The sequence below is a fragment of the Meridianimarinicoccus sp. MJW13 genome (genome assembly GCF_014901205.1).
Classification (GTDB): Bacteria; Pseudomonadota; Alphaproteobacteria; order Rhodobacterales; family Rhodobacteraceae; genus Meridianimarinicoccus.
This window is the reverse complement of the sequence record NZ_JACNMU010000007.1, coordinates 277,350-319,351: the sequence shown is the minus strand read 5'-3', so window position 1 is coordinate 319,351 and position 42,002 is coordinate 277,350. Positions and strand designations below refer to the sequence as shown.

At 65.0% G+C, this 42,002-nt stretch carries 40 protein-coding genes, 4 tRNA genes and 1 pseudogene (1 of these 45 only partly in view); 14 read left to right on the top strand and 31 right to left on the bottom strand.

All coding sequences use genetic code 11. The features are described 5' to 3' along the window. Together H8B03_RS14770 and H8B03_RS14765 are read left to right on the top strand one after the other, a co-directional pair. A pseudogene (locus H8B03_RS14770) lies at positions 1–101 on the top strand (IS5/IS1182 family transposase); the annotation flags it as partial. 121 nt (positions 102–222) lie between these two features. Further along, positions 223–837: a hypothetical protein gene (locus tag H8B03_RS14765; protein WP_193142635.1), complete on the top strand. Its 615-nt coding sequence runs from the start codon at positions 223–225 to the stop codon at positions 835–837. A 206-nt stretch (positions 838–1,043) separates the two neighbouring features. On the opposite strand, the gene H8B03_RS14760 is transcribed toward H8B03_RS14765, so the two are convergent. The 10 genes from H8B03_RS14760 to H8B03_RS14715 form a co-directional block, all read right to left on the bottom strand. Next, positions 1,044–1,118 (bottom strand) — tRNA-Phe (locus H8B03_RS14760). Positions 1,119–1,196: 78 nt separating this feature from the next. Next, on the bottom strand, positions 1,197–1,388 hold the full coding sequence (locus H8B03_RS14755) for a DNA gyrase inhibitor YacG (protein WP_193142634.1): 192 nt from the start codon (positions 1,386–1,388) through the stop codon (positions 1,197–1,199). Next, complete coding sequence (locus H8B03_RS14750) at positions 1,385–2,422, bottom strand: ribonuclease E/G (RefSeq protein WP_193142633.1); 1,038 nt, start codon at positions 2,420–2,422, stop codon at positions 1,385–1,387. The genes H8B03_RS14755 and H8B03_RS14750 overlap by 4 nt, the downstream gene beginning before the upstream one ends. Further along, positions 2,419–2,997 (bottom strand): nucleoside triphosphate pyrophosphatase, encoded by a 579-nt coding sequence (locus H8B03_RS14745; protein WP_193142632.1) that lies wholly within the window; start codon positions 2,995–2,997, stop codon positions 2,419–2,421. Before H8B03_RS14745 ends, H8B03_RS14750 begins: the two co-directional genes overlap by 4 nt. A gap of 27 nt (positions 2,998–3,024) precedes the next feature. Next, entirely contained in the window at positions 3,025–3,243 is a 219-nt protein-coding gene (infA, locus tag H8B03_RS14740) for a translation initiation factor IF-1 (RefSeq protein ID WP_021097168.1), read from the bottom strand. 222 nt (positions 3,244–3,465) lie between these two features. Then, on the bottom strand, positions 3,466–3,933 hold the full coding sequence (locus H8B03_RS14735; RefSeq protein WP_193142631.1) for a UPF0262 family protein: 468 nt from the start codon (positions 3,931–3,933) through the stop codon (positions 3,466–3,468). After that, positions 3,930–5,240, bottom strand: a complete 1,311-nt coding sequence (gene hisD, locus H8B03_RS14730; RefSeq protein WP_193142630.1) for a histidinol dehydrogenase — start codon at positions 5,238–5,240, stop codon at positions 3,930–3,932. Before hisD ends, H8B03_RS14735 begins: the two co-directional genes overlap by 4 nt. Positions 5,241–5,326: 86 nt before the next feature. Beyond that, positions 5,327–5,803 (bottom strand): DUF2948 family protein, encoded by a 477-nt coding sequence (locus H8B03_RS14725; RefSeq protein ID WP_193142629.1) that lies wholly within the window; start codon positions 5,801–5,803, stop codon positions 5,327–5,329. After that, positions 5,800–7,065 (bottom strand): UDP-N-acetylglucosamine 1-carboxyvinyltransferase, encoded by a 1,266-nt coding sequence (gene murA / locus H8B03_RS14720; RefSeq protein ID WP_193142628.1) that lies wholly within the window; start codon positions 7,063–7,065, stop codon positions 5,800–5,802. Before murA ends, H8B03_RS14725 begins: the two co-directional genes overlap by 4 nt. Before the next feature lie 5 nt (positions 7,066–7,070). Continuing rightward, the gene (locus tag H8B03_RS14715; protein WP_193142627.1) at positions 7,071–7,214 is read right to left on the bottom strand and encodes a hypothetical protein; all 144 of its coding nucleotides are present in this window, start codon (positions 7,212–7,214) and stop codon (positions 7,071–7,073) included. A 171-nt stretch (positions 7,215–7,385) separates the two neighbouring features. On the opposite strand from H8B03_RS14715, the gene H8B03_RS14710 reads away from it, so the two are divergent. Continuing rightward, positions 7,386–7,460 (top strand) — tRNA-Thr (locus tag H8B03_RS14710). Between the two features lie 247 nt (positions 7,461–7,707). Beyond that, a complete protein-coding gene (locus H8B03_RS14705; protein ID WP_193142626.1) occupies positions 7,708–7,929 on the top strand; it encodes a hypothetical protein in 222 nt (73 codons plus the stop codon). Between the two features lie 395 nt (positions 7,930–8,324). Here H8B03_RS14705 and H8B03_RS14700 read toward each other — a convergent pair whose 3' ends face one another. From H8B03_RS14700 to hemE, 3 genes are all read right to left on the bottom strand, one after another. Continuing rightward, a complete protein-coding gene (locus H8B03_RS14700; RefSeq protein ID WP_193142625.1) occupies positions 8,325–8,720 on the bottom strand; it encodes a hypothetical protein in 396 nt (131 codons plus the stop codon). A 258-nt stretch (positions 8,721–8,978) separates the two neighbouring features. Further along, positions 8,979–9,809, bottom strand: coding sequence for a YdcF family protein (locus H8B03_RS14695; protein WP_193142624.1), 831 nt, complete (start codon positions 9,807–9,809; stop codon positions 8,979–8,981). 42 nt (positions 9,810–9,851) lie between these two features. After that, positions 9,852–10,889: a uroporphyrinogen decarboxylase gene (gene hemE, locus H8B03_RS14690; protein ID WP_193142623.1), complete on the bottom strand. Its 1,038-nt coding sequence runs from the start codon at positions 10,887–10,889 to the stop codon at positions 9,852–9,854. Between the two features lie 101 nt (positions 10,890–10,990). Between hemE and hemC the strand changes: the two genes are divergently transcribed. From hemC to H8B03_RS14665, 5 genes are all read left to right on the top strand, one after another. Further along, the gene (gene hemC, locus H8B03_RS14685) at positions 10,991–11,950 is read left to right on the top strand and encodes a hydroxymethylbilane synthase (protein WP_193142622.1); all 960 of its coding nucleotides are present in this window, start codon (positions 10,991–10,993) and stop codon (positions 11,948–11,950) included. Between the two features lie 81 nt (positions 11,951–12,031). Beyond that, positions 12,032–12,955 (top strand): polyphosphate kinase 2, encoded by a 924-nt coding sequence (ppk2, locus tag H8B03_RS14680; protein WP_193142621.1) that lies wholly within the window; start codon positions 12,032–12,034, stop codon positions 12,953–12,955. Positions 12,956–13,049: 94 nt separating this feature from the next. Continuing rightward, positions 13,050–13,123 (top strand) — tRNA-Gly (locus H8B03_RS14675). 114 nt (positions 13,124–13,237) lie between these two features. Beyond that, the gene (locus H8B03_RS14670; protein WP_193142620.1) at positions 13,238–15,031 is read left to right on the top strand and encodes an ABC transporter transmembrane domain-containing protein; all 1,794 of its coding nucleotides are present in this window, start codon (positions 13,238–13,240) and stop codon (positions 15,029–15,031) included. A 155-nt stretch (positions 15,032–15,186) separates the two neighbouring features. Then, positions 15,187–17,097: an acyl-CoA synthetase gene (locus H8B03_RS14665; RefSeq protein WP_319022489.1), complete on the top strand. Its 1,911-nt coding sequence runs from the start codon at positions 15,187–15,189 to the stop codon at positions 17,095–17,097. A gap of 16 nt (positions 17,098–17,113) precedes the next feature. On the opposite strand, the gene H8B03_RS14660 is transcribed toward H8B03_RS14665, so the two are convergent. From H8B03_RS14660 to H8B03_RS14625, 8 genes are all read right to left on the bottom strand, one after another. Further along, entirely contained in the window at positions 17,114–18,052 is a 939-nt protein-coding gene (locus tag H8B03_RS14660) for a glyoxylate/hydroxypyruvate reductase A (RefSeq protein WP_193142619.1), read from the bottom strand. 9 nt (positions 18,053–18,061) lie between these two features. Beyond that, positions 18,062–19,201 carry a rod shape-determining protein RodA gene (gene rodA, locus H8B03_RS14655; protein ID WP_193142618.1) on the bottom strand — a complete coding sequence of 380 codons (1,140 nt, stop codon included), beginning with the start codon at positions 19,199–19,201 and terminating at the stop codon, positions 18,062–18,064. Beyond that, positions 19,198–21,141 carry a penicillin-binding protein 2 gene (gene mrdA / locus H8B03_RS14650; RefSeq protein ID WP_193142617.1) on the bottom strand — a complete coding sequence of 648 codons (1,944 nt, stop codon included), beginning with the start codon at positions 21,139–21,141 and terminating at the stop codon, positions 19,198–19,200. The genes rodA and mrdA overlap by 4 nt, the downstream gene beginning before the upstream one ends. Then, complete coding sequence (locus tag H8B03_RS14645; protein ID WP_193142616.1) at positions 21,138–21,677, bottom strand: rod shape-determining protein MreD; 540 nt, start codon at positions 21,675–21,677, stop codon at positions 21,138–21,140. Before H8B03_RS14645 ends, mrdA begins: the two co-directional genes overlap by 4 nt. Next, positions 21,670–22,572, bottom strand: a complete 903-nt coding sequence (gene mreC / locus H8B03_RS14640) for a rod shape-determining protein MreC (protein WP_193142615.1) — start codon at positions 22,570–22,572, stop codon at positions 21,670–21,672. Before mreC ends, H8B03_RS14645 begins: the two co-directional genes overlap by 8 nt. 71 nt (positions 22,573–22,643) lie before the next feature. Further along, positions 22,644–23,681, bottom strand: coding sequence for a rod shape-determining protein (locus H8B03_RS14635; protein WP_193142614.1), 1,038 nt, complete (start codon positions 23,679–23,681; stop codon positions 22,644–22,646). 263 nt (positions 23,682–23,944) lie between these two features. After that, the gene (locus H8B03_RS14630; protein WP_193142613.1) at positions 23,945–25,513 is read right to left on the bottom strand and encodes a 2-isopropylmalate synthase; all 1,569 of its coding nucleotides are present in this window, start codon (positions 25,511–25,513) and stop codon (positions 23,945–23,947) included. A gap of 338 nt (positions 25,514–25,851) precedes the next feature. Then, positions 25,852–26,655 carry a hypothetical protein gene (locus H8B03_RS14625; protein WP_193142612.1) on the bottom strand — a complete coding sequence of 268 codons (804 nt, stop codon included), beginning with the start codon at positions 26,653–26,655 and terminating at the stop codon, positions 25,852–25,854. Positions 26,656–26,777: 122 nt separating this feature from the next. Between H8B03_RS14625 and H8B03_RS14620 the strand changes: the two genes are divergently transcribed. Next, on the top strand, positions 26,778–27,449 hold the full coding sequence (locus H8B03_RS14620) for an SDR family NAD(P)-dependent oxidoreductase (protein WP_193142611.1): 672 nt from the start codon (positions 26,778–26,780) through the stop codon (positions 27,447–27,449). A 471-nt stretch (positions 27,450–27,920) separates the two neighbouring features. Here H8B03_RS14620 and H8B03_RS14615 read toward each other — a convergent pair. After that, positions 27,921–27,994: transfer RNA gene (locus H8B03_RS14615), tRNA-Cys, on the bottom strand. 124 nt (positions 27,995–28,118) lie between these two features. On the opposite strand from H8B03_RS14615, the gene H8B03_RS14610 reads away from it, so the two are divergent. Beyond that, on the top strand, positions 28,119–28,772 hold the full coding sequence (locus H8B03_RS14610; protein ID WP_193142610.1) for a protein-L-isoaspartate O-methyltransferase: 654 nt from the start codon (positions 28,119–28,121) through the stop codon (positions 28,770–28,772). 40 nt (positions 28,773–28,812) lie between these two features. Beyond that, the gene (locus tag H8B03_RS14605; RefSeq protein ID WP_319022488.1) at positions 28,813–30,222 is read left to right on the top strand and encodes a TolC family outer membrane protein; all 1,410 of its coding nucleotides are present in this window, start codon (positions 28,813–28,815) and stop codon (positions 30,220–30,222) included. 59 nt (positions 30,223–30,281) lie between these two features. Here H8B03_RS14605 and H8B03_RS14600 read toward each other — a convergent pair whose 3' ends face one another. Both H8B03_RS14600 and H8B03_RS14595 read right to left on the bottom strand, forming a co-directional pair. After that, positions 30,282–31,736, bottom strand: a complete 1,455-nt coding sequence (locus tag H8B03_RS14600) for a cobyric acid synthase (protein ID WP_193142609.1) — start codon at positions 31,734–31,736, stop codon at positions 30,282–30,284. 73 nt (positions 31,737–31,809) lie between these two features. Next, positions 31,810–32,121 (bottom strand): DUF6280 family protein, encoded by a 312-nt coding sequence (locus H8B03_RS14595; protein WP_193142608.1) that lies wholly within the window; start codon positions 32,119–32,121, stop codon positions 31,810–31,812. Positions 32,122–32,341: 220 nt separating this feature from the next. On the opposite strand from H8B03_RS14595, the gene efp reads away from it, so the two are divergent. Further along, entirely contained in the window at positions 32,342–32,905 is a 564-nt protein-coding gene (gene efp / locus H8B03_RS14590) for an elongation factor P (protein ID WP_193142607.1), read from the top strand. A 208-nt stretch (positions 32,906–33,113) separates the two neighbouring features. Here efp and xylA read toward each other — a convergent pair whose 3' ends face one another. The 5 genes from xylA to xylF form a co-directional block, all read right to left on the bottom strand. Then, positions 33,114–34,415 carry a xylose isomerase gene (gene xylA / locus H8B03_RS14585; protein WP_193142606.1) on the bottom strand — a complete coding sequence of 434 codons (1,302 nt, stop codon included), beginning with the start codon at positions 34,413–34,415 and terminating at the stop codon, positions 33,114–33,116. After that, positions 34,412–35,851 carry a xylulokinase gene (xylB, locus tag H8B03_RS14580; RefSeq protein WP_193142605.1) on the bottom strand — a complete coding sequence of 480 codons (1,440 nt, stop codon included), beginning with the start codon at positions 35,849–35,851 and terminating at the stop codon, positions 34,412–34,414. Before xylB ends, xylA begins: the two co-directional genes overlap by 4 nt. Further along, complete coding sequence (locus tag H8B03_RS14575; protein WP_193142604.1) at positions 35,851–36,600, bottom strand: ATP-binding cassette domain-containing protein; 750 nt, start codon at positions 36,598–36,600, stop codon at positions 35,851–35,853. Before H8B03_RS14575 ends, xylB begins: the two co-directional genes overlap by 1 nt. Further along, positions 36,600–37,892 (bottom strand): sugar ABC transporter permease, encoded by a 1,293-nt coding sequence (locus H8B03_RS14570; protein WP_193142603.1) that lies wholly within the window; start codon positions 37,890–37,892, stop codon positions 36,600–36,602. Before H8B03_RS14570 ends, H8B03_RS14575 begins: the two co-directional genes overlap by 1 nt. 112 nt (positions 37,893–38,004) lie before the next feature. Then, positions 38,005–39,030 carry a D-xylose ABC transporter substrate-binding protein gene (gene xylF / locus H8B03_RS14565; protein WP_193142602.1) on the bottom strand — a complete coding sequence of 342 codons (1,026 nt, stop codon included), beginning with the start codon at positions 39,028–39,030 and terminating at the stop codon, positions 38,005–38,007. Positions 39,031–39,240: 210 nt separating this feature from the next. On the opposite strand from xylF, the gene H8B03_RS14560 reads away from it, so the two are divergent. After that, positions 39,241–40,488 (top strand): ROK family transcriptional regulator, encoded by a 1,248-nt coding sequence (locus tag H8B03_RS14560; protein WP_226925942.1) that lies wholly within the window; start codon positions 39,241–39,243, stop codon positions 40,486–40,488. Here the strand turns inward: H8B03_RS14560 and H8B03_RS14555 are convergent. Both H8B03_RS14555 and H8B03_RS14550 read right to left on the bottom strand, forming a co-directional pair. Further along, entirely contained in the window at positions 40,485–41,231 is a 747-nt protein-coding gene (locus H8B03_RS14555; RefSeq protein ID WP_193142601.1) for an HAD family hydrolase, read from the bottom strand. The two genes, H8B03_RS14560 and H8B03_RS14555, sit on opposite strands and share 4 nt — an antisense overlap. After that, on the bottom strand, positions 41,228–42,002 hold the 3' portion of the coding sequence (locus tag H8B03_RS14550; RefSeq protein ID WP_193142600.1) for an NAD(P)H-dependent glycerol-3-phosphate dehydrogenase. 368 nt of this gene lie beyond the right edge of the window; only the last 775 of its 1,143 coding nucleotides appear in the window; its start codon lies off the right edge, out of view — the gene reads right to left on this strand; it ends in the stop codon at positions 41,228–41,230. Before H8B03_RS14550 ends, H8B03_RS14555 begins: the two co-directional genes overlap by 4 nt.

Below are 42,002 nucleotides of genomic sequence, written 5' to 3'. Positions count from 1 at the left end.
GACTGAAAGACTGGCGGCGGGTCGCAACCCGCTATGACCGCTGCCCCAGAGTCTTCCTCTCGGCAATCGCCCTCGCGGCCATCGTCATCTACTGGCTTTGAAACTCAATGAGTCCAGACCCTAGCCAAGCGCGTCGAACAACTATTCTCACCAAAGAGTTCGGATAGCTTTCAATCTCAGGTTAATCGAGTATCTCGCGAAGTTCAGAGTCTTCAAAGTGGCTTGGACAGTATTCGTCGCGAGACGTACGAAAAGTTCCTCATTGATAGCATGGGACTAAATTCTGCTAACGTGTCTCAGACAAGGTTTGCGCCAGTACGGATTTATATCAGCGAGGATGACCCCAAGACTGTTCGCTCCGTTGAGCATGCCGCTAAAGCCTACGTCACCTTCTTGGGCTTCGAAACGGCGACTGATTATCCGCCCGAGAGTGGTAGTTGGTTCAAGAAGTGGATCGCGAAATCGAAAGATGCTCTCAGTTCAGAAGAACTCGAAGACACGATCAAGAAAGGTAAGCGCGCACTAGAGCTAACTGCCTTGGACAAGCAGAGAGCAGAGGTAAACCGTGAAAATGCTTTAGCGGCCGGGGAATTCATTAAATCCATTGAGAATGTGCCAAACGCAGTTGCACAATTTGGATCGCTACTAATCATCAAAACCAAAGGGCCAGACGGTGAGTGTAGCGTGATGACACGCGTACTTACTGAGTCTGAAATGGAGTTTATCGAGAGCAATCAAGAAATAATGAAGGACGCCAGAAATCTGCTGGAGCGGCTTGCCAGCGTGAAGGTCAACAAGGATACAACGATCAAGCTCGAAGGGCCGGGCGAGCCCTAGCCCTAGCTCGAACTCGAACTCCAACTCTCATCCATCACTGGTGCTAGCCAGCACAACCGGCTTGCGACAGACAGTCAGTCACATAGCGGTAACTGCCCGCGGGAAACAAAACGAGGACAAAAAAGTCCCACTTTTGACCAAGCGCGAAAACGGTGGGACGATTTCGCCCCGTAACCCATTGATATTATTCACACTATGAGGTGCATTGGTGCCCGGGGGCGGAATCGAACCACCGACACGAGGATTTTCAATCCACTGCTCTACCCCTGAGCTACCCGGGCACGGGTGACGTCCAACGTCTGGGTTCGCGTCTTCTAGAAGAGCCACGGTGTGGTGTCCAGAGCCGAACGCAACTTTTTTCAGTGCAGTTTTCCGTCACCTTCAAGCCCTTCGCGAAAGGGCGGGGTTTCGCTGAACTCTTCGGGTTCTTCTGTCGTTTCAATGGCGTATCCGCCAGTCACCCAGCGGCCCAGATCCACGTCCGCGCAGCGGCGCGAGCAGAACGGGCGATAGGTTGGATGCGCGGTCTTCTTGCAGATCGGGCAACTCATGACAGCGCCTCGTTCAGCGGCAGGCGTTCGCGTTTGCGTTGCAATTCGAAGTGGCCCATCGGGGTCCAGCCGACCGGGGTGGTTTCCACCGGGCAGGCGCGGCAGGCGGCGCGCAGGACCTGTTCGAAGGTGCGGCGCTCTTTCTTCGGCATCGGGGCCAGGTCCAGCACGATCTGGCCGCCAAGGCCGCGCAGGCGCAGGGCGCGGGGCAGGGCGCGGGCGGTGGCGATATTGGCCTTCAGGCCAGCGGCGGGGCTGGTGTCGGGGCCGGTGTTGACGTCGATGGCGACCAGGGCGCGGGTCGGCTCCACGTAGAAACAACCGCCCTCGGGCAGGGGCTCGCGCGGGTCGGAAAGGGTTTCCAGCCGCTCTGCGGCGCCGCCATGGTCAAAGGCCTGATCGCCCTGCAGCACATTGTGGTCGGCCACATCCACCCATTCGCGCCACGCCAGAAGATCCGGGGTGGGACCATCCAGAAGAAGCTCGGGCGCGCCCTTGTCTTCGGCCAGAATGGCTGCTGCCAGCCCGGCCATTTCGGCGATGTCATCGGCCACGGCGTCGTCGTCGCCCATTTCCGCGGCCGAGCGCAGGATCAGACCCAGGTGGTCGGGCAGTTCCGCCGCATGGGCGATTTCCTTCAGCCGCACGCGGGCCTCTTCATCCTTGATCGCGCGCGAGATGTTCAGCCCCGGCGCATCCGGGGTGATGATGGCATAGCGGCTCTTGAACAGCAGGCGGGGGGTGACCGGCACGGCCTTGCCCCCTTCGGCAAAGCCCGAGACCTGAATCAGAACCGCCTGACCTTCCGACAGCCCGTGCCCCTGGCGCAGGAAGCCGTTGGTGCCGTCGGTCAGGGTGATGATACGTCCGCCCTGACCCTTCATGGGACGTCCCACGGTACCGCGATAGATGGCGCCGGGGCGGGGGATATGATCCGGGGTGTCGATCAGCAGATCGTCAAGCTGGCCGTCGACGATGCGGGCCGCAGCCATGCGGCCGTTGATCTGCGAAATCAGGATCTGGCAGCCTTTCATGCGGCACCTTTCATCAGGGGAACGCCCGCGGCCTGCAACAGCCCGGCGGTTTCCGACAGGGGCAGGCCGACGATGCCGGTAAAGGAGCCGCTGATCCACGGGATGAACGCGCCGGCAGGGCCCTGGATGCCATAGCCGCCGGCCTTGCCGCGCCAGTCTTCGCTGGCCAGATAGGCATTCACCTCGGTGTCGGACAGGGGCTTCATGCGGACCCGGCTTTCCACGCAGCGCGCCCACGTCCGGTCGCCGCGTTTCACGCTGACGGCGGTATAGACCCGGTGGCGCCGCCCCGAGAGTTGCATCAGGAAGGCCGCGGCTTCGCCCGCGTCGGCGGGCTTGCCCAGGATCCGGCGCCCCAGTGCCACGGCGGTGTCGGCGCACAGCACCACGTCGTCGGCCTCGGCGGTGATGGCTTGCGCTTTTTCAGCCGCGATGCGGGCGCAATAGACGCGCGGCAGTTCCCCCTTGTGCGGGGTCTCGTCGATGTCGGGCGGACGAACGTCGTCGGGCACAATGCCCAATTGGCCCAGCAGCTCCAGCCGCCGGGGGCTTCCTGAACCCAGGATCAGTCGCATGAGTCTCGCCCTGTCGCGTCGGAACGCTTACTTGAACCGGTAATTGATCCGGCCCTTGGTCAGGTCGTACGGGGTCATTTCAACCTGAACCCTGTCGCCTGCCAGAACCCGGATCCGGTTCTTGCGCATCTTCCCTGCCGTGTGTGCGATAATCTCATGGCCGTTCTCAAGCTCGACCCGAAACGTCGCATTGGGCAGGAGTTCCTTCACGACGCCGGGAAATTCGAGCAGTTCTTCCTTGGCCATGGTCACTCCATATCAATAGACCCGCCAAAACGCGGGCGGGGTCTACATGCGCCTATATTGTCCGTGAATCAAGGGGCCGCGTCAAATACGCTGCGGGTTCGGGGCGGGCAGGGCGGTTGTTTTCGCGCCATGGCCTTTGGCATGCCCCGCAGCGGCCGTGCGGGCGGCGGAAATCAGGGATATCGGCAGGGCCCTGGCCGCGTTCCGGGCCGCTTCAAGGGCTCAGTCCCGTGCGGTCAGGGCGCAGACCAGCGTGAACAGGCGGCGCGCGGTGTCGCCGTCGATCTCGGCCTTGCCCGCCAGTACCTCGCGTAGCATTCCCGCACCTTCCAGATGGATGGCGCGGCGTGCCTCGTCCAGCGCCTCGATCTCGGCGGGCGGTTTTGACCGCACGGCCTCGTAATAGCTTTCGCAGATGTGGGAATAATCCTTCACCACCTGGTTCAGTGGCCCCAGCGACAGGGTGAATTGCGCGGCATCCTGCCCGGTCTGGGTGCTCAGCCGGAAATCCAGCTTGCGTCCGGCCCGGCCCAGCATCAGCGCGTAGGGGCCCTGCGGCGCATCGGGCAGGGTGAAGCGGTTTTCTTCCAGCAGGTCGAAGACCGCGACCCGCTGTTCCTGCTCCAGCTCGGGCGCAGGCGCGCGGGCGCCGCCGGTGTCCAGGGTCACATCATACAGGCGTTCGGTCATTGCGGCCCCTCGTTCAGCCGTTCCAGCCGTGCCCGGACCGACAGCGCATGTGCTTCAAGGCTTTCCGAGGTCGCCAGCGTTTCCGCTGCCGGGCCCACGGCCTTCAGCGCGCCGGGACTCATCCGGGCAGTGGTGGTGCGTTTCATGAAATCCAGGACCGACAGGCCCGACGAGAACCGTGCCGAGCGTGCCGTGGGCAATACGTGGTTCGGTCCGCCGACATAATCGCCGATGGCCTCGGGCGTCCAGGCGCCCAGGAAGATCGCGCCGGCATGGGTGACCTTCGCGGCCAGTGCCTCGGGGTCGGCGACGCAAAGTTCCAGATGCTCGGGCGCGATGCGGTCGGACAGGGCGGCGGCCTCATCCAGGTCGCGCACGGTAATGACCGCGCCGAAGTCACGCCAGCTTGCGCCCGCGATGGCGCGGCGTTCCAGCGTCTCAAGGCGCGTGTCCACGGCGGCGGCGACCGCCTGTCCGAAGGCCGCATCATCGGTGATCAGGATCGATTGGGCGCTTTCGTCATGCTCGGCCTGGCTCAGCAGATCGACGGCAACCCAGTCGGGATCGGTCTCGGCATCGGCGATCACCAGAATTTCCGACGGTCCGGCGATCATGTCGATGCCCACCTTGCCGAACACCCGGCGCTTGGCGGCGGCGACAAAGGCATTGCCCGGCCCGGTGATCTTGTCGACCGCCGCGATGGTGTCCGTGCCATAAGCCATGGCGGCCACCGCCTGCGCGCCGCCGATGCGATAGACCGTGTCCACCCCCGACAGCCGCGCAGCCAGAAGTACCAGCGGGTTGACCGCGCCATCGGGCGTGGGGGCGCAGATCACAAGCTTGCCGACACCGGCCACCTGCGCCGGGATCGCGTTCATCAGCACCGAAGACGGATAGGAGGCCAGCCCGCCGGGCACATAAAGCCCCGCTGCCGACACCGCCGACCACCGCCAGCCCAGCGTCGCGCCGGCGGCATCGGTCCAGCTTTGATCCTGCGGCAGCTGGCGTTCGTGATAGGCGCGGATCCGGTCCGCCGCCATCTGCAAGGCCGCGCGTTCCTCGTGGGGAACCTGCGCACAGGCCGCGTCGATCTCTTCGGCCGTAAAGGCCATGGTCTCAGGCGTCAGCTCCAGCCGGTCGAACCGCTGCGTCAACTCGATCACCGCCGCATCGCCCCGCGCCCGCACATCCGCGATGATCTCGGCCACGGTGGCATCCACATCGGGGCTGTCTTCCCGCTTGGCCGACAACAGCGCACGGAAAGCGTCTTCGAATCCCGGATCAGAGGTGTCAAGAAACTGGGGCATGGAGACTCCTTTCGGAGCGTTCTAAAGGTCAGCGGCAGATGTAACAAGCAACTGGAATGTCACTGTCGTCGCAGCGGCAGACCGGATCACAGCTCGTGGTCAGGCGCCTTGCCAGACGGGGCGACGTAAGGTTTGGTCACATCGCGCAGATGCAGGTTCAGGCATTCGACGGTCAGCCGGATCGCACCGTCCCCGGCCAGCGTCAGCAGGATCTCCCCGGCGCCATCCTGTGCCGGATCGAAGGTGACCGACAACAGGCTCAGAACCGTGTCCGTGTCGTCCCGATCAATGCCCTGGCTGGCCACTTTCAGCACGTCGCCCACCAGAAGCACGCTTTGCACCCGTTCGAACGGCCGCTTCTGGCGCTTGGCGGTTTCCCGATCTTCCCAGCGGAAGCGGTTCAGCAGCAGAGCGAATTCCCGTTTGCCGGGTCGATAGGTCATCTCGCTGCCCGGAAAGACCGCGTCCTGTACCAGCGCCGAAAGGATCGCCAGATCATCGGCGGTTTCGGCCAGCAGGCGCAGCGGCTGTTCCGCGCCGTCTTCGAACCTTGCATCGCTCATTCGCTTACCCGTTCGATCATGGCACCACAGGCGCCCAGTTTCTCTTCGACCCGCTCATAGCCGCGGTCCAGATGGTAGACACGGTTGACCACGGTTTCGCCCTCGGCCCCCAGACCGGCAAGGATCAGCGACACACTGGCCCGCAGGTCGGTTGCCATGACCGGCGCACCCTTCAGGCGCGGCACCCCGGTGACCGTGGCGGTGCCGCCATGCACCTCGATATCGGCGCCCATGCGCACCAGTTCCGGCGCGTGCATGAATCGATTCTCGAAAATCCGTTCCTCCAGCACGCTGACCCCGTCGGCGGTGGTCAGCAGCGCCATCATCTGCGCCTGCAGGTCGGTGGGAAAGCCGGGGAAAATCTCGGTCACCACGTCAACCGCGCCAACCCGGCCATTGCGGCGGGTCACCTTCAGGCCCGTGGCGGTCTCGCTCACGTCGATCTCGGCCGCATCCAGCTTTTCGCAGAACGAGGCCAGCAGATCGATCCGGCCGCCCAGAAGCTCGACCGAGCCGCCGGCGATGGCGGGCGCCAGCATATAGGTGCCCATCTCGATCCGGTCCGGCACCACCGGATGGGTGGCCCCATGCAGCTTGTCGACGCCCTGAATGGTGATCGTGTCGCTGCCTTCGCCGTCGATCTGCGCGCCCATCTTGCGCAGGCATTGGGCCAGGTCGACGATTTCGGGCTCGCGCGCGGCGTTGCGGATGATGGTGGTGCCCTTGGCCAGAACCGCCGCCATCAGCGTGTTTTCCGTGGCCCCGACCGAGGCGAACCGCAGGGTCATGTCCGCGCCCTTCAGCCCGCCAGGCGCGCGGGCGTGCAGGTAGCCGTCCTTCAACTCGATCTCGGCGCCCAGGGCTTCCAGCGCGTGAATGTGGATGTCCATGGGCCGTGCGCCAATGGCACAGCCGCCGGGCAGGGACACCACCGCATGATGAAACCGCGTCAGAAGCGGACCCAGCACCAGGTTCGAGGCGCGCATCTTGCGCACGATCTCGTAGTCCGCCACATGGCTGGTCAGATCGTGCGAGGACAGCGAGATCACCTTGCCATCCTGCAAAGAGCTTGCCTCGACCCCCAGCGATTCCAGCAACTCGGTCATTGTCCGGATGTCGGACAGGCGCGGCGCGTTGGTCAGCGTCAGCGGCTCCTCCGACAGCAGGGTTGCGGGCATCAAGGCTAGGCAGGCGTTCTTCGCCCCCGCGATCGGAATCACGCCGTTCAAGGGCGTGCCACCGCGCACCACGATCCTGTCCATACTGCTCAGCCCTCTTTGGTCTCGGTATCCTGGCGCAAACGCGCCTGTTTCTTGCGCCGCGCCAGATTGGCCTTCAGCGCGGCCTTCAGCCGGTCGTCCCGATTCTGAGCGGGTTTGCCCTGTTCCGAGGCGGTCTTGTTCTTGTCCATGGCGCGCTGTCTAGCCTGTCCGCGCGGCCCGGTCCAGAGCGGCGGATTTTCCGCCTTATCGCGTGTCGCCGCGTGAAGTGAAATTTTTTTGGAAGGGGCTCTTGCGCCCTCAGGTCTTTGGGCGTATCAGCCCCCCCACACCGGCGGCGCCACACCGCGCAGCCCGGAAATGCTGCTGTAGCTCAGAGGTAGAGCACTCCCTTGGTAAGGGAGAGGTCGAGAGTTCAATTCTCTCCAGCAGCACCATCCATACAGACCCCTTCAAGTCTTCCAGGCGACCACACCTGTGCCTCAGGCTGACCCGTGTACCGCGCCGCTTGCGAATTTCCGACGGCCACACCTTGACGCGCGGCCTGGCAAGGCGGCCTCATCGCCGGTGTGCCCGGTGTTGACACCGCAGGTATCCGCAACCGAGCATGCCGGTTCCGGCGCAGTGTTTGCACATCATCGGTTGGCGTCTGGCCCAGCCACAGCCTGAAGGAGGCGTTACGGGATGCGGGATCCGCTGGTCACCCACAATGAGCGTGTAAAGCTGTTTGCCGGGTTCATCAGCGCCATCGGCCTTGGCCTGATCGGTTTCGCGATTTTGCGTCCCGCCGTGGAAGATTGGCAGAATGTCAGGCTGACCACGCTATGGTGGGGCGCGGGCGGACTCGCATTGCACGGCGTTTCGCACTATATCTTAAGGTACATACGCAAGGAGATGCCGCAATGAGCTTCTTCGATTTCATCGTTCCCGTGATTGCTCTGGCCGTTGCCGCGGCCGGTGCCCTTCTGTTGCGCCGCGAGGCGCGCAAGTTGGATGCAAAAGGCCGGCACCCGGCCGAGTAACGCCGCGCATCCTCCGGTCTCCGGGGTCTGAGGTCTGCAATTAACGAACTGATTGGGCCGGCTTTCCGGATTTCTGTGCATAATCACACAAACCGGCAAAAAACGCGATCATTTGGTAGATTTGGAAAATCACGGTCCAGTCGATCAGGCGGGCGCGTAGTCCCAACTGTCAGGCGCAAGTCCCGCGGCTCCCAACGCATGCGCGGCCGGACCGGGAGCACGCACAACGATTGCCTCCGCATGACGGTGGTCGCCGACGGGGCCAAGAGGTTGGCGGTTTCAATCCTTGGGGGTGTACCTGCCGCGCAGGGTCTCGACGGCGTCGCGAATACACTCCAGCGCCGTCGGATAGGCGGTGTCGGTGGCGTCGGACAACACCGGGGCAATCTCTTCATTGATCCAGGCAAGCTGGGCGACCAGCCCGTCCCAGGTGGACGGCGATGTGCGGCACATCTGATGGGTCAGATGCTCGCGCTCAGACCATGCGGCGGACCATTTCGGCGATTGCTCAGAGGTATTGGCAAGACGGATGTCCAGCACACGGATCTGGTGCAGCCAGCCGGGATGCGGGTCGGCGCCAACGTCGGCAGGCGGATTTGCCGGACGTGGTGTCGGGAAAGAAAAGATGCCCAATGACACGTCTGTTTGTGACCGCAGAACGGTTTCATCAATCATCTGGCAGTACTCCCCCAACACCGGACTCACATGCCCTGTCGCAGCAACAGGACGTTAACTACTTGTTTCATCCTAAATCTTAACAATCCGTGAAGATTTGGTTCAACTGATATGCTACTTGCCGCGTATATTTCTTCCCAGGGTGATTAATGATTAATCATCTTTCCTCAGAAGAAATGCTCGGGCAGGCATCGCTGCAAGAGAGAATTTCACCGCCGCCTGTCAGGTTGCGAGTGTTCCTCCTTGTGCGACCTTGGGTCAGGGCAACAAACAGCCGGGACGATCTTGCGGGGTGACGCCGCGTCCAGTGTGGCGATAAGCCAACAGCCCGATCCATTCCTTTGCCGCCAGATTCAATTCCGCAAGGTTTTCGGCAAAGCGCCAGCCCAGCCGGTGCCCCTGCGGCAGGATTCGAAAATCGGTGGGATAGGGCACCAGATTGCGCCAGCCGGCGGCGCAGAAGACCTCGACGCTGCGGCGCATGTGAAAGGCGGATGTGACCAGCACGATCCCGCCCTCGGGCAGGCCGTCCATCAGCGGCAGGGTGTTCACCGCGTTTTGCCAGGTGTTCAGCGAGCGGCCTTCCAGGATCAGGCGATCCTGTGCAATCCCGGCGCCGGTGAAGATCTGCCGCGCGACCTCGGAACCGGGCAGAAAGCCTGTGCGGAACCAGCCGGTGCCGCCGGTGAAGACGACCCGTGCTTCGGGGTATTGCCGGGCCAGCGCGATGGCTGTCAGAAACCGGTCGCCCTTGTCGCTGATGTGCGGCTGGCCGTAGGTGTCGGTGCGCACGGCCTCCTCGCCGCCGCCCAGCACCACGATGGCCGCCGGGGCGGCCAGGTCAGGGTTGGCGGGGTAGGCGCGCTCCAGCGGGCCCAGCAGCGTGTAGGCGGGGCGCAGCAGGGCGATGACCAGAAAAGCGGCAATGGCCAGCGACAGCGCCGTGACCGCCAGCGGCCGCCGATGCAGCAGCAGACCGGCCAGCGCCAGCAGCATCAGCCCCAGCAGCCAGCTTTCGGGGCGGGCCGCCATCCAGAACAGCTTTGACAGCGGAAAGAACAGCCCGTCCATCACCGGCCCGGTTGCCATACGTCAGCCATACGCCGGCCAGACCTTTTCCAGCCCGCCGCTTCAGGTGGTCTCGCGCAGGGTTTCGATCATCAGCGCGACATTGTCGGGATCGGCGTCCGGGGTGATCCCGTGGCCCAGGTTGAAGATATGCGGCCCGCCCGAGAACGCCTGCCGGATGCGCCGGACCTCGTCCACCAGATCCTGCCCGCCGGTGACCATATGGCTGGACGCAAGGTTGCCCTGCACACAGCCGTCGACCTGCACATGTTCGGCCGCCCAGGCCGCATCGACCGAATTGTCCAGCGCCACGCAATCGGCCCCGCTGGCCTTGGCAAAGCCGATATAGCGTTCGCCCGCTTCGCGCGGGAAGGCAATGATCGGGATTTCGGGGTGCCGCTCTTTCAAGGCTGCGATGATCTGGCGCGCCGGTTCCAGCGCGTAATTGGTGAAATCGTCGCCCTTCAGCGATCCGGCCCAGCTGTCGAACAGCTTCACCACCTCGGCCCCGGCGTCGATCTGGGCCGAGAGATATTCGATGGTGGCATTGGTCAGCCGCCCGATAATGGCATGAAACAGCTCGCGATTCTCGGCGATCAGCGCATGCGCCGGGGCCTGATCCGGGGTGCCTTGCCCGGCAATCATGTAGGTGGCCACCGTCCAGGGCGCCCCGGCAAAGCCGATCAGCGCGGTCTCGGCAGGCAATTCGCGCCGCAGGATGCGCAGGGTTTCATAGACCGGGGACAGGTGATCGTGGATGTCGGCGGCATGACACAGCTTGCCGAAATCCTCTTCCGTGGTGGTTGTGGACAGGCGCGGGCCTTCGCCCGTGACAAACCACAGATCCGCCCCCAGCGCGTCGGGGATCAGCAGGATATCGGCAAAAAGGATCGCCGCATCAAAGCCATAGCGGCGGATGGGTTGCAGCGTGACTTCGGCTGCGAGTTCCGGGTTGTAGCACAGGGACAGGAAATCCCCGGCCTGTTCCCGCGTCGCGCGGTACTCGGGCAGGTAACGCCCGGCCTGCCGCATCATCCAGATCGGCGGCACATCCTGGGTCTCGCCCGCAAGACTGCGCAGAAGTTTTTTTTGTTCGGCCATGACATACCCCGTCGCTTGTTGCCTTGGTGGTCCCGCACCTGCGCCAGAAAGTCAACGCATCGGCAGTTGTCACGCCGACGCGGCGGGTCTAGGGAATTGCCATGACGATCACGCTTCCGACCCCGACTTCGCCCCTTCGCATCGGCACCCGCGGCTCTCCGCTGGCCCTGGCACAGGCGCATGAAACCCGCGACAGGCTGGCGGCAGCCTTTGACCTGCCGCCCGCGGCCTTCGAGATCGTGGTCATCAAGACCACCGGCGACGACCGGGCGCTGATCGACGCGGACAAGCCGTTGAAGGAACTGGGCGGCAAGGGCCTGTTCACCCGCGAGATCGAGCAGGACATGCTGTCGGGCAAGATCGACATCGCGGTGCATTCCATGAAGGACATGCCGGTGCTGCAACCCGAGGGGCTGGTGCTGGACTGCTACCTGCCGCGCGAGGACGTGCGCGATGCCTTCATTTCGCCCGACCATGCGTCGCTGACCGATCTGCCCGAGGGCGCGGTGGTGGGCTCGTCCAGCCTGCGCCGCCGCGCGCAACTGGCGCACCGCCGCCCCGACCTGACGCTGGTGGAATTTCGCGGCAACGTGCAGACCCGCATGAAGAAGCTGGAGGAGGGGGTTGCCCAGGCCACCTTCCTGGCCATGGCCGGGCTGAACCGGTTGCAGATGACGCAGGTTGTCCGCACCGCCATCGCGCCCGAGGACATGCTGCCGGCGGTGGCGCAAGGGGCCATCGGTATCGAACGCCGCGCCGACGACAGCCGCGCCGCCGAGATGCTGGAGGCGATCCACGACACTCCGACGGGTCAGCGGTTGGCCGCCGAACGCGCCTTCCTGGCGGCGCTGGACGGATCCTGCGAAACACCGATTGCCGGACTGGCGGAGCTGTCCGGCGGAACCCTGCACCTGCGCGGCGAGATCCTGCGCACCGACGGCTCGGAATCGCTGACCGATGCCGCGGACGCCCCGATCGAGGATGGCGCCGCCCTGGGTCGGGACATGGCGCAGCGGCTTCTGGCGCGCGCGGGCAAGAATTTCTTCGATTGGCGCACCTAGACAGGGATCAGATTGTAAAACCGTCACGTCGCGCGCCGGGAACGTGGCGGTTGCCAGCTCTGGCAAGAAGGGGAAACTGTGATGGCAAACGAATTCACCGAAGACGACGCAGGTCGTGACTGGCTAGAGGCCGAATTGGCCGACACGCTGGACGAAGATTTCGAGCTTGAGATGTCCGAACCCGCCCTGTCGCTGGAAATCCGCAAGATCTATCGCAAGGCGCATCCGCCCAGCCTTGAACGGCGCGACTATTTCCGCAAGCTGCTGTCGCTGCAGGCCGAGCTGATCAAGCTGCAGGACTGGGTGCAGCATTCGGGCGAAAAGATCGTGGTGATCTTCGAAGGCCGTGACAGCGCGGGCAAGGGCGGGGTCATCAAACGCATCACCCAGCGGCTGAACCCGCGCGTCTGCCGCGTCGTCGCGCTGCCCGCCCCCAGCGAGCGGGAAAAGACCCAATGGTATTTTCAGCGCTATGTGCCGCACCTGCCGGCGGCGGGCGAGATCGTGCTGTTCGACCGCAGTTGGTACAACCGCGCGGGCGTGGAAAAGGTCATGGGCTTTGCCAACAAGGATCAGGTCGAGCAGTTCTTCCACGACGTGCCGGAGTTTGAGCGGATGCTGGTGCGCTCGGGCATCCGGGTGGTGAAATACTGGTTCTCGATCACCGACGAGGAACAGCAGATGCGCTTCCTGATGCGCATCCATGATCCGCTGAAACAGTGGAAACTGTCGCCGATGGACCTGCAAAGCCGCGTGCGGTGGGAGCAGTATACCAAGGCCAAGGAAGAAACTCTGGCCCGGACCAACATCCCCGAGGCCCCGTGGTTCATCGTTGAAGGCAACGACAAGAAACGGGCGCGGCTGAACTGCATCGACCATCTGCTCAGCCTGATCCCCTATGAGCCGGTGCCGCACGAGGACATCTCGCTGCCCGAACGGGTCTACAACAAGGAATACGAGCGCGCGGTGCTGCCGCCCGAATTGTATGTGCCCAGCAAGTACTGAGCGCCGAAGAGCAGGTGGGGCCACTTGGTTCCGCCTGCCTTGGGGTTCGGTATTGACCCCGGTTTGGCGATGAAATATCAGCAGCCTACACTGCGCGGGCGTTGTGTAGTGGTAAGACCTTAGCCTTCCAAGCTAATGACGCGGGTTCGATTCCCGCCGCCCGCTCCAGCCTTCCCGATCCATTTTCTGCCGCTGCCCGCCTGTGACTTTCCGGCCCGTGCGCGATGTCTTGTTGCCCGGTCCCGCAATGGGTACACCATCGCAAACTCGCGGAGACAGGACATGGCCAGAACACCCAAGACGACGGATCAGGAGCGGGAGAAATCCAAACGCATCGGCGCGCTTCGCGGGCTGGTGCCGTTCCTGATGCGCTACAAGCCGCTGGTGGCCGGGGCAGGCGTGGCGCTGGTCTTTACCGCCTTCATCTCGCTGGTGCTGCCGTTGGCCGTGCGCCGGGTGGTGGACGGCTTCCAGTCCGGCGCGGCCGAGCTTCTGGACCAGTATTTCTTTGCCGCGCTCGTCATTGCCGCCGCCCTGGCCCTGGGCACCGGCGTCCGATACTACATGGTGACCCGGCTGGGCGAGCGCGTGGTGGCCGACATCCGCACCGCCGTGTTCGACCGCATGGTGGGGATGAGCCCGGCCTTCTATGAAAAGACCATGACCGGCGAGGTTCTCAGCCGGATCACCACCGACACCACGCTGATCCTGTCGGTGATCGGATCGTCGATCTCGTGGTTCCTGCGCAACGTGCTGTTGTTCTTCGGCGGGCTGCTGATGATGCTGCTGACCAGTGCCAAGCTGACCGGGCTGGTGCTGCTGCTGGTGCCGGTGGTGATCGTGCCAATCATCGCGCTGGGGCGCCGGGTGCGCAAGCTGAGCCGTGAAAACCAGGACTGGATCGCGCAAAGCTCGGGCAAGGCGTCGGAAACGCTGCTGTCGGTGCAGACCGTGCAGGCCTTCAGCCACGAGCCGCAGTCGCGCGCCATGTTCGCCGATGTGACCGAACGGTCATTCGAGGCTGCCAAGTCGCGCATCACCGTGCGCGCGGCGCTGACCGTGATCGTCATCTTCCTGGTATTTGCGGGCATTGTCGGTGTGCTCTGGGTCGGCGCGCGCGATGTGCGGGCGGATGTCATGAGCATCGGCGAGCTGGTGCAATTCGTGATCTATGCCGCAATCATGGCGGCTTCCACCGCGGCCCTGTCCGAGATCTGGGGTGAGCTGCAGCGCGCCGCGGGCGCGACCGAACGGCTGGCCGACCTGCTGCACGCCGAGGATACAGTCACCGATCCGGCCCATCCGGTGCCGGCCGTCAATCCGGGCCGGGGCGAGCTGGAACTGGATGAGGTCGTGTTCCACTATCCCACGCGCCCCGATGCCGCCGCGCTGAACGGCATCAGCCTGACCGTGGCACCGGGTGAAACCGTGGCGCTGGTCGGACCCTCGGGCGCTGGCAAGACCACGGTGCTGCAAATGCTGCTGCGGTTCTATGACCCGCAGTCGGGCGTGGTGCGGATGGACGGGCAGGACCTGCGCGACATGGCGCGCGACGACTTCCGCCGCCAGATCGCGCTGGTGCCGCAGGAACCGGTGATCTTCGCCGATACCGCGCTGGAGAACATCCGCTTCGGCCGCCCCGAGGCCAGCGACGACGAGGTGCGCGCCGCCGCCCGCGCTGCCGCCGCCGACGGGTTCATCTCGGCCCTGCCGGACGGCTATGCCAGCTATCTGGGCGAACGCGGCGTGATGCTGTCGGGCGGCCAGAAACAGCGCATCGCCATCGCCCGCGCCATCCTGCGCGACGCGCCGGTGCTGCTGCTGGACGAGGCCACCTCGGCGCTGGACGCGGAAAGCGAGATGCTGGTGCAAAGTGCCGTGGAATCGCTGGCCCGCGACCGCACCACGGTGATCATCGCGCACCGTCTGGCCACCGTGAAGAAGGCCGACCGCATCGTGGTCTTCGACGAGGGCCGCATCGTCGCCGAAGGAACCCACGATCAGCTTGTGGCCGAAGGCGGCCTGTACGCCCGGCTGGCGCGCTTGCAGTTCACACAAGGCATGGCGGCGGAATAGGCCCGTCCCCGGTGCCCCTCTGGCGGTTCTGATCGCCGGTGGGGCACTGCGGCGCTGCGTAAATTCTGACGAAACGCCGCGTCAGACTTGTTCCCAGATCACTTCGCGCACATCCTTGCCGGCAAAACTGTCGCTTCTGTCGGGGAGGATCCGTTGTGACCAGAGCATTCACCAATGCCACCGTGAGCAAGGTTATCGAGGCCGAAATGCCCTGGGCCGACCGCGACGTGCCCGGCACTGTCTATGACGCGCTGTTGCGCACCGCCGGGACGATGGGCGACCGCAAGGCGATCAGCTTCCAAATCCTGTCAGATCCGCGCGCCAAGGTCGAAACCCTGACCTGGTCCGATCTTCTGGCCAGCACCACGCAGGCCGCCAACCTGTTCCGCAGCCTTGGCGTCGGACCCAATGACGTGGTCGCCTACCTGCTGCCCAACTGCAATGAAGCCGCCGTGGTGATGTTGGGCGGGATGACGGCGGGGATCGTCAACCCGATCAACCCGCTGCTGGACGTGGAACAGATCGCAGGCATTCTGAAGGAAACCGATGCCAAGGTTCTGGTCACGCTGAAGGGCTTTCCCAAGACCGACGTGGCGCAGAAGGCCGCCGAGGCCGCGGCCTTTGCCCCGAATGTGAAGACCATTCTTGAAGTGGACCTGCTGCACTATCTGACGCCACCCAAAAGCTGGCTGGTGCCGCTGATCCGGCCCAAGGTCACCGCGCGCCATCACGCCAGGGTGCAGGACTATGCCAAGGCCGTGGCGGCCCAGCCCGCCGACCGTCTGAACTTCGATCATTCCGGCGCGAACCGGGTGGCGGCCTATTTCCACACCGGCGGCACCACCGGCGTGCCAAAAGTCACCCAGCACAAGCAGGAGGGCATGATCTACAATGGCTGGCTGGGGCATGAACTGATCTTCGACGAAACCGACGTACTGATCTGCCCGCTGCCGCTGTTTCATGTCTTCGCCTGCTATCCGATCATGATGTCGGCCATTCAGGCCGGGTCGCATGTGGTGTTCCCGACTCCGGCGGGCTATCGCGGGGACGGGGTGTTCGACAACTTCTGGAAGCTGATCGAACGCTACGGGGTGACCTTCCTGATCACCGTGCCCACCGCCCTGTCGGCGCTGATGCAGCGCAAGGTGGATGCCGATGTCTCGACCCTGAAGACCGCGATCTCGGGCTCGGCGCCGCTGCCGCTGGAATTGTACCGCAAGTTCGAAGAAAGCACCGGCGTGCAGGTGGCCGAGGGCTATGGGCTGACCGAGGCGACCTGCCTTGTGTCCTGCAACCCGTTCGAAGGGCAGAAGAAGGTCGGCTCGGTGGGCATTCCGCTGCCCTATACCGACGTTCGCATCCTGCAGTGTGCCGAGGACGGCAGCATCACCCATGAATGCGGCACCGACGAGGTGGGCGAGATCTGCGTCTCGAACCCCGGCGTCTACGAGGGCTCGACCTATACCGAGCCGGGCAAGAACCTGGGGCTCTTTGCCGATCGCGTCTACCTGCGCACCGGCGACCTGGGGCGGCTGGACGCCGATGGCTACCTGTGGATCACCGGGCGCAAGAAGGATCTGATCATCCGCGGCGGTCACAACATCGATCCCGCCGAGATCGAAGAGGCGCTCATGGGCCATCCGGCGGTGGCCGTGGTGGGGGCCATCGGCCAGCCCGACGCCGTCGCCGGGGAATTGCCCTGCGCCTATGTGGAACTGGTGGCCGGGGCGCAGGTCGATCCGGCAGAGTTGCTGGACTTCTGCAAGGATCGCATCCACGAACGCGCCGCCATCCCCAAGTATATCGAGGTTCTGCCAGAGCTTCCGAAAACCGCCGTCGGCAAGGTCTTCAAGCCCGACCTGCGCAAGCGGGCCATCACGCGCGTCTATGGCGCGGCCCTTGAGGGCGCGGGCCTGCCGGTCTCGGTCGCCAGCGTCGTGGATGACAAGAAGCTGGGCCTCGTGGCGATCCTGAAGCGGCACGGGGACGTGGAAGACGACGCCCTGGCCCAGGTCATGAACCGCTTCACCCGGCCGTGGCGCTGGCAGGACGCCCCCGAGGGCTGACAGCGCGGGCCGGGGGTCAGTACCCCCGGCTTCGATCCACCAGATGCGGGGCCGGCTGACCGGATTCGATGGCGGTGATGGCGCGCACCACCGCCTGCGAGGCCGTCTCGGGACGGGTGGACGAGGCGATATGCGGGGTCACCGTCACGCGCGGATGGTGCCAGAAGGGATGATCGGCGGGCAGGGGTTCGACCCGGAACACGTCCAGCGTGGCATGGCCGACCCGGCCATCGTCCAGCGCCCGCAGCAGGGCGTCGTCATCGATCAGCGGGCCGCGTCCGGGGTTCAGAAGCGCAGCGCCCTTGGCCAGCCAGCCCAGCCGGTCGTCGTTCATCAGGTTCTCGGTCTGCGGGGTCTTGGGCAGCAGCAACACGACGATCTCGGCCCCGGTCAGCGCCGGTTGCAGCCCGTCGTCGCCGGACAGGCAACGCACCCCGGCGATGTCCTTGGGGGTGCGGCTCCAGCCCGTCACCTGGAACCCCAGACTGGACAGCATTGCGGCGCAGGCCGCGCCCAATTCGCCCAGCCCCAGAACGGTGACCTTGCGAGCCCGGGCCAACGGCGGCGGCACATGCACCCAGTCGTGGCCGGGATTGACGATATGGGCGTCGATCCCAAGGTGATAGCGCAGCACATGGCCGGTGACCCATTCCACCATCCCCGCCGTCAGCCCGGCGGGATCCACCATCCGGGCCAGAGGCTGTGTCAGTGTCGGGTTGGCCACGATACGCTCCACCCCGGCCCAGAGGTTCAGCACGGCGCGGGCGTTGGTGAAGGGGCTGAAGTCTTCCAGCGGACCGTCGGGAGAATAGACGATGTAATCCACCGCCTCGGGCGCGGGGCAGGTGTTGGACAGCGCGATATCGAACCCCGCCGCCGTCAGATCGTTCTGCAGAAGGGGCTGGTACGCCTCCCAGTCCTTGGCGGCGGCTGAGAAATAAATGTTGAGCGTCATGGAAGCCCTCTACCTGGGTTTGTGAACATGGGCCGATTGCACCAGCCCGAAGGCCACCAGCAGCACCAGCATCGCCGAGCCGCCATAGGACACCAGCGGCAGCGGCACGCCCACCACCGGGGCCAGCCCCATCACCATCGACATGTTCACGGCGAAGAACAGGAAGAAGGTGCCGGCGATACCGAGCGTCAGCAGCGACCCGAAACGGTCGCGATTGGTGATGGCGGTGACGATGCAGAACAGGATCACCAGCATATACAGCGCCAGCAGCGAGGTGGCGCCGACAAAGCCGAATTCCTCGGCCAGCGTGGTGAAGATGAAATCGGTGTGTTTTTCGGGCAGGAAGTTCAACCGGCTCTGGGTGCCCTGCATGAAGCCGCGCCCGGTGACGCCGCCGGACCCCAGCGCGATCTTCGACTGGGTGATGTGATAACCCGCCCCCAGCGGATCGGTCGACGGATCAAGGAAGGTGTCGATACGGCGGTACTGATAGTCCTTCAGCAATTGCCAGTCGGTGCCTTTCGAGGCCATGACCGCCCAGACAAGGCTGCCGCCCGCGCCAATGACGGCGGCGAAATAGGCCCAATGTACCCCGGCCAGGAACATCACGAAGCCGCCCCCCGCCACCAGCAGGATCGAGGTGCCCAGATCGGGCTGCTTCAGCACCAGCGCCACCGGGATCAGGATCAGGACCAGCGGCACGATGACCCAGACCGGGTGCGAGGTCTTCTTGAGGTCGAGCCAGTCGTAATAGGCCGCCAGCATCATCACGAGGGTGATTTTCATCAGTTCCGACGGCTGCAACCGCATGAAGCCAAGGTCGATCCAGCGTTGCGCGCCCATGCCGACGGTGCCGGCAACCTCGACCCAGACCAGCAGGGCCAGCGCCAGCAGATAGCCCATGACGGCCATGTTGCGCCAGAACCAGATCGGCACCATGGCGATGACCAGCATCATCGCCATGCCCAGGCCGAAGCGCTTCATCTGCGGTTCCATCCAGGGTGTCGGCGATCCGCCCGCCACCGAATAGAGCATCACGAACCCGATGCCCGAAATTGCCGCCAGCAGCAGGATCAGCGGCCAGTTCAGGTACAGGACCTTGCGCAGCCCGCGGGGGACGGATTTGACCTTGTATTCAAGATAGGTCATGCGCGGCTGCTGACGGTTTCGACCGGTTTGCGGTCGCGCAGGGGCAGGGCGCGCTGCTCTTGCTCTATGCGCTCGCGCTGGCCGGCGGGATAGGCCTCCAGCGGCGGCAAGTCGCCATGCAGGGTGCGCAGGATCACGTCGCGGGCAATGGGGGCCGCCGCGGTCGAGCCGCCGCCGCCGTGCTCCACCACCACCGACACCGCGACCTTGGGATCGTTGTAGGGGGCGAAGCCCACGAACAGCGCATGGTCGCGCCGCTCCCACGGCAGATCCTCGTTGCGGAAGACGCCGCGCCGCCGCTCGGCGGCGGTGATGTTGCGGACCTGGCTGGTGCCGGTCTTGCCTGCCATCTGCAAGGTCTCGTCATTGATGCGCGACCGATAGGCGGTGCCCCGGTTCGAGTTGGAGACCGCGAACATGGCCCGCTGTACCGCGCGCAGGTGATAGGGATTGATGTCCAGTGGCCCCTCAAGGCGCACCGGCTCTTCAACCCCGTCCACGGCCCGGATCAGCCGGGGCGCAATGGCGTTGCCGCTGGCCAGACGCGCGGTCATCACCGACAGTTGCAGCGGCGAGGCCAGCACGAACCCCTGTCCGATCGAGGCGTTCAGCGTGTCGCCGATCACCCAGTCCGCCCCACGCCGCGTGGCTTTCCAGTCGCGCGTCGGCGTCAGCCCTTCGGCGACCGCCGACATGGGAATGTCAAAGCGGGTGCCCATGCCCAGCTTGCGCGCCATTTCGGAAATCTTGTCGATCCCGACCCGCTGGGCGACCTCGTAGTAATAGACGTCGCAGGATTGCTGCAGGCTCTGGTGCAGGTTCATGTGCCCATGGCCGCCGCGCTTCCAGCAGTGGAAACGGCGTGAGCCGGCGCTCAGGTAGCCTGGACACCAGACCGTGTCCTCGGGCGAGACGACCCCGGCCTCCAACGCCGCCAGCGCCGTCACCATCTTGAAGGTGGAACCCGGCGGATAGACCCCCTGCACCGACTTGTTGGCCAGCGGGCGAAACTTGTTCTCGGTCAACAGGCGATAGTCGGCACCCGAGATCCCGCGCACGAACTTGTTGGGATCGAAAGTCGGCGACGAGGCCACCGCCAGAAGGTCGCCGTTGCGCACATCGGTGACCACCACCGCCGCACTTTCGCCGTCCAGCCGGGCCTGCACATAGTTCTGCAGGGTCTCGTCGATGGTCAGTTGCAGGTTCCGTCCGGCGGTGCCTTCGGTGCGCGACAGCTCGCGCATGACCCGGCCCACGGCGTTGACTTCGATCTGGCTGTTGCCGGCCCGGCCGCGCAGGACCATTTCTTCCTTGGCCTCGATCCCCGACTTGCCGATCTGGAACTTGGGGATCTGCAACAGCGGGTCCGGATCCTGAAGCTTTGACAGATCATAGTCGCTGACCGGCCCCACATAGCCCACCACATGGGCGAAATCCGATCCCAGCGGATAGGCGCGCGACAGCCCCACCTCGGGGCGCACGCCGGGCAGGGCGGGGGCGTTGACGGCCACGCGGGCCAGATCGTCCCACGACAGCCGGTCGGCGACGGTCACGGGCACAAAGCTGGACCGGCGGCGCGTCTCGCGCAGGGTGCGCTCGATGTCTTCCTCGGTCAGCGGGATCAGGCGGCCCAGTTCCTGCAGCACTTCCTCAACATTGCCCGCATCCTCGCGCACGATGACCACGCGATAATTCTGGTCGTTAATGGCAATGGGGGAGCCGTTGCGGTCGAAGATCAGCCCGCGCGCCGGGGGCAGCAGCCGCATGTTGATGCGGTTTTCCTCGGCCAGCATCCGGTATTCTTCGGACTGCTCCACCTGCATCTGCCGCATCCGCCAGCCCAGAAGACCCGCAAAGGCCAGCTGCGCGCCGCCCAGCACCAGCGCGCGGCGGCCGATGCGGCGGGTTGACAGGTCGGTGTCGCGGGGAGGACGTCTCATCGCCCGCTCCCCCGGCCAAAGCCCTCGGGCACGGGGCGCTTGCGCAGGCCCAGACCGGCGGCGCACAGCAGGACCACCAAGGGATAGGCGGCGACGGTGACCGGCATCCGCAGAAGTTGCGCCCCAAGGCTGGGTTGATCGGCGAAGGTCACGGTCAGGGCCAGCCAGTTGAGCCCGACCATGGCGGTATAAAGGGCAGCAAATACCCCGGTTTCAGCCAGCACCGACAGCGGTTGCAGGCGCTTGTGGCGACGGCGCAGGTATTCGGTCGCGCCGATGGCGATGGCGGTCCAAAGTCCCGGCGGCTGCATCAGTAGCAGATCCGACACGAAAACCATCACCGCGATCAGCCAGACCGGCAACCAGTCGGGCCGCCGGATCACCCAGGCCACCACAAGACAGATCACCAGATCAGGGGTCGGCAGGGGACCGGGTTGCAGATCAAGTGGCAGCAGCTTGACCATCAGCACGCCGCTGCACAGCAGCACGAACAGCCCGCCGAACATCAGCCGCTTGAGAAGCTGTCCTTCACTCATCTGCGGCCTCCGGTTGCGAGGGGCCTTGCATCGCCGCTAGCGGGCGCACGATCTGGCCGGTTTCGCGGATCGGCTCGGGGCCGGAATAGCGCAGCACCCGCAGGAATTCGAGCCGCTCGTAATCCGCCGCCAGCCGCACCCGGAAACGGTTGTCGGGGCCGCGGATCACCTGGCCCACAAGAATGCCCGCCGGGAACACCCCGGCGTCGCCCGAGGATACCACCCGGTCGCCGGGACGTACCAGTTCGACGCTTTCCAGAAACTCGATGCGCGGTTGGGTAGAATTGTCACCGCTCAGCAGCACGCGCTGGCCCGAAGGCTGAATTGTCACCGGGATCGACGAGGCCGGATCGGTCAGCAGGATCACCCGCGCCGTGGTCCGCCCGACGCCCGAGATCCGGCCCACCAGCCCGATCCCGTCCATCGCCGCCCAGCCTTCCTGGATGCCATCATGTTCCCCCACGTTCAGCAGCACCGACCGCCGGAAGGGCGAGCCACTGTCGGCCAGAACGGTGCCGGTGACGTAAGTCAGCCGCGCATCCAGCTTGACGTTGTTGAGATCCAGCAACCGGGCGTTCTTCTGTTCCAGCTGTAGTGCTGCCTCTTTCCAGGCGCGCATCTGCTGCAACTCGCGGCGCAATTCCTGGTTCTGCTGGTAGAGCGCCGAATAGGTCGAGAAATTGTCGCTCATCTTGACCAGCGCGGTAATCGGCGCCATCGCCCATTGCACGCGGGGCAGGGTCGCATCGACCACATCCGTGCGCAGGCGCTCCACGCGCGGGCTGTCGATGCGCCACAAAAGGAAGACGGCAAGGCAGACCAGGATCAGCCCGCCGGCGAAGATGCGCCGGATCGGGCGGAAATGGTCCTGTCCCTTGTCGCCGTCGTAAGCCAAATGCGTCTCCGAGACTGCGGCGGGTTCCGGGGCGGCTCAGACTGGCAGGCCACCGCCCGCGTGCGGATGGATCAACTGTCGTAGTCTATGACATGGCGAAGCTGGTTTTCAAATTCCAGTGCCTTGCCGGTGCCCATTGCCACGCAGTTCAGCGGTTGATCCGCCACCGTGATCGCCAGGCCGGTCTGCTCGCGCAGGGCCAGGTCCAGATCGCCCAGCAGCGCGCCGCCGCCGGTCAGCATCACGCCGCGATCCACGATGTCGGCGGCCAGATCCGGGGGCGTGGCTTCCAGTGCGGTCATCACGGCTTCGCAGATCTGCTGCACCGGTTCGGCCAGCGCCTCGGCCACCTGGGCCTGGGTGATCTCGGTTTCCTTGGGCACGCCGTTCAGCAGGTCGCGGCCCCTGATCTGCAACGACTGGCCGCGGCCATCGTCGGGCATCCGGGCGGTGCCGATGGTGGTCTTGATGCGCTCGGCGGTGGCTTCCCCGATCAGCAGGTTATGCTGGCGGCGCAGATAACTGATGATGCCTTCATCCATGCGATCGCCACCGACACGGACCGAACGCGCGTAAACGATATCGCCCAGCGACAGAACGGCCACCTCGGTGGTGCCGCCGCCGATATCGACGACCATATTGCCGGTCGGATCGGTGATCGGCATGCCGGCGCCGATGGCGGCCGAAATCGGCTCTGCGATCAGCCCGGCGCGGCGGGCGCCCGCCGACAGTACCGACTGACGAATGGCACGCTTTTCCACCGGGGTGGCGCCATGCGGGACGCAGACGATGATCTTGGGCTTGATAAAGCTGGTGCGGCGGTGAACCTTGCGGATGAAATGCTTGATCATTTCTTCGGCGACGTCGAAATCGGCGATCACGCCTTCGCGCATCGGCCGGATCGCCTGGATCGAGCCGGGGGTCCGACCCAGCATCAGCTTGGCATCCTCGCCCACAGCCAGCACCTTCTTGACGCCATCCTTGACGTGATAGGCCACCACCGAGGGCTCATTCAGGATCACACCCTTGCCCTTGACGTAAACCAGCGTGTTCGCCGTGCCCAAGTCAATTGCCACGTCCGAAGTAAACAAGCCCCTGAAAAGCGCCATGTCGAGGTTGTCCTGCTAATGCCCCAAATTGTCCCGCGAGTCGCTGCCGCAGGCTGGCCCCGCTTATAGGCTTCGGGGCAGGGGGGTGAAAGGGGAGAAGGGGGCCTGCGCGGGCCTCGGCAGGGTTCTGCCCGGTAAACCTTGGGGAAGTTTTTTTTGAACGGCGGCGATGGCCCCCACTCGGGCAGGTGTCAGGCGGGCGGGCAGACAGGAACGGGCGCGCCGGTGGGGCGCGCCCGTGAGGCAGGAACGCGGCTGTCAGGTCAGCTGACGTCCTTGTAGTTGATTTCCTTTTTGTCGGAATGGGTCTTGGTGCGGCGCACGATCAGCCGGTTCAGCGCGGCCACATAGGCCTTGGCACTGGCCACCACGGTGTCGGTGTCGGCGGATTGGCCGGTGACGATCTTGCCATCTTCTTCCATCCGCACGCTGACGGTGGCCTGCGCATCGGTGCCTTCGGTCACCGCGTGCACCTGGTACAGTTGCAGCCGCGCATCATGCGGGAAGATCGCCTTCACCGCGTTGAAGGTCGCATCCACCGGACCGTCGCCGGTGGCGGTCACCTGTTCGTCCTTGCCATCCACGGTCAGCGTCAGGTCGGCCGATTGTGGTGCCTCGGTGCCGCAGATCACCCGCAGGAATTTCACCTTCAGATGCTCGTTGGCGGCCGCGGCGCTGCTGTCCTGCATCAGCGCGACCAGATCGTCGTCGTAGATTTCCTTCTTGCGGTCGGCCAGCGCCTTGAACCGCACGAAGACATCCTTCAGCTGGTTGTCGCCCAGTTCATAGCCCAGGTCGGCCAGCTTGGCGCGCAGCGCGGCGCGGCCCGAATGCTTGCCCATCACCAGCGAGGTTTCCGACAGTCCGATGTCTGATGGCCGCATGATTTCGAAGGTTTCGGCGTTCTTCAGCATGCCGTCCTGGTGGATGCCGCTTTCATGGGCGAAGGCGTTCTTGCCGACGATCGCCTTGTTGGGCTGCACCGCGAAGCCCGAGACCGACGACACCCGGCGCGAGATGTTCATGATCTTGGTGGCATCGATGCGGGTGGCATAGGGCAGGATGTCGTTGCGCACCTTCATGGCCATGACGACCTCTTCCAGCGCGGTGTTGCCGGCGCGTTCGCCCAGCCCGTTGATGGTGCATTCGATCTGCCGGGCACCGGCCTCGACCGCGGCCAGCGCATTGGCCGTCGCCATGCCCAGATCGTTGTGACAATGGGTGGCGAAGGTCACCGTGTCGGCACCGGGCACCTTTTCGATCAGCATCCGGATCAGGTCGGCGCTTTCGCGCGGCGCGGTATAACCCACCGTGTCGGGGATGTTGATGGTGGTGGCGCCGCATTTGATGGCGATCTCGATCACCCGGCACAGGTAGTCATGCTCGGTCCGGGTCGCATCCATGGGCGACCATTGCACGTCCGGGCACAGGTTGCGGGCATGGGTCACGGTCTGTTCGATCCGCTCGGCCATCTGGTCCATGGACAGGTTCGGGATCGCCCGGTGCAGCGGCGAGGTGCCGATGAAGGTGTGGATGCGCGGCTGGGCGGCATGCTTCACCGCCTCCCAGCAGCGGTCGATATCGGTGATATTGGCGCGCGCCAGCCCGCAGATCGACGAGTTGACCGAGTTCTTCGCGATCTCGCTGACCGCCTGGAAGTCTCCCTCCGAGGCGATGGGAAACCCGGCCTCGATGATGTCGACGCCCATTTCATCCAGCAGGCCTGCAATCTCCAGCTTCTCGGCATGGGTCATGGTGGCGCCGGGGCTTTGTTCGCCGTCGCGCAGGGTGGTGTCGAAAATCTTGACACGGTCTTGGGTTGAAGAGGTCATGGGTCAGGTCCGTTTCGTGGCGATGGCGCGGGGGCCGCGCGTGGGACGGGGGCCGCAACAAGGGCGGCATGCGGCGGCGGAAGGCGCCAGCCTGCGGGCATTGAGGGTCTGTGTCATCTGAGGTCCGTTCTGCTTGAAGTCTGTCGTGGCGCGGGCAGCATCCTCTGAGCGGTCGCGCCGGTGAACGGCACGCTCAGAGGCGACTAAGAAGCAGAAGACGTGCGGCGGCCAGCTGCCCGAGGGGCAGGTCGCGGAATCCAGCGATGATAGCAGCCGTTGCGTTCATGGGGCGCAGTTTAGACCGGGCCGGATTGCCGATGCAACCGCGGTTTTCCGGCTCAGCCCCCCGGTGGCGTGCGCGGCGGCCCCGAGACGCTGCAGGGGTCGGCGGCCCGACCCTCGGGGCTGCGGGTGGCGGGCAGGGTGGGGCTGTAGTCATAGGTCACGATGGTGTTGCCCGCGTCGAAGGCCACGAACACCAACCCGGCTTCGGGGGCCAGGGTGACGCCTTCGGCGTCGGAATAGGCAGAGGTGGCCAGCGGGATCACGTCCAGCAAGCGGCCCGTGGCGTCGAATTCGAACAGGCTGTCCAGCGCATCGGCATCGTCGACCACCAGCAGGTAACCGGTGCCCGGATCGCGGGTCAGGCCCTGCGGCTCCAGCATCGGCGGGGTCAGCGTGGTGCCGTCGATGCGGGCCAGCAGACCGCCACCAGCCTCCAGCCGCAGCACCTGGGCGCGGGCGTCATCGGTGATCCAGATTTCGTCACGGGCGGCATCCACGTACACCCCGTCGATATCCGAGAAGTCGCGCGTCAGGCGGAAGGGCGCACCCCGCGCCGTGCCATCGCGATATATTTCCTGAAACCGGCCGCTGCCGTCGCTCAGCAGCAGATGTGTATCAGTGACCGCCAGGGCATCCACCCGGCTAAGGTCAGAGCGGAACCGGCGCAGCGGTGCGCCCCACAATGTGAGCAGCGCGATCTCCTCGGTTTCATTGGCCACCCAGAGCGCGCAAAACAGCGGATCGAAGGCCAGACCGGAAGGGCCGGGAAAGGGAAAGCTGCGCACGAAGGTCAGTTCGGCCGCGGAAGCGGCAAGCGGAAGGACGGCCAGAACGGCTGCCCGCAGCAGGGGGGACACGATCGGCATCTGCCAACGGTAGCGGCCCACCAGGCATTGAAACAAGTGCGCTGTTCAGCGGTCGGGATTGAACCGAAGGCCCTTTCGGCTAGCTGATGGCATGAATTGGAAGGAGGGACCGCATGCAAAGGGCATTGGTGATCGGGGCCAGCGGTGGCATCGGCGCGGCTGTGGCCGAGGCCCTGCGCGCCCGGTTGGGGGCGGGCAATGTCACGACGCTTTCGCGGCGCGACGATGGGCTGGACATCACGTCAGAACAGTCGGTCCGCACCTGCCTGTCGCGGCAGGACGGGCCGTTCGATCTGGTTTTCTTGGCCACCGGCGGGCTGGCGGTGGCGGGTCACGCCCCGGAAAAGGCCCTTCGCGAGGTTTCGCCCGAAGCGCTGCGCGCGGTGTTTGACCTCAATGCGCTGGGTACGGCGCTGATCCTGAAGCACGCCGTGCCCTTGTTGGCCAAGGATCGCCGGGCGGTCTTCGCGGCCCTGTCGGCGCGGGTCGGATCCATCGGGGACAATCGCCTGGGCGGCTGGCACAGCTACCGCGCCGCCAAGGCCGCGCTCAACCAGATCCTGCATGGTGCCGCGATCGAACTGAAGCGCAGCCATCGGCAGGCCATCTGCGTCGCGCTGCATCCCGGCACCGTGGCCACGCCGCTGACCCGCGCCTACGCAGGCCGACACCCGACCGTTCCGCCCGAGGACGCCGCACAGAACCTGTTGAAGGTCATAGACGGTCTGGACCCCGGAGCCTCGGGGGGCTTTTTCGACTGGGCTGGCAAGACCATCCCCTGGTGAGCCGGCCGAAAGCTTGCCCCAGCTTTCCCGATGCGCCCGCACCCTGCGCGCGGCCGTTGCGTGGTCCCCTTTGCCAGGACGCAGATGGAAGCCCTGCAATGCGAGATTGCCGCCATGCACTCGGACCAGGTTCTCATCGAGATCCTCAAGATGCTGCCCGAGCTGGTGTGGACGCTGCTTGCCGTGGGCAACCGCCTGTTTCTGGCCCCGACCTTGAAAGCGCGCCTTTCCACCTGCACAGGCAACGGTCTTGACACGCGCGTTGATGCGGCTGGTGAAAGAACAACAGGGGGAACTGTCCTCGGGCGGTGTCTGACGGCGGCCTGTCCGCTCAAAGCGCCCATTCCGAAATCGAAGCCGCCAATATCGCCCCGATGTGCCGACTGCGGTCTTGCAGACACGGGGCAACCCGACCACGCGCAAACGGTTGGCACCGCGTGCGCAAAAAGGGCTTCAAGTCATTGGGAACACTGGAGGCGAGTACCGGAATCGAACCGGTGTACACGGATTTGCAATCCGCTGCGTAACCACTCCGCCAACTCGCCGAACCGGTGTGCGGTGGCTATAGCCCACGTCGTATGGTCGCGCAAGGCGGTTTGCGAGGTTGCCCGCACCGGGCATCTGTGCGAAGCCGAACGGGACATGAAACTGAACGGCAGAGTCTGATCCATGCCCGATTTCACTTCCCGCCGGACGATGATGGTCGACACCCAGGTGCGCCCTTCGGACGTGACGAAATACCCGATCATCGACGCCATGCTGCGTGTCCCGCGCGAGGTTTTCGTGCCCGAAGCGCAGGTTGAAGCGGCCTATATGGGCAACAACATGGACCTGGGCGACGGGCGCGTGTTGCTGGAACCCCGGACCATGGCAAAGATGCTGGATGTCCTGAACATCCACCGCACCGATCTGGTTCTGGATCTTGGGTGTGCCTATGGCTACTCGGCGGCGCTGATCGCGCAACTGGCCGAGGCCGTGGTGGCTATCGAGGAAGACGAGGATCTGGCGCGCGAGGCCGAAAGTCGCCTGGCCGACCATGGGGTCGACAATGTTGCCGTCCTTCACGCGCCGCTGGCCGAAGGTGCGGCGAAACATGGCCCCTATGACGCCATTGTGGTAGAAGGGGGCGTGGAAACCGTGCCCGACGCGCTGCTGGACCAGTTGAAGGAAGGCGGCCGGATCGCGGCGGTTTTCATGGATGAGGCACTCGGCACCGTCAGGATCGGCTACAAGATCGATGGCACGGTGAACTGGCGCTACGATTTCAATGCCGGCGCTCCGGTCCTGCCGGGCTTTGCAAAGGCGGCGGAATTCGCGCTGTGATTTGACGTCGGGCTGCGCCCGGCCGAGCAGGAGCAAACTGGTGAGACAGAAATTCTCGGGAAAGGCGCGTCTGGCAGCCGTGGTGCTGTCCGGCTTCATGGCGTTTCCGGCGCAGGCTGAAACCCTGACCGACGCGCTGGTGTCGGCCTATAACAACAGCGATCTTCTGGATCAGGCGCGGGCCGTGCTGCGGGCGGCGGATGAAGACGTTGCCTCGGCTGTGGCGGTCCTGCGTCCGACGCTGGACTACAGCATTCAGCGGGATTGGACCTTTCTGGACGATGACGCCATCCGTGGTGCGGACAGGGACGGGGCGGAAACGACCCTCGGGCTGACCTCCGAACTGGTGATCTACGAAGGGGGCCGCAACAAGCTGGCGATCGAGGCCGCGAAAGAGGCGGTTCTGGCCGCCCGCGAGGCCCTGCTGGTGCAGGAACAGGCGGTGCTGTTCGATGCGGTCGAAGCCTATCTGGAAGTGATCCGGGCCACGGAAACCGTGGACCTGCGCCGCAACAACGTGCGCGTCCTTCAGGAAGAAGTGCGGGCCGCCCGCGACCGGTTCGAGGTTGGCGAGGTCACCCGGACCGACGTGGCGCAAGCCCAGTCGCGTCTGGCCCAGTCGGACGCTGATCTGGTTTCGGCAGAAGGCGATCTGCAAACCGCGCGCGAAGACTACAACCTTCAGGTCGGGCGCTATCCCGGCCAGCTCGCGCCGCCACCGGCGTTGCCTTCCACGGCCTCTTCCATTGATGCGGCGCGCGAGATTGCCCTGCGCGCACATCCGGCGATCCTGCGCGCACAGCGGCTTGTGACCGTGGCCGAGATCAACGTGGCGCGCGCCGAGGCTGCCGTTCTGCCGTCGATCAGCGCCAATGCCAGCGTTGGCTACTCGGACTTCAGCCGGTTCTATCCGAACAACGGGCTGGAGCCTTCGGCCAGCATCGGCCTGTCTTTGCGCGGGCCGATCTATCGTGGCGGCGCCATCAACTCGGCTTTCCGCCGGGCGCAGGCGGACCGGGACAACCAGCGGTCCAGTCTGCTGCGCACCACCGCCGAGATTGACGAACAGGTGGGACGCGCCTGGGCCGTGCGCGATGTGGCGCGGGCCCGTCTGGTGGCCACCGACCGTCAGATCGAAGCGGCCCAGATCGCCTTTGACGGCACCCGCGAGGAAGCGACGCTTGGCGCGCGCACCACGCTGGACGTTCTGGACGCGGAACAGGAACTTCTGGACGCGCGCGGCGCCAAGATCGACGCGAACGCCTTGGAGCAACTTGCGGTCTATGGCCTGCTGGCCTCGATGGGGCGGCTGACCGTGGATGGGCTGGGGCTTCCGGTCACCGCCTATGACCCGTCGGTCTATTACAACGCGGTGCGCAACGCACCGTCCGTGGGCAGCGCACAGGGCATCCAGCTTGAGCGGGTTCTGAAAAGCATCGGCAAATACTGAACCCCTGCCGGCACTGATATGAAAGGCGCGTCGAGATCTCCGGCGCGCCTTTTTTCTGTTCAGGGCAGGGGGCTGGCCAGTGCGAGCAGCTTGTCGATGTCGAAATGGGTTTCCAGATGGGCGGCCAGATCGTCCAGCGCGGTCTCGACCCCGGCCTCGTAGTCATAGGAGCCGACCTGCAACCCCAGACCGTCGAAGAACGCCTGCCGGAAGGCATCGGCGCTGAACAGCCCGTGCAGGTAGCAGCCCCAGACCTGGCCATTGGCTGAGCACGCGCCCTCGGCGCGGCCCTCCAGATCCAGCCAGGCGTGGGCGCAGTCGGGGCCCTCTGTACGGCCAAGGTGGATCTCGTAGCCGTCCAGGGTGGTGCCAGAGGCGCTGTGCGTGGCCCTGACGCGGGCCAGCCGTTTTTCCGGGGCCATGACCGTCGAGACATCCAGCAGGCCCAGACCCTCTACGGCGCGGGCGCTGCCCTCGATCCCCTCGGGGTCATGGATGTGGCGGCCCAGCATCTGGTAGCCACCGCAGATGCCCAGCACCTTGCCGCCGCGCCGCAGATGCGCGGTCAGATCAATGTCCCAGCCCTGCGCGCGGAAGGCCTCCAGATCCGAGATCGTGGATTTGCTGCCGGGGATCAGCACCAGGTCGGCGTCGCCGGGCAGGGGCTGGCCGGGCTGGATCAGCCGCACGTCGATGCGCGGGTCGGCATTCAGCGGGTCGAGATCGTCGAAATTGGCGATGCGGGGCAGGCGCGGGACGGCGACCAAAATGCCGTCACCGGCATGGCTGCGAATGTCGAGGATATCCTCGGCCGGCAGGCGCCACGCGCCGTCGAACCACGGGATCACCCCCAGCGAGGGCCAGCCGGTGCGCGCCACGATCTCGGCCAGCCCGTCGTCGAACAACCTGGGATCGCCGCGGAACTTGTTGACGGCGCAGGCCTTGATGCGGGCGCGGTCGGGTTCGGGCAGGATCACATGGCTGCCGACCAACTGGGCGATGACGCCGCCGCGGTCGATGTCGCCCACCAGCACCACCGGCACCCCGGCGGCCTCGGCAAAGCCCATGTTGGCAATGTCGCCCGCGCGCAGGTTGATCTCGGCGGGGCTGCCCGCGCCCTCGATCAGCACGAGGTCGGCCTCGGCGGCGAGGCGGCGGAAACTGTCCAGTGTGGCCTGAAGCAATCGGGGTTTGAACTGTGCGTAGTCGCGGGCGCGCACGGTGCCGATGGCCTTGCCCTGCAACACCACCTGCGCGCCCCGGTCATGTTCGGGCTTCAGCAGTACCGGGTTCATGTCTACGCGCGGGGCCACGCCCGCAGCGCGCGCTTGCAGCGCCTGTGCCCGCCCGATCTCGCCCCCGTCCTCGGTGACAGCGGCGTTGTTGGACATGTTCTGTGGCTTGAACGGGCGCACCGTCAGGCCGCGTCGCAAGCAGGCCCGGGCCAGGCCGGCCACAAGCATGCTCTTGCCCACGTTCGAGCCGGTGCCCTGGATCATGATGGCGCGGGTCATGTCATGCGATCCTGTGCCCGAACAGAAAAACGCGCCCCTTGGGGCGCGCTGCAAACCGGCGGTGGGGCCGCGATCAGGCGGCTTCGGCCTGCTGGCGACGTTCGCTTTCCTCGCGCGACAGGGCGACCGATGTGCGGACGCCTTTGCCGACGAATTCCATCAGGCCCGAGACCACACGCTCGTTGGGGTCGATGCCGGCACAGCTGAGCACTTCGCGGCCGTCACGGGACCGCGCCCAGCGGGCAATCTGCTCGGGGCCATTGCCATACTTCTTGTCATCTGCAATCGCATCGTCCAGTGCGGCAAGCACCACGGCTGCGAACAATTTACGTGCACGGTTGCCTTGCTCGTGGCTGAACGCTGTGCTGTCTACGAATTCGCCCATGCGGGATCCTTATTCTTGCTCTTGCGTTTCCGGTCGTTTCTGGGGTGAGCCGCAATATGACCCTTTTGTCGTGATTCTGTAATGCTATCTGGCGATACCACCTATGCGCTCAGTGCATGGCTGTCGCCGCGTTTCCATGCTTCTCCGCGTCTTGATGGGGATCAGAGCCACAGATATAGGAGGGGGACATTTTTTTACAACCTCACCGACGAGGGCAGGCATGCCGAAAATCAACGGAAACGAAATCCGGCCCGGAAACGTGCTGGAGCATAACGGTGGCCTTTGGGCTGCGGTCAAGGTCGACCATGTGAAGCCGGGCAAGGGCGGCGCCTTCGCCCAGGTCGAGATGCGCAACCTGCGCAACGGCTCGAAACTGAACGAGCGCTTCCGCTCGGCGGACAAGGTCGAACGCGTCCGGCTGGAGCAGAAGGATCAGCAATTCCTGTATGAATCCGATGGGATGCTGGTTTTCATGGACACCGAAACCTACGAGCAGATCGAGCTTCCGGCCGATCTTCTGGGCGACCGGCGGCCGTTCCTGCAGGACGGCATGACCATCGTGGTGGAGTTCCATGAGAGCGAGGCGCTGAACGCCTCTCTGCCGCAAAAGGTCACCTGCAAGATCGTCGAGACCGAGCCGGTGGTGAAGGGTCAGACCGCCGCCAACAGCTTCAAGCCGGCGATTCTGGACAACGGCGTGAAGGTCATGGTGCCGCCTTTCGTGGGTCAGGATGAAGACATCGTGGTGAACACCGAAACCATGGAATACGCCGAACGCGCCTGAGCCACCCGCGCCATACGACGTGACGTCACTTTCAGGGCCGTCCTTGCCGGGGCGGCCCTTTTGCTGCGCGCGCAACAACCGCTGCGGGCATTTCGCCGAAATTCTGGCGGAATTGCGACGATGATTCGGGGGGGACCCACATGCAAACAGGCGCGCTGCGGGGGCGGCGCGCCTGTTATTGTCGGGCCCAACACCCGGCAATCGAGCCTCAGACGTAGCGGTTGACGAGGTTTTCCAGAACTTCCTGCCGCCCCGACACGGGCCGCGGGTTGATGCCTTCGGCCAGAACGCGCGCGGTGATGCTGTCCAGATCGCTGTTCAGCATCGCGGCATTGTCGGGTTCGGACCACCCGGCGTAGCGGGCGGCGCGCGCTTCTTCCAGCTTGCCGTCCGCCAGCATGGCATGGGCGGCCTTCAGGCCGCGCGCACAGACGTCCATGGCGCCCGCGTGGGCGGCCACCAGGTCGGCGGGATCCAGCGACTGGCGGCGCAGCTTGGAGTCGAAGTTGGTGCCGCCGGTGGTGAAGCCGCCGGCCTTGAGGATCTCGTAATAGGCCAGCGCCACTTCCGGCACGTTGTTGGGGAACTGATCGGTGTCCCAGCCCGACTGATAGTCGTTCCGGTTCATGTCGATCGAGCCGAAGATGCCCAGCGAGGCCGCCATGGCCAGTTCATGTTCGAAGGAATGGCCCGCCAGGATCGCGTGCCCCTGTTCCAGGTTCATCTTCACTTCGTTTTCCAGCCCGTATTCCTTCAGCAGGCTGTAGACGGTGGCGGTGTCATAGTCGTACTGGTGCTTGCTGGGTTCCTGCGGCTTGGGTTCGACCAGGATCGCGCCCTTGAAGCCGATCTTGTGCTTGTAGTCGACGACCATCGACAGGAAGCGTCCGGCCTGTTCGCGCTCGCGCACCAGATCGGTGTTCAACAGGGTTTCATAGCCCTCGCGCCCGCCCCACAGCACATAGTTCTCGCCGCCCAGCTTCTGGGTGGCGTCCATGCAGGTCTTCACCGTCGCTGCCGAAAAGGCAAAAACATCCGGGTCCGGGTTGGTGGCCGCCCCGGACATGAAGCGGCGGTGCGAGAACAGGTTGGCGGTGCCCCACAACAGCTTCGGGCCGCCATCGGCCATCTTCTGGCCGATGTAGTCCACGATCTCTTCAAGGTTGCGGGTGTTCTCGGCGAAATCGGCGCCATCAGGGCGGATGTCGGCATCGTGGAAGCAGAAATAGGGCTGGCCGAGGATGGCGAACAACTCGAAAGCCGCATCGGCCTTCAGGCGCGCCAGATCCATGGTGTCGCCGAACCAGGGCCGCTCGAAGGTCTGGCCGCCGAAAGGGTCGACGCCGGGCCAGGCGAAACTGTGCCACCACGCGACGGCAAAGCGCAAATGCTCGGCCAGTGTCTTGTCGCCCAGCATTTCTTCGGGATTGTAGTGGTGATAGGCCAGCGGGTTGTCACTGTCCGGCCCTTCATAGGCGAGGGCCGAAATGCCGGCGAAAAAGTCGGTCATGAGAGATCCTTCAGAGCGGTATAGGTAGATTTGTAGCGAGCATGGGCCTGGGCAAAAGCCTCGCTCAATGCGGGAACCGGGTCGATGGTCGCGGCCAGCCGCGGCGGGGTGGCCACCTCGGCCCCGGCTCCGGTGGCGGCCATCAGGCCCAGGCGGGCGGCGCCAAATGCGGCGCCATAGTCGCCGGCCTCGGGGATCGAAACCGGTTGGCCCAGCACGGTGGCGATCATCTCCAGCCAGTGGCGCGAGCGGCTGCCCCCGCCCACGGCCACCAGGCTGTCGATGCGCGTTCCCGTTGCCGAAAGCGCGTCATGGCAATCTTTCAGCGCGAAGCTGACGCCCTCCAGCACCGCGCGGGTTCCGGCGGTGCGGTCGGTGTCATGGGCCAGCCCCACCAGCGCGCCGCGCACGCGGGCATCGTTATGCGGGGTGCGTTCACCGCCCAGATAAGGCAGGAACAGCGCCCGTCCGGGGGCCTGCAGCGCGCCCAGATTGCCGGTCAGTTCGGCCGGATCAGCCCCGACCAGACCGGCATACCAGTTCAGGCTGTCGGTGGCCGACAGGATCACGCCCATTTGGTGCCACAGCTTCGGCAAAGCGTGACAGAAGGTGTGCACGGAGCTTCCCGCATCCGGGGAATAGCTGTCGGAGGCCGCGAACAGCACGCCCGAGGTGCCAAGGGACACAAACGCCTGTCCGGCCTTCACCACGCCCACGCCCACGGCCGAGGCTGCATTGTCGCCACCGCCGCCGCCCACGATCACATCGCGGGCCAGACCCCAACGCGCGGCAATCTCGGGCCGCAACACGCCAGTGGGGGCAGAGCCTTCGGCCAGATCCGGCATGTGGTCGCGCGTCAGCCCGCAGGCGGCCAGCAAGGCATCCGACCAGTCGCGCTTGCCGGGATCCAGCCACGCCGTGCCGGCAGCATCGGACAGGTCTGACACATGATTGCCGGTCAGCCACAGCCGCAGGTAGTCCTTGGGCAGCAGAACCCGCGCCAGCTTGGCGCGGATCTCGGGCTCGTTGGCCTCCACCCAGAGGATCTTGGGGGCGGTGAAACCGGGGAACACGATATTGCCCGACTGTGCCCGGAAGACCGGGTTGGCATCCAGTTGGGCGGCTTCCGCATGGGCGCGGGTGTCGTTCCACAGGATGCAGTTGCGCAGCACGTTGTCGGACTTGTCCAGCAGGGTCGCCCCGTGCATTTGGCCCGACAGCCCAATGCCGCGCAGCCCCTTCAGGCTGCCGCGCGCCGCCAGCATGTCCATCACCGTCGAGGCGGCGCTGATCCAGTCGGCCGGGCGCTGTTCGGACCAGCCGGGATGCGGGCGCAGCACCTCCAACGGGGCCGTGGCTTCGTCCACCAGTTGCTGCTTGTCATCCACCACCAGCGCCTTGATGCCCGAGGTGCCCAGATCCAATCCAAGATACATCACGCGGCCCTTTTCGGGTTCTTGCCGAGGATGATCATGCTCAGGATATCGTCTTCGGTGACATCCTCGACCCTTTCGGTGCCCACCAGCTTGCCGTTCTTCATGACCGAGACGCGGTCGCACAACTCCATCATCTCGTGGGTGTCGTGCGAGATCAGGAAGATGCCCAGACCCTGGTTCTTCAACTCCTGGATCAGTTCCGCGACCATGGCGGTTTCATGGACGCCAAGGGCGGCGGTGGGTTCATCCATGATCAGGATGCGGGCGTTGAAATAGACCGCCCGCGCAATGGCCACCGATTGCCGCTGACCGCCCGACAGGGCCGAGACCGGTTCCTTCAGCTTCTGGAAGTTGGGGTTGAGCCGCGCCATGATCTTGCGCGTCTCGGATTCCATCTTGGCGTCGTTCAGCAGGCCCGTCGCGGTCACGATCTCGCGCCCCAGGAACAGGTTGGCCGAAGCGTCCAGGTTGTCGGCCAGCGCCAGCGTCTGATAGATCGTTTCGATATTGAAGCGTCGCGCGTCGCGGGGGCTTTCGATCCGGGCCCTTTCGCCGGCGATGCGGATCTCTCCGCTGTCGGCCTTGTAGGCCCCCGAGAGCATCTTGATCAGCGTCGACTTGCCAGCGCCGTTGTGACCCAGCAGGCCCACCACTTCACCGGGATACAGATCGATGGAGACGTGATCCACCGCCTGCACCCCGCCGAACGAGATGCACATGTCGGTCATTTCTACGAGAGGAGTCGCCATCATTTGCCTCCGGTGCGCTTGCGATAGATGATGTCCACGAGGACGGCGAGCACCAGGACAGAGCCCACGACGATGTTCTGGAATGGCGCGTCGACGCCGACCATGGCCATGCCCGATTGCAACGACTGCATGATGAGTGCGCCGAGGATGGCGCCATGAATGGTGCCGATGCCGCCGGACAGGGCGGTGCCGCCGATGACCGCCGCCGCGATGACGCGCAGTTCGTCCAGTGTGCCGATGTCGTTGGAGTGGTTGGCCAGGCGGGCCGAGGCCACCACCGCCGAGATCGCACACAGCACCCCGACCATGGTGAAGATCTTCACGGTCAGCAGGCGGGTATTGATGCCCGACAGTTCCGCTGCATCCGGGTTGCCGCCGGTGGCGAAGATATAGCGGCCCAGCCGGGTGCGCTTGGCGATGATGGTCATGATCACGGCAATGCCGATCAGCAGCAGCACCGAGATCGGCAGGCCATAGGCTTCGGTATAGCCCTCGGGCATGACCTCGCCGCGGGCTTCGAACATGCGGGCAAGGCGGCGCTCGGGCACCTCATACGAATTCAGGATCGCGATGAACCCGAGGATGCCGGTGGCGATCAGGGCCGACAGCACGGTTTCGGCCCAGACCGGTTTCACCGGCTGCTCATGCGCCACCTTGGCGCGGCGTGCGTTCCACAGGCCGGCGATGGCGGCTGCGGTGGCGGCAAACCCGATGATCCACGAGGTCGTGGTGCCCAGCGTGCCGTTGATGCCGCCGAACGCCATGAAGGTCGGGTCCAGCGGGCCGATGGTCTGGCCGCTGGTGATGTACCAGGCGACGTTGCGCCAGACCAGCAGGCCGCCCAGGGTCACGATGAAGGCGGGAATGGCCAGATAACCGATCATCCAGCCGTGGAAGGCCCCGATCAGCGCGCCGGTCAGGATACCGACGGCGATGGCGATCCAGGGGATCAGCGGATGGCCCAGTTCCAGGCCCAGGGCATTGGGCAGCAGCGCGGTCTGGGTCATGGCCATCACCGCGGAACAGGTGGCCAGCACCGAGCCGACGCTCAGGTCGATATGGCGGGTGACGATCACAAAGACCATGCCGGTGGCCATGATGGCCACGGAAACGGTCTGGATGGTCAGATTGAAGATGTTGCGCGGGGTCAGGAAGCGTCCATCGGTCAGGACGTTGAAAACCAGACAGACAACGACGAAGGCGCCGATCATGCCAAGCAGACGCGTATCAAGCTCCAGCGTCTTGGCAATGTTCCGTTTGGCCGCCGGGGGTGCGGTCGTGGTATCGGACATGGGATTGGACTCCGGTTACGGAAGGTCGGGACGAGGCGCGATTGGGCCTGATCGGAGGGGGCCGTGCCCGTGCATTGGCACGGACACGGGTATCATGTGGCAGATCGTCGGATCAGTTGCAGGGTGCCGGCCCGGCGGTGACGCCCTGGCACAGTTTTTCCTGCTCGATCCAGCCCGCGTCGACGACAGCGGTCAGGTTGTCGGCAGTCACCGGCACCGGCGCCAGGAAGACGGCGGTCAGGTCCTTGCCACTGGGCGAGGTCCAGGTCTGTGCGCCGGGGATATCGGCAGGGGCCGTTCCGCTTGCCAGTCCCAGGGCGATTGCCGCACCGGCCCGGCCAAGGTCACGCGCATCCTTCCACACCGAAACCGTCTGGGTGCCAAGCGCCACGCGATTCAGCGCGGCATGGTCGCCATCCTGACCCGAGACCGGAATGCCATCCATGCCCTGCGCCGTCAGCGCCGCGACCACGCCGCCGGCGGTGCCGTCGTTCGACGCCACGACCGCGTCGACCGCGTTGTCATTGGCGGTCAGGATCTGTTCCATGTTCCGCTGCGCGTTGGCCGGCAGCCAGCCGTCGGTGTAAGCCTCGCCAACGATGGTGATGTCGCCGGCGTCAATGGCTGCCTGCAGCACTTCCTGCTGACCGCCGCGCAGGAAGTCCGCGTTCGGGTCGGTGGGCGAGCCCTTGATCATGACGTAGTTGCCCTTGGGTGCGGCCGCCAGAACCGCGCGGGCCTGCATCCGTCCAACCTCGACGTTGTCGAAGGTCAGATAGAAGGCGCGGGGATCATCGATCAGGCGGTCATAGCCAACCACCGGAATACCCTCGTCTGCGGCGGCCTGCACGGCGGGGCCAATGGCCTGGCTGTCCTGGGCCAGGATGATCAGCGCGTCCACGCCCTGAGCGATCAGGGCTTCGATATCCGACAACTGCTTGGATGGCGACGACTGGGCGTCGGCGCTGACATAGGTGGCGCCAGCCTCGTCCAGAATCGACTTCATGGCCGCTTCGTCGGTCTTCCAGCGTTCTTCCTGGAAATTCGACCAGCTGACCCCGACGGTCAGATCCTGTGCCATGGCCGTCGACGACAGCCCGACTGCTACGGCGGTGGCCGCGATAAATGCTTTGCGCATGTAGTCCTCCCTTTTGTGCCCGAATCTGGGCCTCCGGAACGTCCGGATGCACGCAGGATGCCATATTTATTTTAGTTGTCAAAAATAAAAATTCACCGTTAGGGTGGAAAATGATCGAATGCGGGGGACTTTGAGAAACATTGCTCAAGTATTGCGGTTGATTTTGCTGCATTGCAGAAGGAATTGTTCGTTGCGTAAAGTAATCATGTGATGGAGCAGGTCGCCCCCAAGACCGACATGGCGGAAGGCAGCGGGCCGTTGCTGGTGGATGCGGCGCGCGGAAAAAAACCGCTCAGTCAGCAGGTGCTGGAGCGAATCCGCGCCGCCGGCCGTATCTCGCGCAGCGATGTGGCCAAGGATCTGAGCGTCTCGCCGGGCTCGGTCACCTCGATCGTCAGCGGGCTGATGGACGCCGGGCTGGTGCGGGAGAATCCCAAGCCACAGCGCGATTTTTCGCGCGGGCGGCCGCCGGTGGAGCTGTCGCTGGTGCCCGACGCGCGCCACGTCATCGGCGTGACCCTGCGCGACGGCTTGCACAACGCGGTGCTGACCGATTTCACCGGGCGGGTGGTTGCCGATGCCACGCTGGAATGCGCGTCGGGCCGCAAGGAACCCGAGGAGCTGCTGGCCGATCTGAACGCCCTGTTGGTCGATCTTTTGTCGCGCAGCGGTCTGTCCCGGTCCGACATCTGTGGCGTCGGCATCGGGCTGCCCGGTTTCATCGATCACCAGTCCGGGCTGGTGCATTGGTGTCCGTTCCTGCGCGACAAGCGCGTGCCGTTGGGCGAATTCCTGTCCGACAACCTGCCATTTCCGGTCTACCTGGACAACGACGTGAACCTTCTGGCCATGGCGGAGCTTTGGTTCGGCATGGGGCGCGAATTGTCCAATTTCGCCGTCTTTACCATCGAGCATGGCGTTGGCATGGGGCTGATTCTGGACAATCGCATCTATCGCGGCGCGCGCGGAATCGGGCTGGAGATCGGGCACACCACCATCCAGTTGGACGGGGCCCTGTGCCGCTGCGGGCAGCGCGGCTGCCTGGAGGCCTATATTGCCGATTACGCACTGGTGCGTGAGGCCTCGACGGCGCTGGAATGGGACAGCTCGGTGGTGCGGTCGCCGCAGCAGACGCTGGAGATCCTGTTCGATCAGGCCAAGGCGGGGAACGAGGCCGCGCGGACGATCTTTGCGCGCGCCGGGCGCTATCTGTCGACCGGTCTGGCCAATGTGATCCGGGTGTTCGATCCGGAATTGCTGATCCTGTCGGGCGCGCGGCTGCGGTATGACTACCTCTACGCCGAGGAGGTTCTGAGCGGCACGCATCGGTTCTCCGACTGGATCGGGCGCGAGCGGACCCGCATCGCGGTCAACACCTGGGGCGATCTGGTCTGGGCGCGGGGCGGGGCGGTATTGGCCCTGTCGGCAGAAACCGACCGGATCGGCGAAGGGCTTTAGGCGTCGGGGCCAAGGTTGCGTTGCGCCATCGCCTCAAGGATCCCGGCCGCACCTTTGCGTGTGGCGCAATAGATCTGCGGATGGGCCGTCAGCGCCGCCAGCAACGCGGGTTCGGCATTGCCGACGGCGACACCGGGCAGCCCGCTGGCCAGCATCGACAGGTCGTTCAGCGTATCGCCGGCGGTCAAAACCCGCGCAGACGCGACTTGCAGGCTGTCCAGCACCCGCAGCAGCGTCGGACCCTTGCTGACACCTTTCGGCAGCACGTCGAAGTCGCGGTTCTGGGAAATCAACAGATCAAGGCCCAGGGCCTGAACAGCCTCGGCGCTGTGCGGGCGTACTTCTGCGGGATCCATGTCGAAACTCAGCCGATGGCGGAACGGCAACGCCTGTTCGCGCAGCCCCGGATGCCCATCCAACGCGCGGCGCACCCGGTCGGCTGCCCCGTTCCAGCGCGCGGCGATGGGGGCCTCAAGGTCGGCATCCGCCACCGCCGCGCCGTCTCTGGAAATCCGGTAAACGCTTGTTCCAACGTCGCAAATGGCAACGTCGGGGCAGGGATGCCCGGTGCGTACCAGATCGCTGACGAACTCGATGGGGCGCCCCGTGACGTAGATCAGCCCGGTCTGGTCCCGGTTTTCTTCAATCCACGAATAAAGCCTGCGCCGCGCCCGGCGCGGTCCGCCCAGAAACGTGCCGTCCAGATCCGTGGCCAGCACGAAACCGCAGTGTGACAGGCTCATGGGGCGGGTTTGGCCTGCGGGCGGCGCGCGGATTGAGAGACCGGGTTCGACAGGCTGACCCCCAGGGCGCCGCTTTCGCCCTGCAAGGGTCGCGACCAGAGGCGGGCGAAGGTCTCTTCCATCGGCGCGCCCTGGTGCAGCACCGCGTTGACGGCGGCGCAGATCGGCATTTCGACGCCGACACGGGTGGCCAGATCCATGACCGAGGGGGCGTTGACCTCGCCCTCGACCACTACCGGGCGGCCTTCGAAGCACGCGGGACGGGCCAGCCCCTGCCCAAGCTGCGTGCCCAGCGACATGTTGCGCGAGGTGGTCGAGGAACAGGTGAGCATCAGGTCACCCGCGCCCGACAGCCCCGAAATGGTCTCGGCCCGTCCGCCCAGCGACAGCGCCAACCGGGTCATCTCGGCCATGCCGCGGGTGATCAGCAGGGCGCGGGTGTTTTCGGCAAAGCCGGCCCCGGTCAGCATCCCACAGGCGATGGCGATGACGTTCTTGACCGCGCCGCCGACCTCGACCCCGATCACATCGTCGGAAATATAGGGCCGGAAGCTGGGCGCGCTCAGCGCCAGCGCCAGCCGCGCTGCCGGGCTTTGCCCCGGATGCAGCCGGTCGCGGAAGTTGAACGGAAAGGCGATGGTGGCGGCGGTGGGGTGTCCCAGTGCGGCCTCGCGCGCGAAGGTCGGACCTGACAGCGCGCCGATGGGATGGCCGGGCAGGGCGTCCTCGGCCACCTGGCTCAACGGCAGGCCGCTGCCGCGTTCGATGCCC

What these genes read in the sequence shown, in the direction of transcription:
- H8B03_RS14755 (WP_193142634.1), bottom strand. Translation starts at nt 1,388, where the DNA reads ATGAGTTGCCCGATCTGCAAGAAGACCGCGCATCCAACCTATCGCCCG.
- H8B03_RS14750 (WP_193142633.1), bottom strand. Translation starts at nt 2,422, where the DNA reads ATGAAAGGCTGCCAGATCCTGATTTCGCAGATCAACGGCCGCATGGCT.
- H8B03_RS14745 (WP_193142632.1), bottom strand. Translation starts at nt 2,997, where the DNA reads ATGCGACTGATCCTGGGTTCAGGAAGCCCCCGGCGGCTGGAGCTGCTG.
- infA (WP_021097168.1), bottom strand. Translation starts at nt 3,243, where the DNA reads ATGGCCAAGGAAGAACTGCTCGAATTTCCCGGCGTCGTGAAGGAACTC.
- H8B03_RS14735 (WP_193142631.1), bottom strand. Translation starts at nt 3,933, where the DNA reads ATGACCGAACGCCTGTATGATGTGACCCTGGACACCGGCGGCGCCCGC.
- hisD (WP_193142630.1), bottom strand. Translation starts at nt 5,240, where the DNA reads ATGCCCCAGTTTCTTGACACCTCTGATCCGGGATTCGAAGACGCTTTC.
- H8B03_RS14725 (WP_193142629.1), bottom strand. Translation starts at nt 5,803, where the DNA reads ATGAGCGATGCAAGGTTCGAAGACGGCGCGGAACAGCCGCTGCGCCTG.
- murA (WP_193142628.1), bottom strand. Translation starts at nt 7,065, where the DNA reads ATGGACAGGATCGTGGTGCGCGGTGGCACGCCCTTGAACGGCGTGATT.
- H8B03_RS14715 (WP_193142627.1), bottom strand. Translation starts at nt 7,214, where the DNA reads ATGGACAAGAACAAGACCGCCTCGGAACAGGGCAAACCCGCTCAGAAT.
- H8B03_RS14705 (WP_193142626.1), top strand. Translation starts at nt 7,708, where the DNA reads ATGCGGGATCCGCTGGTCACCCACAATGAGCGTGTAAAGCTGTTTGCC.
- H8B03_RS14700 (WP_193142625.1), bottom strand. Translation starts at nt 8,720, where the DNA reads ATGATTGATGAAACCGTTCTGCGGTCACAAACAGACGTGTCATTGGGC.
- H8B03_RS14695 (WP_193142624.1), bottom strand. Translation starts at nt 9,809, where the DNA reads ATGGCAACCGGGCCGGTGATGGACGGGCTGTTCTTTCCGCTGTCAAAG.
- hemE (WP_193142623.1), bottom strand. Translation starts at nt 10,889, where the DNA reads ATGGCCGAACAAAAAAAACTTCTGCGCAGTCTTGCGGGCGAGACCCAG.
- hemC (WP_193142622.1), top strand. Translation starts at nt 10,991, where the DNA reads ATGACGATCACGCTTCCGACCCCGACTTCGCCCCTTCGCATCGGCACC.
- ppk2 (WP_193142621.1), top strand. Translation starts at nt 12,032, where the DNA reads ATGGCAAACGAATTCACCGAAGACGACGCAGGTCGTGACTGGCTAGAG.
- H8B03_RS14670 (WP_193142620.1), top strand. Translation starts at nt 13,238, where the DNA reads ATGGCCAGAACACCCAAGACGACGGATCAGGAGCGGGAGAAATCCAAA.
- H8B03_RS14660 (WP_193142619.1), bottom strand. Translation starts at nt 18,052, where the DNA reads ATGACGCTCAACATTTATTTCTCAGCCGCCGCCAAGGACTGGGAGGCG.
- rodA (WP_193142618.1), bottom strand. Translation starts at nt 19,201, where the DNA reads ATGACCTATCTTGAATACAAGGTCAAATCCGTCCCCCGCGGGCTGCGC.
- mrdA (WP_193142617.1), bottom strand. Translation starts at nt 21,141, where the DNA reads ATGAGACGTCCTCCCCGCGACACCGACCTGTCAACCCGCCGCATCGGC.
- H8B03_RS14645 (WP_193142616.1), bottom strand. Translation starts at nt 21,677, where the DNA reads ATGAGTGAAGGACAGCTTCTCAAGCGGCTGATGTTCGGCGGGCTGTTC.
- H8B03_RS14635 (WP_193142614.1), bottom strand. Translation starts at nt 23,681, where the DNA reads ATGGCGCTTTTCAGGGGCTTGTTTACTTCGGACGTGGCAATTGACTTG.
- H8B03_RS14630 (WP_193142613.1), bottom strand. Translation starts at nt 25,513, where the DNA reads ATGACCTCTTCAACCCAAGACCGTGTCAAGATTTTCGACACCACCCTG.
- H8B03_RS14620 (WP_193142611.1), top strand. Translation starts at nt 26,778, where the DNA reads ATGCAAAGGGCATTGGTGATCGGGGCCAGCGGTGGCATCGGCGCGGCT.
- H8B03_RS14610 (WP_193142610.1), top strand. Translation starts at nt 28,119, where the DNA reads ATGCCCGATTTCACTTCCCGCCGGACGATGATGGTCGACACCCAGGTG.
- H8B03_RS14600 (WP_193142609.1), bottom strand. Translation starts at nt 31,736, where the DNA reads ATGACCCGCGCCATCATGATCCAGGGCACCGGCTCGAACGTGGGCAAG.
- H8B03_RS14595 (WP_193142608.1), bottom strand. Translation starts at nt 32,121, where the DNA reads ATGGGCGAATTCGTAGACAGCACAGCGTTCAGCCACGAGCAAGGCAAC.
- efp (WP_193142607.1), top strand. Translation starts at nt 32,342, where the DNA reads ATGCCGAAAATCAACGGAAACGAAATCCGGCCCGGAAACGTGCTGGAG.
- xylA (WP_193142606.1), bottom strand. Translation starts at nt 34,415, where the DNA reads ATGACCGACTTTTTCGCCGGCATTTCGGCCCTCGCCTATGAAGGGCCG.
- xylB (WP_193142605.1), bottom strand. Translation starts at nt 35,851, where the DNA reads ATGTATCTTGGATTGGATCTGGGCACCTCGGGCATCAAGGCGCTGGTG.
- H8B03_RS14575 (WP_193142604.1), bottom strand. Translation starts at nt 36,600, where the DNA reads ATGGCGACTCCTCTCGTAGAAATGACCGACATGTGCATCTCGTTCGGC.
- H8B03_RS14570 (WP_193142603.1), bottom strand. Translation starts at nt 37,892, where the DNA reads ATGTCCGATACCACGACCGCACCCCCGGCGGCCAAACGGAACATTGCC.
- xylF (WP_193142602.1), bottom strand. Translation starts at nt 39,030, where the DNA reads ATGCGCAAAGCATTTATCGCGGCCACCGCCGTAGCAGTCGGGCTGTCG.
- H8B03_RS14560 (WP_226925942.1), top strand. Translation starts at nt 39,241, where the DNA reads ATGGAGCAGGTCGCCCCCAAGACCGACATGGCGGAAGGCAGCGGGCCG.
- H8B03_RS14555 (WP_193142601.1), bottom strand. Translation starts at nt 41,231, where the DNA reads ATGAGCCTGTCACACTGCGGTTTCGTGCTGGCCACGGATCTGGACGGC.